62 protein-coding genes (2 of these 62 cut by a window edge) are annotated in these 57,333 nt (G+C 43.4%); 49 read left to right on the top strand and 13 right to left on the bottom strand.

All coding sequences use genetic code 11. The features are described from left to right. The 14 genes from ACFQ21_RS11535 to ACFQ21_RS11470 form a co-directional block, all read left to right on the top strand. Positions 1-1,545, top strand: partial view of an ABC transporter permease gene (locus tag ACFQ21_RS11535; protein WP_377579104.1) — the 3' portion only. Its footprint begins 954 nt before the window's first position; only the last 1,545 of its 2,499 coding nucleotides appear in the window; the start codon falls outside the window, past its left edge; it ends in the stop codon at positions 1,543-1,545. A 208-nt stretch (positions 1,546-1,753) separates the two neighbouring features. Then, complete coding sequence (locus tag ACFQ21_RS11530; protein ID WP_377579102.1) at positions 1,754-4,219, top strand: ABC transporter permease; 2,466 nt, start codon at positions 1,754-1,756, stop codon at positions 4,217-4,219. A 452-nt stretch (positions 4,220-4,671) separates the two neighbouring features. Next, entirely contained in the window at positions 4,672-5,559 is an 888-nt protein-coding gene (locus tag ACFQ21_RS11525; RefSeq protein ID WP_377579100.1) for a branched-chain amino acid transaminase, read from the top strand. 151 nt (positions 5,560-5,710) lie between these two features. After that, positions 5,711-7,396: a dihydroxy-acid dehydratase gene (ilvD, locus tag ACFQ21_RS11520; protein WP_377579098.1), complete on the top strand. Its 1,686-nt coding sequence runs from the start codon at positions 5,711-5,713 to the stop codon at positions 7,394-7,396. Then, a complete protein-coding gene (gene ilvB / locus ACFQ21_RS11515; protein ID WP_377579096.1) occupies positions 7,371-9,125 on the top strand; it encodes a biosynthetic-type acetolactate synthase large subunit in 1,755 nt (584 codons plus the stop codon). The genes ilvD and ilvB overlap by 26 nt, the downstream gene beginning before the upstream one ends. A gap of 72 nt (positions 9,126-9,197) precedes the next feature. After that, entirely contained in the window at positions 9,198-9,491 is a 294-nt protein-coding gene (locus tag ACFQ21_RS11510; RefSeq protein ID WP_377579094.1) for a hypothetical protein, read from the top strand. A 62-nt stretch (positions 9,492-9,553) separates the two neighbouring features. Continuing rightward, entirely contained in the window at positions 9,554-10,624 is a 1,071-nt protein-coding gene (gene ilvC, locus ACFQ21_RS11505; RefSeq protein ID WP_377579092.1) for a ketol-acid reductoisomerase, read from the top strand. 63 nt (positions 10,625-10,687) lie between these two features. After that, complete coding sequence (ilvA, locus tag ACFQ21_RS11500) at positions 10,688-11,941, top strand: threonine ammonia-lyase IlvA (protein WP_377579090.1); 1,254 nt, start codon at positions 10,688-10,690, stop codon at positions 11,939-11,941. A 147-nt stretch (positions 11,942-12,088) separates the two neighbouring features. Beyond that, a complete protein-coding gene (locus tag ACFQ21_RS11495; RefSeq protein ID WP_377579088.1) occupies positions 12,089-14,035 on the top strand; it encodes an ATP-dependent DNA helicase in 1,947 nt (648 codons plus the stop codon). A 267-nt stretch (positions 14,036-14,302) separates the two neighbouring features. Then, the gene (gene leuC / locus ACFQ21_RS11490) at positions 14,303-15,709 is read left to right on the top strand and encodes a 3-isopropylmalate dehydratase large subunit (protein WP_377579086.1); all 1,407 of its coding nucleotides are present in this window, start codon (positions 14,303-14,305) and stop codon (positions 15,707-15,709) included. Positions 15,710-15,748: 39 nt separating this feature from the next. After that, positions 15,749-16,336 (top strand): 3-isopropylmalate dehydratase small subunit, encoded by a 588-nt coding sequence (leuD, locus tag ACFQ21_RS11485; protein WP_377579084.1) that lies wholly within the window; start codon positions 15,749-15,751, stop codon positions 16,334-16,336. A gap of 76 nt (positions 16,337-16,412) precedes the next feature. Beyond that, positions 16,413-17,513, top strand: a complete 1,101-nt coding sequence (gene leuB, locus ACFQ21_RS11480; protein WP_377579082.1) for a 3-isopropylmalate dehydrogenase — start codon at positions 16,413-16,415, stop codon at positions 17,511-17,513. An 82-nt stretch (positions 17,514-17,595) separates the two neighbouring features. Next, positions 17,596-18,759: a 2-isopropylmalate synthase gene (locus ACFQ21_RS11475; protein ID WP_377579080.1), complete on the top strand. Its 1,164-nt coding sequence runs from the start codon at positions 17,596-17,598 to the stop codon at positions 18,757-18,759. Positions 18,760-19,011: 252 nt separating this feature from the next. Beyond that, complete coding sequence (locus tag ACFQ21_RS11470) at positions 19,012-19,845, top strand: sugar phosphate isomerase/epimerase family protein (RefSeq protein WP_377579078.1); 834 nt, start codon at positions 19,012-19,014, stop codon at positions 19,843-19,845. Positions 19,846-19,958: 113 nt separating this feature from the next. Here ACFQ21_RS11470 and ACFQ21_RS11465 read toward each other — a convergent pair whose 3' ends face one another. The 4 genes from ACFQ21_RS11465 to ACFQ21_RS11450 form a co-directional block, all read right to left on the bottom strand. Next, complete coding sequence (locus ACFQ21_RS11465) at positions 19,959-20,390, bottom strand: acyl-CoA thioesterase (RefSeq protein WP_377579076.1); 432 nt, start codon at positions 20,388-20,390, stop codon at positions 19,959-19,961. 56 nt (positions 20,391-20,446) lie between these two features. After that, on the bottom strand, positions 20,447-21,358 hold the full coding sequence (locus ACFQ21_RS11460) for an aspartyl protease family protein (protein WP_377579074.1): 912 nt from the start codon (positions 21,356-21,358) through the stop codon (positions 20,447-20,449). Positions 21,359-21,631: 273 nt separating this feature from the next. Then, positions 21,632-23,320 carry a S8 family peptidase gene (locus tag ACFQ21_RS11455; protein WP_377579072.1) on the bottom strand — a complete coding sequence of 563 codons (1,689 nt, stop codon included), beginning with the start codon at positions 23,318-23,320 and terminating at the stop codon, positions 21,632-21,634. A gap of 370 nt (positions 23,321-23,690) precedes the next feature. After that, positions 23,691-25,130: an aminotransferase-like domain-containing protein gene (locus tag ACFQ21_RS11450; RefSeq protein ID WP_377579070.1), complete on the bottom strand. Its 1,440-nt coding sequence runs from the start codon at positions 25,128-25,130 to the stop codon at positions 23,691-23,693. Positions 25,131-25,385: 255 nt separating this feature from the next. On the opposite strand from ACFQ21_RS11450, the gene ACFQ21_RS11445 reads away from it, so the two are divergent. From ACFQ21_RS11445 to ACFQ21_RS11335, 23 genes are all read left to right on the top strand, one after another. Further along, positions 25,386-26,237 carry a DUF817 domain-containing protein gene (locus tag ACFQ21_RS11445; RefSeq protein WP_377579068.1) on the top strand — a complete coding sequence of 284 codons (852 nt, stop codon included), beginning with the start codon at positions 25,386-25,388 and terminating at the stop codon, positions 26,235-26,237. A 156-nt stretch (positions 26,238-26,393) separates the two neighbouring features. Further along, positions 26,394-27,215 (top strand): glucosaminidase domain-containing protein, encoded by an 822-nt coding sequence (locus tag ACFQ21_RS11440; RefSeq protein ID WP_377579066.1) that lies wholly within the window; start codon positions 26,394-26,396, stop codon positions 27,213-27,215. Between the two features lie 43 nt (positions 27,216-27,258). Next, entirely contained in the window at positions 27,259-28,314 is a 1,056-nt protein-coding gene (locus ACFQ21_RS11435; protein WP_377579064.1) for a polysaccharide deacetylase family protein, read from the top strand. A gap of 499 nt (positions 28,315-28,813) precedes the next feature. Beyond that, on the top strand, positions 28,814-30,046 hold the full coding sequence (locus ACFQ21_RS11430) for an SPFH domain-containing protein (RefSeq protein WP_377579062.1): 1,233 nt from the start codon (positions 28,814-28,816) through the stop codon (positions 30,044-30,046). A 305-nt stretch (positions 30,047-30,351) separates the two neighbouring features. After that, complete coding sequence (locus ACFQ21_RS11425; RefSeq protein WP_377579060.1) at positions 30,352-31,275, top strand: DMT family transporter; 924 nt, start codon at positions 30,352-30,354, stop codon at positions 31,273-31,275. Positions 31,276-31,277: 2 nt separating this feature from the next. Next, positions 31,278-31,658, top strand: coding sequence for a DHCW motif cupin fold protein (locus ACFQ21_RS11420; RefSeq protein ID WP_377579058.1), 381 nt, complete (start codon positions 31,278-31,280; stop codon positions 31,656-31,658). Between the two features lie 7 nt (positions 31,659-31,665). Then, positions 31,666-32,085 (top strand): GNAT family N-acetyltransferase, encoded by a 420-nt coding sequence (locus tag ACFQ21_RS11415; RefSeq protein ID WP_377579056.1) that lies wholly within the window; start codon positions 31,666-31,668, stop codon positions 32,083-32,085. Positions 32,086-32,092: 7 nt separating this feature from the next. Then, positions 32,093-32,566 (top strand): GNAT family N-acetyltransferase, encoded by a 474-nt coding sequence (locus ACFQ21_RS11410; protein WP_377579054.1) that lies wholly within the window; start codon positions 32,093-32,095, stop codon positions 32,564-32,566. Further along, positions 32,563-33,081: a GNAT family N-acetyltransferase gene (locus tag ACFQ21_RS11405; protein WP_377579051.1), complete on the top strand. Its 519-nt coding sequence runs from the start codon at positions 32,563-32,565 to the stop codon at positions 33,079-33,081. Before ACFQ21_RS11410 ends, ACFQ21_RS11405 begins: the two co-directional genes overlap by 4 nt. A gap of 6 nt (positions 33,082-33,087) precedes the next feature. Then, positions 33,088-33,588 (top strand): GNAT family N-acetyltransferase, encoded by a 501-nt coding sequence (locus ACFQ21_RS11400; RefSeq protein WP_377579049.1) that lies wholly within the window; start codon positions 33,088-33,090, stop codon positions 33,586-33,588. A 2-nt stretch (positions 33,589-33,590) separates the two neighbouring features. After that, entirely contained in the window at positions 33,591-34,094 is a 504-nt protein-coding gene (locus tag ACFQ21_RS11395) for a DinB family protein (RefSeq protein ID WP_377579047.1), read from the top strand. Positions 34,095-34,144: 50 nt separating this feature from the next. Further along, positions 34,145-34,723, top strand: coding sequence for a DJ-1/PfpI family protein (locus ACFQ21_RS11390; RefSeq protein WP_377579045.1), 579 nt, complete (start codon positions 34,145-34,147; stop codon positions 34,721-34,723). Positions 34,724-34,745: 22 nt separating this feature from the next. Continuing rightward, positions 34,746-35,318 carry a cysteine hydrolase family protein gene (locus ACFQ21_RS11385; protein ID WP_377579043.1) on the top strand — a complete coding sequence of 191 codons (573 nt, stop codon included), beginning with the start codon at positions 34,746-34,748 and terminating at the stop codon, positions 35,316-35,318. After that, positions 35,311-35,766, top strand: a complete 456-nt coding sequence (locus tag ACFQ21_RS11380) for a DinB family protein (protein ID WP_377579041.1) — start codon at positions 35,311-35,313, stop codon at positions 35,764-35,766. The genes ACFQ21_RS11385 and ACFQ21_RS11380 overlap by 8 nt, the downstream gene beginning before the upstream one ends. Before the next feature lie 24 nt (positions 35,767-35,790). After that, positions 35,791-36,414, top strand: a complete 624-nt coding sequence (locus ACFQ21_RS11375; RefSeq protein ID WP_377579039.1) for an FMN-binding negative transcriptional regulator — start codon at positions 35,791-35,793, stop codon at positions 36,412-36,414. Positions 36,415-36,427: 13 nt separating this feature from the next. Beyond that, positions 36,428-37,837: a pyridoxal phosphate-dependent decarboxylase family protein gene (locus ACFQ21_RS11370; protein ID WP_377579037.1), complete on the top strand. Its 1,410-nt coding sequence runs from the start codon at positions 36,428-36,430 to the stop codon at positions 37,835-37,837. Positions 37,838-38,003: 166 nt separating this feature from the next. Next, the gene (locus tag ACFQ21_RS11365; protein WP_377579035.1) at positions 38,004-39,077 is read left to right on the top strand and encodes a branched-chain amino acid aminotransferase; all 1,074 of its coding nucleotides are present in this window, start codon (positions 38,004-38,006) and stop codon (positions 39,075-39,077) included. A 104-nt stretch (positions 39,078-39,181) separates the two neighbouring features. Beyond that, positions 39,182-40,201: a zinc-binding dehydrogenase gene (locus tag ACFQ21_RS11360; RefSeq protein WP_377579033.1), complete on the top strand. Its 1,020-nt coding sequence runs from the start codon at positions 39,182-39,184 to the stop codon at positions 40,199-40,201. Position 40,202: 1 nt separating this feature from the next. Then, positions 40,203-40,655: a GNAT family N-acetyltransferase gene (locus ACFQ21_RS11355; protein WP_377579031.1), complete on the top strand. Its 453-nt coding sequence runs from the start codon at positions 40,203-40,205 to the stop codon at positions 40,653-40,655. A 10-nt stretch (positions 40,656-40,665) separates the two neighbouring features. After that, complete coding sequence (locus ACFQ21_RS11350; protein WP_377579029.1) at positions 40,666-41,307, top strand: pyridoxamine 5'-phosphate oxidase family protein; 642 nt, start codon at positions 40,666-40,668, stop codon at positions 41,305-41,307. Continuing rightward, positions 41,304-41,747, top strand: coding sequence for a GNAT family N-acetyltransferase (locus ACFQ21_RS11345; protein WP_377579027.1), 444 nt, complete (start codon positions 41,304-41,306; stop codon positions 41,745-41,747). Before ACFQ21_RS11350 ends, ACFQ21_RS11345 begins: the two co-directional genes overlap by 4 nt. A gap of 171 nt (positions 41,748-41,918) precedes the next feature. Continuing rightward, positions 41,919-42,308 carry a VOC family protein gene (locus tag ACFQ21_RS11340; RefSeq protein ID WP_377579025.1) on the top strand — a complete coding sequence of 130 codons (390 nt, stop codon included), beginning with the start codon at positions 41,919-41,921 and terminating at the stop codon, positions 42,306-42,308. 107 nt (positions 42,309-42,415) lie between these two features. Continuing rightward, on the top strand, positions 42,416-42,823 hold the full coding sequence (locus ACFQ21_RS11335) for a Dabb family protein (RefSeq protein WP_377579023.1): 408 nt from the start codon (positions 42,416-42,418) through the stop codon (positions 42,821-42,823). Between the two features lie 91 nt (positions 42,824-42,914). On the opposite strand, the gene ACFQ21_RS11330 is transcribed toward ACFQ21_RS11335, so the two are convergent. Together ACFQ21_RS11330 and ACFQ21_RS11325 are read right to left on the bottom strand one after the other, a co-directional pair. Then, positions 42,915-43,481: a redoxin domain-containing protein gene (locus ACFQ21_RS11330; protein ID WP_377579021.1), complete on the bottom strand. Its 567-nt coding sequence runs from the start codon at positions 43,479-43,481 to the stop codon at positions 42,915-42,917. Next, positions 43,478-44,113, bottom strand: a complete 636-nt coding sequence (locus ACFQ21_RS11325; protein WP_377579019.1) for a 4'-phosphopantetheinyl transferase family protein — start codon at positions 44,111-44,113, stop codon at positions 43,478-43,480. The genes ACFQ21_RS11330 and ACFQ21_RS11325 overlap by 4 nt, the downstream gene beginning before the upstream one ends. A 132-nt stretch (positions 44,114-44,245) precedes the next feature. Between ACFQ21_RS11325 and ACFQ21_RS11320 the strand changes: the two genes are divergently transcribed. The 4 genes from ACFQ21_RS11320 to ACFQ21_RS11305 are packed head-to-tail and all read left to right on the top strand — an operon-like array spanning position 44,246 to position 47,225. After that, complete coding sequence (locus ACFQ21_RS11320; protein WP_377579017.1) at positions 44,246-45,154, top strand: WD40 repeat domain-containing protein; 909 nt, start codon at positions 44,246-44,248, stop codon at positions 45,152-45,154. Positions 45,155-45,165: 11 nt separating this feature from the next. After that, entirely contained in the window at positions 45,166-45,969 is an 804-nt protein-coding gene (locus ACFQ21_RS11315; RefSeq protein WP_377579015.1) for a DivIVA domain-containing protein, read from the top strand. Then, the gene (gene folB / locus ACFQ21_RS11310; protein WP_377579013.1) at positions 45,966-46,325 is read left to right on the top strand and encodes a dihydroneopterin aldolase; all 360 of its coding nucleotides are present in this window, start codon (positions 45,966-45,968) and stop codon (positions 46,323-46,325) included. Before ACFQ21_RS11315 ends, folB begins: the two co-directional genes overlap by 4 nt. 45 nt (positions 46,326-46,370) lie before the next feature. Next, positions 46,371-47,225, top strand: a complete 855-nt coding sequence (locus ACFQ21_RS11305) for a ChaN family lipoprotein (RefSeq protein WP_377579011.1) — start codon at positions 46,371-46,373, stop codon at positions 47,223-47,225. A gap of 120 nt (positions 47,226-47,345) precedes the next feature. Here the strand turns inward: ACFQ21_RS11305 and ACFQ21_RS11300 are convergent, their stop codons facing one another. The 4 genes from ACFQ21_RS11300 to ACFQ21_RS11285 form a co-directional block, all read right to left on the bottom strand. Next, the gene (locus ACFQ21_RS11300; RefSeq protein WP_377579009.1) at positions 47,346-47,969 is read right to left on the bottom strand and encodes a hypothetical protein; all 624 of its coding nucleotides are present in this window, start codon (positions 47,967-47,969) and stop codon (positions 47,346-47,348) included. Then, positions 47,966-48,520 carry an adenylate kinase gene (locus ACFQ21_RS11295; RefSeq protein WP_377579007.1) on the bottom strand — a complete coding sequence of 185 codons (555 nt, stop codon included), beginning with the start codon at positions 48,518-48,520 and terminating at the stop codon, positions 47,966-47,968. Before ACFQ21_RS11295 ends, ACFQ21_RS11300 begins: the two co-directional genes overlap by 4 nt. Before the next feature lie 100 nt (positions 48,521-48,620). Then, on the bottom strand, positions 48,621-49,151 hold the full coding sequence (locus tag ACFQ21_RS11290; RefSeq protein ID WP_377579005.1) for a DUF488 domain-containing protein: 531 nt from the start codon (positions 49,149-49,151) through the stop codon (positions 48,621-48,623). A 68-nt stretch (positions 49,152-49,219) separates the two neighbouring features. Beyond that, positions 49,220-49,537, bottom strand: a complete 318-nt coding sequence (locus tag ACFQ21_RS11285; protein WP_377579003.1) for a HesB/IscA family protein — start codon at positions 49,535-49,537, stop codon at positions 49,220-49,222. A gap of 285 nt (positions 49,538-49,822) precedes the next feature. Here ACFQ21_RS11285 and ACFQ21_RS11280 point away from each other — a divergent pair, with 285 nt between their 5' ends. From ACFQ21_RS11280 to ACFQ21_RS11245, 8 genes are all read left to right on the top strand, one after another. Continuing rightward, the gene (locus ACFQ21_RS11280) at positions 49,823-50,344 is read left to right on the top strand and encodes a DUF7935 family protein (protein WP_377579001.1); all 522 of its coding nucleotides are present in this window, start codon (positions 49,823-49,825) and stop codon (positions 50,342-50,344) included. 40 nt (positions 50,345-50,384) lie between these two features. Further along, positions 50,385-50,786, top strand: a complete 402-nt coding sequence (locus ACFQ21_RS11275; RefSeq protein ID WP_377578999.1) for a YkvA family protein — start codon at positions 50,385-50,387, stop codon at positions 50,784-50,786. Beyond that, the gene (locus ACFQ21_RS11270) at positions 50,783-51,427 is read left to right on the top strand and encodes an NAD-dependent epimerase/dehydratase family protein (RefSeq protein ID WP_377578997.1); all 645 of its coding nucleotides are present in this window, start codon (positions 50,783-50,785) and stop codon (positions 51,425-51,427) included. The genes ACFQ21_RS11275 and ACFQ21_RS11270 overlap by 4 nt, the downstream gene beginning before the upstream one ends. 99 nt (positions 51,428-51,526) lie before the next feature. Further along, on the top strand, positions 51,527-51,979 hold the full coding sequence (dtd, locus tag ACFQ21_RS11265) for a D-aminoacyl-tRNA deacylase (RefSeq protein WP_377578995.1): 453 nt from the start codon (positions 51,527-51,529) through the stop codon (positions 51,977-51,979). Next, positions 51,976-52,491, top strand: a complete 516-nt coding sequence (locus ACFQ21_RS11260; RefSeq protein WP_377578993.1) for an O-acetyl-ADP-ribose deacetylase — start codon at positions 51,976-51,978, stop codon at positions 52,489-52,491. Before dtd ends, ACFQ21_RS11260 begins: the two co-directional genes overlap by 4 nt. Further along, positions 52,488-53,165, top strand: coding sequence for a M15 family metallopeptidase (locus tag ACFQ21_RS11255; RefSeq protein WP_377578991.1), 678 nt, complete (start codon positions 52,488-52,490; stop codon positions 53,163-53,165). The genes ACFQ21_RS11260 and ACFQ21_RS11255 overlap by 4 nt, the downstream gene beginning before the upstream one ends. A gap of 58 nt (positions 53,166-53,223) precedes the next feature. Beyond that, positions 53,224-53,550, top strand: coding sequence for a nucleotide pyrophosphohydrolase (locus tag ACFQ21_RS11250; RefSeq protein WP_377578989.1), 327 nt, complete (start codon positions 53,224-53,226; stop codon positions 53,548-53,550). A gap of 141 nt (positions 53,551-53,691) precedes the next feature. Beyond that, positions 53,692-54,807, top strand: coding sequence for an acyltransferase family protein (locus ACFQ21_RS11245; RefSeq protein WP_377578987.1), 1,116 nt, complete (start codon positions 53,692-53,694; stop codon positions 54,805-54,807). A gap of 159 nt (positions 54,808-54,966) precedes the next feature. Here ACFQ21_RS11245 and ACFQ21_RS11240 read toward each other — a convergent pair whose 3' ends face one another. The 3 genes from ACFQ21_RS11240 to ACFQ21_RS11230 form a co-directional block, all read right to left on the bottom strand. Next, positions 54,967-55,677: a 2-phosphosulfolactate phosphatase gene (locus ACFQ21_RS11240; protein WP_377578985.1), complete on the bottom strand. Its 711-nt coding sequence runs from the start codon at positions 55,675-55,677 to the stop codon at positions 54,967-54,969. 94 nt (positions 55,678-55,771) lie between these two features. Further along, complete coding sequence (gene gcvT / locus ACFQ21_RS11235) at positions 55,772-56,854, bottom strand: glycine cleavage system aminomethyltransferase GcvT (protein ID WP_377578983.1); 1,083 nt, start codon at positions 56,852-56,854, stop codon at positions 55,772-55,774. A gap of 183 nt (positions 56,855-57,037) precedes the next feature. After that, positions 57,038-57,333, bottom strand: the 3' portion of a protein-coding gene (locus ACFQ21_RS11230) for a hypothetical protein (protein WP_377578981.1). It continues 154 nt past the right edge of the window; 296 of the gene's 450 nt are visible here — the last part of the coding sequence; its start codon lies beyond the right edge, outside the window; its stop codon occupies positions 57,038-57,040.

The raw sequence follows: 57,333 nt of genomic DNA, 5'->3' as shown, positions 1-57,333 counted from the left end.
ATAGGAGTTGAAGCATTTATCGTGCTGTTGTCGTGCATCAATTTTATGAATTTGTCAACGGCACAATATACTCGCAGGATAAGGGAATCCAGCCTTCGGAAAATATTGGGTTCTGCACGTTCTCAGCTGGCCTTTCATTTTTTCTCAGAAGCTTTTATGTTTTGTTTCATTGCTGCCACGATAGGTTTTGGTGTAACACAACTTGTGCTGCCTTACTTTAATGTGCTAACGAACAATGACCTCCATTTGAATATACTTCGCCAACCCGTTGTCCTGGTCGTGTTGGGAACCCTCATCGTAGCCATGAGTTTGCTCTCAGGAAGTTACCCGGCAATTTTCCTGAGCAAGTTTGCCCCGGTGGAAGCGATGAAAGGAAAACTGCGCACTGGTAAACAAGGAAAAGCGCTACGCAATACATTGGTAACGTTTCAGTTTGTTATATCCATGGTGTTGGTGGTTTGTACACTCGTTGTGTTTCAGCAGCTTCGTTACCTGTCGCAAAAAGATATAGGCTTTAATCGTGAAAATCTGGTAGTAATTGATCGGGCAGAGTGGATATCCGATAAGAAAACTTTTTTACACGAACTCGGCAATATACCAAATGTAGAGGCGGCATCATGGGCTACATCGGTTCCTCCGAGAATATACGATGCCGATCAGTTTAACAGCGAAGGTTCTGCTGATAAAAAGGTATCGCTGAATTATGTAAAAGCAGATCAGCATTACCTGCCAACCTTAAACCTGGAAATGAAAGTTGGTCGCAATTTTTCTGAAAATATACCGGCTGATAAAGAACGCGTTATTCTGAATGAGACAGCTGTAAAAGAATTCGGCTGGACTGTCGATGAAAGCGTGATCGGAAAGAAAGTGCAATATCCCGGACAGGAAAAGGAGTTTGAAGTAATTGGCGTGGTAAAAGATTTCAACTATTGGACTTTGCAGGCACCTATTGAAGCTCTGGGTATATTTCATGTGGAAGGTAGTATTGCAACCAATGGTCATCAGTCCATGACAGTTCGTATTATACCAGGCGATCTTGATGCATGGAATAAATGTATAGCATCCTTGCAAACCAGTTGGAAACATCATGCCGGTGATGCTCCTTTTCAGTATGAGTTTGTTGATCAGGCTTTCGCGGAAAGCTATAAAGCAGAAGAACAATTCGGGAAAGCGCTTATTGTATTTGCCGTACTCGCGATTATGATTGCATGCTTTGGATTGCTGGGGATGATCATCTATACATTGGAACAGCGTACCAAGGAGATTGGTATTCGTAAAGTTGTAGGTGCATCGGCATTCAGCATCTGGATAATGATCGTGAAAGACTATACCACGCTCATTATACTCGCGATAGTATTAAGCACTCCATTTTGTATATGGTTCCTCAACAACTGGCTCGAAGATTTCAATTACAGGATCAGTATATCTCCATGGGCGTTTGCTGTTGCTGGCGGCAGTATGTTGCTGGCTGCAATAACTATTACAGGCTATCATGTGATGAGAGCTGCTCGCATGAATCCGGTGACTGTCCTTAAAGACGAGTAATCTTTTGGCCCGTAGAAGGCGTTGACAATCGCAGATAAAATGCATTTTATTTTTCTGCACTGTCAGCGAATTCTACGGGCATGAAATTCCGGAATCGAACACCCTGCGCTATTACCGGACGTCAATTTCTTCAAAAAATGCCTTATTTTGATCATTTTAGCGATGGTATGACCTTTGTCTCAACTACAGTCAAATCCTAAACGCAGGTATGATCAAGTATTATCTTCTCCTTTTTGTCCGGAACATCAAACGTCAGAGATTATTTTCTGCCATTAACTTATTAGGTCTTACTGCCGGTATCGTTAGTACTCTGCTAATATACCTGTATGTAGATCGTGAATTCAGCTACGATCGCTTCCATGGAAACGCAGAGAATATATACCGCATCAACCAGACATTTATCTGGGGCGAGAATGATAACAACCAGTTTGCTTCCCTTGGCCCTGGTGTAGCCTATGCTATAAAAACAGATATACCCGAAGCAACGGAAGTGACGCGCGTACAACCTCCCGGAGATTTTCTGGTAACGAACGCTGAAGATAAAAACAACATACGTGCATTCGATGAATCCAATATACTTGCAGTTGATTCCAACTTCTTCGAGGTATTTACTTTCCCATTGGTAAAGGGTGATATAAAAACGGCTTTACAAAAACCACACTCCGCTATACTTACGGAGTCGACAGCAAAGAAATATTTCGGATCGAAAGAAGCTATAGGAAAGTTTCTGCAATTCGGTGAAGACAGTGTAACCGAAACATATGAAGTTACCGCGATCGTGAGAGATGTTCCCGATAACTCTTATATCGAATTTGATATACTGGTGTCGATGAGCAGCTTTCCCCGCATCATGCAATCCAACGATCTTTGGCTTTGGACAACTTTCGAAACGTTTGTCTTATTGGACAAGCAAGCTTCCGTACCGGCATTCGAAGCGAAATTGCAGACATTGCCACGCAAGTATGCGGAAGGAACGTTGCAGCGCATCATGAATCAGTCGTTTGATGACTATATCAAAAGCGGAAAAAAATGGGATCTTTTTGCTCAACCGCTTACTTCTATCCGCCTTCATTCAACCAATGTATATAACCGCCTGAACAATGTAGGCAATGCTAACACAGTATATATATTGATGGGCGTTGAGGTGCTTATCATCTTACTCTCGTGTATCAATTTCATGAATCTTTCTACAGCACAGTATACACGCAGAATAAAAGAATCCAGCCTGCGCAAGATCATGGGCTCTGATAAAATTCAACTAGCATTGCATTTCTTTTCGGAAGCCTTTATGTTTTGCTGTCTCGCAGCATTAATCGGATTAGGACTGGTGCAGTTACTGCTGCCGTTCTTCAACGTGCTTACCGAAAGTCAACTTTCATTGAACCTGTTGCAGCATCCGGATATACTATGGGTGTTGTTGGGATTGATTGTAGTGATGAGTTTACTATCCGGGAGTTACCCCGCTATATTTCTCAGCAAGTTCTCTCCGGTAGAAGCGATGAAAGGAAAATTGAGAACCGGTAAACAAGGCAAGACTTTGCGTAACGGTCTGGTAACTTTTCAATTTGTTATTTCGATGGTGTTGATTGTTTGTACCATCGTTGTGTTTCAGCAACTGCGATTTTTAGGACAAAAAGATATAGGCTTCGATCGCGAAAATCTGATGATAATAAACCGCGTGGAGTGGATTAATGATGCGGAGAACTTTGTTCATGCGCTTGAAAATATACCGGGTGTTGAAAAAGCATCGTGGTGCAGCGGGGTGCCACCGTATCTTGCCGATGGCGATCAGTTCAGCGGTGAAGACTCCGGTGGAAAAATCACACCGCTAAACTATATCAAAGCAGACGAGCACTACGCAGCCACCTTAAGTATCAATCTGAAGGTAGGACGTAACTTTTTCAAAGATATACCGGGTGACAAAGATCGAATCATTCTCAATGAAACAGCCGTAAATGCATTGGGCTGGAACGTAGATGAAAGCGTATTGGGTAAAAAGGTAGATTACCCGGGCCGCGGTCGCTATGAAGTAATTGGTGTTGTAAAAGATTTCCACTACTGGTCAATCAATCAACCTATACAGCCGATGGCAATCTTCCATATCAAGAACGATATATTTACCATTGGAAAGAAGTATGCTGTATTGCGTGTTACTCCGGGCAGTGAAGAGTCGTTGACAAAATTGATTGCTTCTGTACAAAAGAATTGGCAACTACATGCTGGCAATCACCCGTTTCAGTATGATTTTGTTGATGATTCTTTCGAGCGCAATTTCCGTTCACAGGAAAAATTCGGACAGGCGCTTACTGTCTTCTCAGCGCTTGCCATTATAATAGCTTGCTTCGGTTTACTCGGTATGATTATATATACTTTGGAACAACGCACGAAAGAGATCGGAATCCGTAAAGTAGTAGGCGCATCGGTATGGAATATATGGATGCTGGTAGTGAAAGATTATACATTACTGATAATGGCCGCTATTGCTCTGAGTACACCATTATGTATATGGGGACTCAACAGCTGGCTCGAAGCGTTTCAATATAGGGTACCGATTTCTCCATGGGCATTTATTATAGCCGGAGGAAGTATACTCGCCACAGCATGGACTATAACAAGTTATCACGTAATTAAAGCAGCACTAACGAATCCCGTAACAGTCTTAAAAGACGAATAACATATTTCGATATATAGGGAGGCCAGCACATAAAATGTGTTGGCCTTTTATTTGCGTCTATCTGTGAAATCTGCGGGCCAAAAAGACACAGAATCTACCGTCATCATCCCCCGAAATTCAAACTTTACGAACGCCTGTAAGTAGTAGCTAACATTCGTTTTTAGCGAAATTTTCAAATATTTTTCTCATTTCACTTGAATCGTAATTGATTATTTGTGACAATTGTACTCGCACAGAATTTTATGATGAACAATCACCAAATCACCGAACGCTTGTTAAACTCTACGGAGTTGAACAGACTTTCTGTGCTTGTAATTATTGTCAGCATTCTACTTGTCAAACCCGCGGGGGCGATAGTGGTATAATTTTTTAATAAAAAAATCACAAACCGCCCCGATAGCCTCGGGGCGGTTTTGTTTTATATAAAAAACTACAAACTAACAGTTGTAAATATGTACTACACGAAAGACACGATCTTATTCCTGAATGGCAAGTTCATAAAGGCTGTTGATGCGCATACGGATTTGTATAGTCAATCGCTTCACTATGGATTTGGTGCATTCGAAGGGATCCGTGCCTATCAAACCATGAATGGTGTAAAGATCTTCAAAGCGTATGAACACTTTGAACGTCTGAAGAAAAGTTGTGCGTTAGTTGGAATACCATTCCACTACGAAACCGAAGAACTCATCCAGATAGCATATCAGTTACTGGAGAAGAATGATATGAGTGATGCCTATATCAGACCGTTGGTATACTGCGGACCCAACATGCAGCTTACACATACCGATGAAGTTTACCTGATGATGTGTACCTGGGAGTGGGATAAATATCATGGTGAGAAACAACTGAAGATGTGTGTTTCATCCTACCAGCGCCCCAACCCGAACTCACTCAAGATGGAAGCAAAAGTTACCGGTCATTATGTAAACTCAATCCTGGCAACAAGCGAAGCAAAAGTTAGAGGCTATGATGAAGCACTGATGCTCGATATGAATGGCTTTGTTGCTGAAGCACCCGGAGCAAATTTTTTCATGGAGAAAGATGGAGTGTTATATACTCCTTCACTCGGACATATACTTCCGGGTATAACACGTCAAACAGTAATTAACATTTGCCGTGAGTTAGATATACCGGTGAAAGAAAAACAAATCAAAGTAGAAGAACTCGAAACTGCAGACAGCGCATTTTTGTGTGGCACCGCTGCTGAAATAGCAGGCATTGAATCGATCGATGCAAAGCCATTCAAAAAAGAATGGTTTGATAGTCTGGGTGCTACCGTGCAGGAAGCCTATAAATGTCAGGTACTCGAGAAATCATTTAGTTACGTTATCATCTAAACAACCAGATGTCCGTGGATGAGGAGTATCCTTCGGGATACTTCCATCATCTGCGAGATAATAGAACTTAACAATGCAGACATCCCGGTTTGTAGCGGGATACGACTCAGAAGGGAAGAAAATTTTTTTAACTAATCATTAACCAAAAAACGTGAGTAAAGAACTTAACAAGTACAGCAAGACCTTAACGCAAGATCCAACCTTGCCTGCTGCCCAAGCCATGTTATACGGAATCGGCCTTACCGATGAAGACATGCAAAAAGCACAGGTCGGTATAGTCAGTACAGGGTATGATGGCAACACCTGCAACATGCACCTGAACAAACTTGCACAGGATGTAAAAACGGCTGTATGGAATAACGAACTCGTTGGCTTGATCTTCAACACCATTGGTGTAAGCGATGGTATGAGTAATGGTACGGAAGGTATGCGTTACTCACTCGTGAGTCGCGAGATTATCGCTGACTCTATCGAAGCTGTATGTGGTGCTCAATACTACGATGGATTGATTGCTGTAGTAGGTTGCGATAAAAATATGCCCGGAGCGTTGATCGCCATGGGAAGATTGAATCGTCCTGCCATCATGGTATATGGTGGTACCATCGCTGGTGGAGACTGGAAAGGGCAAGAGCTCAACATCATCTCTGCGTTCGAAGCATTAGGACAGAAGATGGCCGGTAAACTTTCACCGGAAGATTTCAAAGGTATAGTTAAGAATTCATGTCCGGGTGCCGGTGCGTGTGGTGGTATGTATACTGCTAACACCATGGCTTCCGCTATAGAAGCACTCGGTATGTCATTGCCGTACTCATCATCAAACCCTGCTACCAGCAAGGACAAGATCGATGAATGTATAGCATCCGGTAAAGCTATACACAATCTGCTTGCACTGGATCTGAAGCCGCGCGACATCATGACGTTCAAAGCATTTGAAAATGCAATTACCGTAGTGATGGCGTTGGGTGGATCGACCAATGCAGTACTTCACCTCATCGCGATGGCGAAGTCTGTAGATGTAAAGATTACACAGGAAGATTTCCAGCGTATATCAGATAAAACTCCATTAATCGCTGACTTCAAACCAAGTGGTAAATATCTGATGGAAGCACTGCACAAGATTGGTGGTGTTCCTTCGGTGATGAAGTATTTATTGGAGAAAGGATTTTTACATGGCGACTGTATAACCGTAACAGGTAAAACACTTGCTGAAAATGTGAAAGATGCTCCGTCACTTGACTTCGCGAAGCAGGATGTTATACACCCGATCGAAACTCCGCTCAAGCCGACAGCACACTTGCAGATACTCTATGGTAATCTTGCCGAGAAAGGTTCTGTAGCAAAGATCACCGGTAAAGAAGGCGAACGATTCAAAGGACCAGCAAGAGTATTCAACGGCGAGTTCGAACTCGTGGCCGGCATACAAAGCGGTCGTGTGAAAGAAGGCGATGTAGTTGTGATACGCTATGTAGGACCGAAAGGTGCACCGGGTATGCCGGAGATGTTGAAGCCAACATCGGCTATCATGGGAGCAGGTCTCGGTAAATCTGTAGCCATGATTACAGACGGACGTTTCTCCGGAGGTTCACACGGATTTGTAATTGGCCACATTACACCCGAAGGATACGAGGGCGGATTGATCGCTCTTGTAGAAGAAAATGATCTCATCGAAATAGACATACAGAAACATACCATTAACCTGTTGGTGGATGAGAAGACGATAGCCCAGCGTAGAGCAGCCTGGAAAAAACCAGGACTGAATGCTAAGAACGGAATTTTATTGAAGTATGCTAAACAAGTAAAAACTGCTGCTGATGGATGCGTTACTGACGAAGACTAAACCTGCTGCCGAAAAAGGAATTCAGGAAAAGAAAAAGATTACTGGTTCAGAAGTCTTATTGAATTCTCTTGTCGCAGAAGGAGTCGATATAATTTTTGGATACCCGGGCGGAGCGATCATGCCGGTATACGATGCGTTGTACGGCTATGCCGACAAACTCAATCATATACTGGTTCGTCATGAGCAGGGCGCTATACATGCAGCACAAGGCTATGCCCGCGTATCGGGAAGAACAGGGGTTGTATTTGCAACGTCCGGGCCAGGCGCCACAAACCTGGTAACAGGTCTTGCAGACGCAGCGATCGATTCAACACCATTGGTATGTATCACCGGTCAGGTATTTGCACACCTGTTGGGAACAGATGCTTTCCAGGAAACCGATGTGATAAACACAACCCTGCCGGTAACAAAATGGAATGTACAGGTTGCTGAAGCTAAAGATATAGCACCTGCTGTTGCCAAAGCATTCTATATCGCAAAAACCGGTCGTCCGGGACCTGTGCTCATCGATATCACGAAGAATGCACAGAACGAATTGATCGAAGAAGTTGAGTATAAAAAATGCGATCACATCCGTACCTATAAACCGAAGCCGGTTCTTCAACCTTTACAAGTTGAAAAGGCTGCTGAGTTGATCAACGGAGCGAAACGTCCCTATATATTGGCCGGACAAGGTATATTGTTGTCAGGTGCTACGAAAGAGTTGATCGCATTTTCCGAGAAGACGGGTATACCAGTAGCCTGTACGTTGCTTGGTCTGGGAGCATTCCCGACTGACCATCCAAACTATGTAGGTTATCTCGGCATGCATGGTAATTATGGTCCGAATATCAATACCAATGAGTGCGATGTACTCATCGGCATCGGTATGCGTTTTGACGATCGTGTAACTGGCAACGTAAGTAAATATGCTACCCAAGCCAAAGTAGTACACATCGATATCGATAAAGCAGAGATCAACAAGATCATCAAGACAGAAGCCTTTATCCATGCCGATGCAAAAGAAGCATTGGAAGCACTCATACAGAAATGTAATGCAGGCAAACACACCGAGTGGGTTGACAGCTTCCACAAGCTTAACGACATCGAGTATAATAAAGTCATACACCGTGAATGTAATCCTACAGAGAAAATCACGATGGGTGAAGTGATCTATAATCTTTCGAACTTATCGAAAGGTGAAGCGATCGTTGTTACTGATGTAGGACAGCATCAAATGGTAACATCGCGTTACTATAAATATAAGAATCCTAGAACCAACGTAACATCAGGTGGCGCAGGTACCATGGGCTTTGCATTACCGGCAGCATTGGGCGCTAAACTTGCAAAACCTCAAAACCAGGTTATTGCAGTTATAGGTGATGGCGGATATCAGATGACGGTTCAGGAATTAGGAACGATCATGCAGTATGAAATACCGGTAAAGATAATGGTGTTGAATAACAGCTTTCTCGGCATGGTACGCCAGTGGCAGCAGCTGTTCCACGGCAAGCGTTACTCGTTTACCGAGATGACAAACCCTGACTTCATTAAACTGGCGGGTGCGTACAACATCAAGGCGCGTAAGGTTGAAGTTCGTGATGATCTGAATGAAGCACTGCAGGAAATGCTTGACTCGAAAACTTCATACTTCCTCGAAGTAGTAGTAGGTAAAGAAGACAACGTATTCCCGATGGTACCCGCAGGTGCAGGAGTATCGGATGTACTATTGGAAGCACCTCCTTGCTAAACCAGTAACTCACACACTATATCTCACACCTCACACTCCTAGTGGCTAGCAGCCAGTAACTAGAAACTAATTATGAAACAGGACTTCACATTAGAAATACATTCAGATAATAACTTTTCGGTTTTGAACCGGATCGTTAATATACTGAACCGGAGAAGAGTAAGGATAAAACGACTGATCGCGCACGAAGCAGAAGATGATTTCCGCAGAGGTGTTGCCGTATTGTTGCTTTTCACAACCGAAGACATGATGGAAAAAGTAAAACATCAGCTTGAAAAACTGATCGAAGTAGAGCATGCGCTATATTATTCTGGCAGCGATCTTTACTGCGAACTCAGCGCTAAACACAACGAACAGGCGGTATAGTATATATAACTGCACTAAAAAACTAAAACTCATAAACACGTAAAAACTTAAACACAATAAAAATGGCAAAGATTAATTTCGGCGGAACCATAGAAGAAGTAGTAACTCGCGAAGAGTTCCCAATGGAAAAAGCTCTGGACGTAATGAAGAATGAAACCATTGCAATCATTGGATACGGTGTACAAGGTCCTGCACAGGCTCTTAACCTTCGTGACAATGGTTTTAAAGTAATCATTGGTCAGCGTAAAGGATCAAAGACCTGGGATAAAGCAGTTGAACACGGATGGGTTCCTGGCGAAACATTGTTCGAGATTGAAGAAGCAGCAAAAAAAGGAACCGTTATTCAATTCCTTCTTTCAGATGCTGGTCAGATCGAACTGTGGCCTACTATTAAGCCCTATATCACAAAAGGAAAGACCCTATATTTCTCTCACGGCTTCGGTATAACTTTCAAAGATCAGACAAACATTATTCCTTCTGCTGATGTAGATGTAATTCTGGCTGCTCCAAAAGGATCCGGTACATCGGTACGCAGATTGTTCCTGCAAGGTAAAGGTATCAACGCCAGCTACGCTGTATTCCAGGATGCAACCGGCAATGCTAAAACAAAAGCTATAGCATTGGGTATCGGTGTAGGTGCAGGTTACTTGTTTGAGACAGACTTCAGAAAAGAAGTATACTCTGATCTTACCGGTGAGCGCGGAACATTGATGGGTGCTATCGCAGGTATATTCGAAGCTCAGTACGAAGTGCTGCGTTCAAAAGGTCACACACCTTCAGAAGCATTCAACGAAACCGTTGAAGAATTAACACAGTCGCTCATGCCACTGGTTGCTGAGAACGGTATGGACTGGATGTACGCTAACTGTTCTACAACAGCACAGCGTGGCGCGCTTGACTGGAAGAAGAAATTCAAGGCTGCTACACTTCCTGTGTTCAAAGAACTTTACGAAAGCGTAGAGTCAGGTGCTGAAGCAAAACGTACGATCGATACTTGTAGCAAGCCTGACTACCGCGAGAAACTCGCAGAAGAATTGAAAGAACTTCGCGAAAGCGAACTGTGGCAAGCCGGTGCTGCCGTACGCAAACTGCGTCCGGAGAAGCAGCAGGTTGAAGCCAGCATGATAAACTAATTTATATATAGCTATACCACTTGCTGCATGTAAAGCAGCAAGTGGTAAGCTTTGAAGATCACTATGTCAACAACAACACAAACATATACCCTGAATGTCAACGCAGCCGCGGAAGTATTAAAATCCGTAGTGCTGAAAACACCGTTGCAGTACCATCGCAAGCTTTCTGAAAAATTCAAGGCAGAGATTTACGTAAAACGTGAAGACCTGCAGGTAGTGCGCTCTTATAAATTGCGCGGTGCCTATAATTTGATTCAAAGCTTAACGGAAGAGCAACGTAAACGTGGGGTAGTTTGTGCCAGTGCCGGGAACCATGCGCAAGGTGTAGCGTTCTCGTGCAAACATCTGGATATAAAAGGTGTGATCTATATGCCGGCCATTACGCCCAAGCAGAAGATTAACCAGGTAAAAATGTTCGGTGGCGATAACATCGAGATTGTACTCACGGGTGATACATTTGACGAATGCCAGGCGCATGCGTTAGAGTTTACACAGAAGAACAACATGGTGTTCATTCCGCCATTCGATCATGTGAAAGTGATTGAAGGACAAGGAACCGTTGCCAAAGAAATACTCGATGAAGTATCCGGTATAGATTACGTCTTCGTACCTATCGGTGGAGGTGGATTGTGTGCCGGCCTGGGTGAATACTTCAGAACATATTCTCCTCAAACAAAAATTATAGGTGTAGAGCCAACCGGTGCGCCTTCTATGAAGGAAGCACTGAAAGAAGGTAAACCTGTAAAACTTGAAAAGATACAACGCTTTGTAGATGGAGCATCTGTACAACGTGTAGGTGACTTAACATTTTCATTCTGCAAAGAAATACTGGCCGACATGCTGCTGGTGCCGGAAGGAAAAGTGAGCTCTACTATACTTCAGCTCTATAACCAGGATGCCATTGTAGCAGAACCTGCGGGAGCGCTTTCAATTGCTGCACTGGATCAGTATGCAGAACAGATCAAAGGTAAAAAAGTTGTGTGTATACTCAGCGGTGGTAACAACGACATCGATCGCATGCAGGAGATCAAAGAACGATCACTGCTATACGAAGGACTAAAACATTATTTCATCGTGCGCTTTGCACAGCGCCCTGGTGCACTGAAAGAATTTGTGAACCAGATACTCGGTCCCACCGATGATATTGTTCGCTTCGAATTCATTCAAAAACATAACAAAGAAACAGGTCCGGCATTGATCGGTATTGAAGTGAAATCAACCGAAGACTTCAAATCATTGATCGAGCGCATGGATAGCCACAAGCTGAATTATACGCTTGTGAATCAGAACGAAAACCTGTTCGAATATTTAGTGTAGAATTTTTATGTCCCGCATATATACTTGAATGCCACTACCTCAGTGGCATTTTTGTTTAGATCGAGTCTGGTGTAGCAACGATTTTTGGTTTCCGCAACGGGCGCAGAGATACGCAGATTGAATGCATAGAAAATAATGCAGGCATGTATGCCTGCATTGTCTGTGAAAATCTGTCCCGATAACTATCGGGACGGACAACAAAATTTTAATTACCTTCACACGGTGATGCAGAATATAGCAGGCATGATAACCCCGTTAGACAGTAACCCGATTTTTGATTTAGCTGCAAACCTTGTCAACCAAACAAACCGGCATATTTTTCTTACCGGTAAAGCCGGTACCGGTAAAACAACTTTTCTGAAGTATATAAAAGAGCATTCTCCCAAGAAGAGCGTTATAGTAGCACCCACCGGTATAGCTGCGATCAATTGTGGAGGCGTAACGATTCACTCGTTTTTTCAATTGCCGTTTGGTCCATTTATACCCGTGCCACAGCGAGTGGATAATGATTCTGCTGAGTTATCGGATGCCTATACCTTGCTGCAAAATCTTCGTATTCACAATGAAAAGCGTGAACTGTTTGAAGAGATTGAGTTGCTGATCATTGATGAGATTTCCATGGTGCGATGTGATGTGCTTGATGCGATCGATGTTGTGCTTCGCCACGTTCGCAAGAAGCGGGGTATTCCGTTCGGTGGTGTACAAATGATTTATATAGGTGATCTCTTTCAATTGCCGCCTGTTGTGCAGGAACACGAGTGGAGTATACTTCGTAATTTCTATCGTACACCTTTTTTCTTTCATGCTAAAGTTATCGAGCAGATACCACCGCTCATTATTGAATTGCAAAAGATATATAGGCAGCAGGATCCGTTGTTTATCGATCTACTGAATCGTGTTCGAAATAATATAACTTCTCAGGAGGATTTGGAATTACTGAATAGCTGCCACAACAAATCACTTATTCCAAATGAAACCGAAGCTGTTATTACATTAACGTCACACAACTACCTCGCAGACCGCATCAATACCGAAGAACTTGCCAAGTTACCGGGAGAACCATCTTTGTTTGATGGAACCGTGGATGGTGATTTTCCTGCCAAATCTTATCCAACAGAAAAGCAGCTGGTTTTGAAGGAAGGCGTTCAGATCATGTTTATTAAAAATGACATGAAGCAGAAGGAGAGGAGGTATTACAATGGTAAACTCGGACGTATATCCTGTATTGATGGTGAAAAGGTATATGTAGAATTTCCGGGTGAATCGGAACATCTCGTGCTGGAGCGTGAAGTGTGGAGGAATATCCGATATGTATATAATCCGAAAGAGCAACTGGTGGAAGAGCAGGAATTAGGACAATTCAGCCAGTTCCCGATACGACTGGCCTGGGCGATTACGATTCATAAAAGTCAGGGACTTACGTTTCAGAAAATAATTATTGACGCTGCCAATTCATTCTCTGCCGGACAGGTATATGTAGCATTGAGCCGCTGTACTTCGCTGCAAGGTATAGCACTGAAATCATCTATAACGAACAAAAGCATTCAAACTGATGAACGTATTCTGAGCTTTATGCAGCAGAGTACATCCGTGCAGGAATTGCAACGTATATACCAAGACGAAAAGCATCAATACTTATATAGCATTCTGATAAAGGCTTTTGAATGGAATGCCGTTTCGAATCAGATCGATGCGATCATGCATGTATTCGATAAGCGAAACATCCCTCACAAAGAAGAGGCTGTAGCGCTGATGCAGACTATATATACCTGGATTGAAGAGAATAAAAAAGTAAGCCGGAGTTTTCAGCGGCATTTATATGCCTGGATGAAAGAAGCATCTGACCAGGAAGATTACACACATGTACACCAACGCGTAGACGATGCATCAAAATACTTTTCAACAAAAATGAATGAAGAAGTTATAGGGCCTTTGGAGCGACATATAGATGCAACACGCAAGATGAAGAAAGTACGCAAGTACCTGAAGGATGTTCAACTCCTGCTTCGTATACTTTTGTTACAGCAAAAATCGATGGTGCAATCCAAAGAATTACTCTTGGTTAGTAATCCTCAACAACCAATCAGTCGTTAGTTTTGTTAAATATTTTTTAACAATTCGTTGATGTACCCCTTAACTTTTTCCATCTTCGTGTTTCAGGAGCCCCTCTGTGTAGAAAAGATTTTTTAAATGATCAAATCATCTGAAAGTGATGTTTTGAAATAAAGTATAAAGCATTCGTATCGTCCCGTCTGAGCATTGCCCAGACGGGACGTTTCGTTTTTTAGGGATCAGGACAAACTAACACTTGTTCTATTCCGAGTTATAAACAGTAAAATAAATTAAGACTTAAACTGAGACATGAGTCAACCGAAAACACTGTTCGACAAAATCTGGGATGCACATGTGGTGAAGAAAAGTGAAGGGTACCCGGATGTAGTGTACATCGACCGTCACTTCATTCACGAAGTAACCAGCCCGCAAGCTTTTGATGGATTACGCAAACGTGGCATCAAAGTTTTTAATCCGGCCCGTACAACGGCTACACCGGATCACAACGTACCAACCAAAGATCAGCACCTTCCGATCAAGGAAGCACTCTCTCGCCACCAGGTAGAAACACTTCGAAAAAATACAGCCGAGTTTGGCGTAACACTTTACGATCTTGGACATCCATTCCAGGGAATCGTTCATATCATTGGTCCGGAGTTGGGATTAACCTTGCCGGGCATGACCATCGTATGTGGTGATAGTCATACATCTACACACGGTGCTTTTGGAAGTATAGCATTTGGTATAGGTACCAGCGAAGTAGAGCAGGTGCTGGCTACACAATGTATACTGCAGTATCGTCCGAAGACCATGCGTATCGAGATCAACGGTAAGCTTGGTAAAGGCGTAGTATCAAAAGATATTATCCTATATATCATTTCTAAAATTTCTGCGAGTGGTGCCACCGGATTCTTTGTTGAGTATGCCGGTGAAGCAATTCGTAATCTCTCCATGGAGGCGCGTATGACCATCTGTAACATGAGCATCGAAATGGGTGCACGTGGTGGTTTGATTGCTCCGGATGAGACAACGTTCAATTATATCAAAGGGAGAAAGTTTGCACCGCAGGGAGCAGAGTTTGATAAACTCGTTGAGAAGTGGAGTACATTGAAAACTGATGAAGGTGCTAAATACGATCAGGTATTAACCTATGATGCTGCAGATATAGCACCGATGATTACCTACGGAACCAATCCGGGTATGGGTATAAAGGTTACAGACCGTATCCCTACCGTTGCAGAACTCAGCGACATCAGCGAACAAAATTCATTTACAAAGTCATTGGAGTATATGGGCCTTGAACAAGGTTCACAACTTCTTGGTAAATCAGTTGACTATGTGTTCATCGGAAGCTGTACCAATGCGCGCATTGAAGACTTAAGACTTGTTGCTTCCATCGTGAAAGGCAAGAAGAAAGCAGAAGGCGTTGAAGTATGGGTAGTGCCTGGTTCAAAACAAGTAGAAGAGCAGGCGCGCAAAGAAGGTCTGCACAAAATATTTGAAGAAGCAGGTTTTGAATTACGCGAACCCGGATGTTCAGCTTGCCTTGGTATGAACGAAGATAAAATTCCTGCCGGCAAATATTGCATCAGTACATCGAACCGAAACTTCGAAGGGAGACAAGGACCGAAGTCCAGAACATTCCTGGCAAGTCCGCTAAGTGCAGCCGCTGCGGCTATAACAGGAAAAGTGACAGACGTACGCGAACTGGTATAATTACGATTAACGTTTAACGAATAACTGATAACGAACATCATGGCAAAAGAGAAATTCACAACGTTAAAAAGTCGCGCAGTACCACTGTCGATTGAAAATATAGATACTGACCAGATCATTCCTGCACGTTTCCTGAAAGCTACTACACGCGATGGCTTCGGAGAAAATTTATTCAGAGACTGGCGCTATAACAGCGACAATACTCCGAAAGCAGATTTTGTTCTGAACGATAATACATACTCCGGACAAATACTGGTAGCCGGCAAAAACTTCGGCTGTGGCAGTAGTCGTGAGCACGCAGCGTGGGCTATAGCTGACTATGGCTTTCGCGTAGTGATCTCCAGCTTCTTTGCAGACATATTCAAGAACAATGCATTGAACAACGCTACACTTCCGGTACAGGTAACAGATGCATTTCTGAAAAAAATATTTGCAGCGATCGAGAAAAATCCTGCCACTACCATCACTGTAGATCTCGAAAATCAGAAAGTAACACTTGAAGACGGCTCATCCGAATCATTTGATATCAATGCCTATAAAAAGATCTGTCTTGCAAATGGCTACGATGATATCGACTATCTGCTAAGCCTCCGCGAAGAAATAAAACAATTCGAAACCGCGCGCTAGGTATATACTGGCATCAACACACTCACATTACTCGAAGCTCGCAACTGGCAGCTCACAGCTTAAAAAGAATTTTGTAATGAAAAAGAAAATCGTAATACTCCCCGGAGACGGAATCGGAAAAGAAGTAACGGCTTGTGGCAAGAAAGTGCTCGAGCAGGTAGCCGAATGCTTTGGGCATCAATTTTCATTTGACTATGCTACCATCGGTCACGAAGCCATCGAAGCTACTGGCAATCCTCTGCCGGATGAATCGCTTGAGAAAATGAAGAACTCGGATGCTATACTCTTCGGAGCTGTAGGACATCCTAAATATGATAACGACCCTACTGCAAAGGTTCGTCCGGAGCAAGGTCTTTTGAAGATGCGTAAAGAATTGGGACTATATGCCAACCTTCGCCCGATAAAACTTTTTGATGAACTCCTTGCAGCTTCCAGCATCAAACCTGAGATTCTGAAAGGTGCCGATATACTCTTCTTCCGTGAACTTACCGGAGATGTATACTTTGGTGAGCGCGGACGCAAGGAGCAAGGTGCAACAGCGTACGATACAATGATATACTCTCGCTACGAAGTAGAGCGTATAGCTCACAAGGCTTTTAAAGCTGCGCTTACACGTGGAAAGAAAGTTACATCCGTTGATAAGGCTAACGTACTGGAAAGCTCACGACTGTGGAGAGAAGTAGTGCAGGAAGTTGCCAAGCAATATCCGGATGTAACGGTAGAGCACATGTTTGTAGATGCTGCTGCCATGAAGCTCATTCAGAACCCACGCAGCTTTGATGTAGTGGTAACCGGAAACCTCTTTGGAGATATACTTACTGATGAAGCATCGCAGATCGCGGGCTCTATGGGTATGCTTGCCTCCGCATCTGTAGGTGATACAGTAGGACTTTACGAACCCATTCACGGAAGTGCGCATGATATTACTGGTAAAGGTATAGCGAACCCGCTGGCATCTATACTTTCCGCTGCATTGTTGCTTGATATATCATTCGGATTAAAAGAAGAATCTGAAACAGTTATCAAAGCAGTAGAACAAACACTGCGCGATGGATACAGAACACGCGACATCGCAGATGCTTCTACAGCCCATGAGAAAATACTGGGTACAGAAGTAATGGGTAATGTAGTATGTAACAACGCTCGTATGCTGGTAAACTGCCAGGTAGCAGTATAAAATAAAGAGATATATAGTATAGGCACTTGATTAAGTGTCGTATCCCAATCCCAATAAAAAACAATAAACGGATAACGAAACCATGAGCAGAAAAATTGAAATCTTCGACACTACGCTTCGCGATGGCGAGCAAGTGCCCGGCTGTCAGTTATCAACCGATGAAAAGGTCGTGATTGCACGGGAGCTTGAGCTACTCGGAGTAGATGTTATTGAAGCGGGTTTCCCGATATCCAGTCCCGGTGATTTTCTTTCCGTAGTAGAGCTGTCCAAGGCAGTAAATGTAGGCGTATGTGCGCTGACACGCTCGAAGAAGGAAGATATAGATGTAGCAGGAGAAGCGCTGCATCATGCCAAACGCGGACGCATCCATACCGGTATTGGTTCTTCAGACATTCACATCAAGCATAAATTCAACACCACACGCGAGAAAGTTCTCGAACAAGCCGTGTGGGCTGTAGGCTATGCCAAATCAAAAGGTGTTGAAGTAGAATTCTTTGCCGAAGATGCGGGACGCGCTGACCTCGCGTTTTTAGCACAGATGGTGGAAGCTGTGATTGCTGCCGGTGCAGATGTAGTAAATATACCTGACACTACCGGCTATTGCTTACCACATTTATATGGCAAGCGTATTCAATACTTGTTCGATCATGTAAAGAATATACATAAGGCGACTATATCCGTACACTGTCATAACGATCTTGGTCTTGCTACCGCGAATACGATAGCAGGTTTGATGGCGGGCGCAGGACAAGCCGAAGTAACGATCAACGGTATTGGCGAACGTGCCGGTAATACTTCGCTGGAAGAAGTTGCCATGATCATCAAGACACACAAAGATCTTGGTTTACACACCAACCTGAAATCAGAAAAACTATATGCAATCAGCACACTGGTTTCGGATATGATGCGCATGCCGGTGCAACCGAACAAAGCTATTGTAGGTGCCAACGCATTTGCTCACTCATCCGGAATTCACCAGGATGGCTTTCTGAAGAACTCAGAGAACTATGAGATCATTAACCCGGCAGACGTAGGTGTACCAACATCATCTATATTATTAACGGCACGTAGCGGCCGTGCTGCGCTGAAGCACAGACTTGAATTGCTCGGCTACCAGCCAAACAAAACAGAGCTCGATCAATTGTATGAGAATTTCCTGATCGTGGCTGACGAGAAGAAAAGCGTTAACGATGAAGACCTGGTTGCCATCGTAGCCAACACACCGCTGCTCGTTCAAAGCAAATAGAAACCAAACCAAATCGTTTATACCTCGGAGAGCGTCATCGTATGGTGACGCTTTCTTTTTTTGGAGCCGTTATCCGTGAATCGTTATCCGTTATTCGTAACCTGGACGGAAAGTTTGATCTGTTGTTTAAACCTCTTGAAAATTAACTCCTGATAACGAATAACGGTTAATAGATAACGGTTAACGTCCGTAACTCCCACTTATCGATTGTTTCTTCAGAGAGTTTATTTATCTTGAAGAAGATTTTTCTCTATGCAATCCTCTCTAAAAAAAATCCTGGTATCACTCTTGGTGTTGGCCAGCCTTTCGTCTTTTGCGCAGGAAATAGGACTTCAGCTTTATAGCCTGCGAAACCAGTTTGCCAAAGATGTACCCGGTACAATGGCCAAAATCAGATCCTTCGGAATAAAAGAAATCGAAATAGGAGATACCTACGGATTGTCCTTTCCCGAATTCATCAAGCTCATCGCACAAAATCAGTTGCAGGTTGTAAGCTATGGAACCGACTTTGAAAGACTCATGAATTTTCCGCAGTCTGTAGCGGACGATGCGCGCGCGTACGGAGCCAAGTTTGTTGTTTGCTACTGGATTCCACACAAAGGCGATACATTAACCCTGGAAGATATAAACAAAGCAGCAGCGGTCTTTAACAAGGCCGGAAAAGTGCTTGCTCAAAACGGATTGCTGCTATGCTATCACCCGCACGGCTATGAATTTCAGCCGCACGAAAAGGGAACGTTGTTCGACTATATGGTAGATACTTTTGATGCCCGCTATGTATACCTGCAAATGGATGTATTCTGGATCAAGCAGGCCGGGCAAGATCCTGTTGCATTGCTAAAACGATATGCTAACCGTTGGATCATGCTTCATTTAAAAGATCGTAAACCCGGCACCCCCGGTAGTAAAAACGGACGGGTAGATGTAGAGACTAATGTGATCTTAGGACAAGGCGATGTAGGGATTGATGCCATCATGCGAACAGCCAAGTCTATCGGTATAAAACATTACTTTATCGAAGATGAATCTTCGCGCTCGGAAGAACAAATCCCGGCAAGTCTTCGCTATTTGAAGTCGTTGAAGTAATAGAAAGTTGGGAGACGGAAAGTCCGAAGGTCGGGAAGCCTGAAAGTTTCGGGGTAAACATACTATATCTATACCTGTCACATTAAGAATATAAGGAATTATAATCTTCAGAATTACTGTTTTAGTTTTTGTAATAAAATCTCCGGTATAGCTGCTATTTTTCTTTTCTCATAGTCAAAACATACTATACCTGTTTTGCCGCGGGCTACTTCTTTGCCGGTTTCTGTGTTTTCCAGCAAGTAATACATATCAAATCCGAAACGGGTAAACTCATCAATAGCAATTTTGACGGTAAGGCGATCGCCTAAAAATGCCTCCGACTTATATTGAATAGCGGCATCGGCTATAATTTGTCCGGTACTTCCTTCAAAGCTGATCTCATCTTTGAATCCGAGTGTGCGATATAAGACAATGCGTGCTTCCTGCATAATGGTGAGAACAGAGTCATTGCCCACATGCGCACCATAGTTGAGATCGGAAGCACGAACGGTAAGTTCGGTCGTGAAGATAAATGCATCCGGTAGGGTAATTTGTATACGAGCCATGGCGTGAAGTTATAAATTTCACGCCATGTGTATAGGGATTAAATCAGATAGACAGGTTAGGCTTTCTTAAAGCCTGCGTATCCTTTACAGTAATTCAATACGAAGGTATATTCCTTTAATATACTCATGCCGATGGATGCATGGTTATGCCACGGAGAATGAATGATACCCGTTTGAAGATTCGTCATTTCAAGCGAGGCGAGTTCAAGTCGGTCGGTTACAGTCTCAAACCCTTCAATCTCACCATTCAACCCGCGTCCCAGAATTTTTGTCGTTGCTCTGATGGAATAATTCTCCAGGTCGGTTGTTTTTAACAAGAGAGCAAGTGTAGAGCCGGTATCAATCATAAGGTCGCACACATGAGTTTTGTTTTTGTCTAGTACCACGCGGCAATCAATAATCGGCCTTGCATCGCTAATGCGTATCGGTACATGTATATATTCTGAACTCAGTGTAGCTGTTGATGCAGGCCGAAATGTAATCAATTGCTGGCGCGGGTTAAGCTCAACCTCAAATTTGGTAAAGATGTCGTACCCGATAACGCCATGCACATTATTATATACTCTGAAAAGATTCTGGTTGGGAATAATGATTACCGGAATTTTTTCGCCCAGCACTTTATCAATAGAAACCTTATTGTTTAAAGAGAGCGCACCATTAACAGGTCGGCCAGAACCGAGCCCTGAAAATTGTATCTTCTTGTCAGGTTCAAGGCTGAATAATTTCTGAAAGCGCTTTCCGAACAGCACCAGATTTCTGCATCCTGTATCCAGTATAAGGTTTACATGAATGGAGTCATTAATAATGACGGGCAGTAAAATGAGCTCATCTATATTCTTGTATCGGAATGATACTTCGTCTATATGATCAGGTATATAAAACCCTGCCCGGTTAGGAGCAGAGAACGATGGGAGGAACGAAACCAACAGCACATATGCTGCAACGAAATTTGTAAAGAACGCCTTCATACCAGGTAGCTTTTAGTATAGGAAAGCTACCCGTAAGTATAGTGCGGGGGCACACGCGTAAAGGCGGATTTTGAAATATAGGATAAGAATCGATTGCTGTTGAATTAATCAGGGTTACACTATAAGTCGGTATGCACATCGGTAATTATATAGTAACTCTATACCACCAGGCGTGTGATTTTTTGAGTACAGGCAATAAAAAAATGCTGAAGATTTTTTTCTTCAGCATTTTTTACAGCCTAAACGTCCCGTTATCGGACGATTTATGTACGCTTATTTCTCTACAGGTTTACCTTTTAAGGTTTGTGCGAGCTTTACAGCTTCATATACATTTACCAAACCTCCGGTACTGCTCAATTCACTGAACGAAACCTGATCCTGCGAACCTGGCTTTGTTACTTTCAGGCCATCAAACTTCCGTGTTGACTTACGGATAATGTCTTTGACTTCAGAAGCATTCAGATCCGGGAAGTAGGAAAACAGAACAGCCGCTACACCCGCTGTTGCCGGGCTTGCCATACTGGTACCTTGCAGATCTTCGTACGTGTTATCAGGTGTTGTAGAGTATATCTGTACACCCGGAGAGAAAAGGTCAACTGATTTTTTTCCGTAGTTGGAGAATGAACCCACAAAGTTTTGATCAGCTCCCCATGATGATGCCCCGATCTCTAACCATGTTTTGGCTTCACCACCTTTTAAGAATTTACGGTTTGGATAGTTTGACTCAACATCTGTGTTGTCGCCATCATTACCAGCAGCATGCACCAGCAATACACCTTTTGACTCAGCGTATTTTACAGCCTTGTCAACAAGCTCTTTATTAGGAGAGAACGCTTTACCAAAACTCATATTGATCACTTTCGCACCGTTATCTACTGCATAAATAATAGCGTTGGCTATATCTTTATCGCGTTCGTCACCATTCGGTACAGCGCGCACAGACATGATGCGTACGTTATCAGCAATACCTTTTATACCTATATCATTTTTACGGTTGGCACCAATGATACCCGCTACGTGCGTACCGTGGCGCGCATCAGGACCTTTTACATCGTTGTTACCATAATTTTTCTCCGTAAGATTTTTAGGATCATCGCCCACCACTGTTCTTGAGTTGAACGTAAGGTTATAGCCAAACTCTACAGCCACGCGGTAGTGGTCAACGCCTTCTCCCAACTGACCGATATAGCCATTGAGCTCTTCAATGAATTCACTTACCATGATATCGCCATCCACATTCTCCAATACTTTAGAAAGCGTTTCTTTCGCAAAGCGAAGTGTATCATCCGTAGCATTGATTGTAGCTAAAGAAGATTTACTTACAGGCTTACCGGTTTTTGCTTCCAGTAAGCTATCGCAGAAAGCGATGGTAGCGGCAGCATTTTTATAGAGTTCGAATTGCTGATTGTATTGATCGTATTGAGTTTTGTTGAATTCGAAATCGCGATCATATTTCGTTTTTACTTTCTTCCAGTAATCATACTCAGCCTTATTTTTTTTGCCGACACTCTTCTCATCAACATTCTCGTACTTCGGTTTCAGGCGTGCGTATTCACGTGTTACCTCGTACGTATCTTCATTTACGTTTCCGTTTTTCCCACCGATGAAATTCCATCCGTGTATATCATCTATATACCCGTTCTTGTCATCATCAATACCATTGCCCGGAATTTCATCTTCGTTTACCCACATAATGTCTTTCAGATCTTCGTGGTCTGCATCAATTCCAGAATCAATTACTGCTACCAATACCGTTTTGGAAGGCTTGTCTTTTAGTAATGTACTATATGTTTTTTCAACACTTAGCCCTTGTACATGGTCCGTTGCGGGATCGCGTAAGAACCAATCCTGCGGAGCAGTAATTGTGTCTGCCTGTGAAGTTTCTGTCTGAAAAGCATAGCTGGTGGTGCCTAACAGGCCCGCTGCCGCAAAGAGCATGAGCCGCAAAGTTTGATTTATCATAATACGTTGGTTTTCAAGTAAACAAGGGTGCAATTTAAACAGTTGAGGTTTAAATAGAATTCGATTTACACAGGTGGTTTTAAGTTTCCAAAAAATGCAAAAGCCTTGCCGAACTTACTTCAGTGAGAGATGAAAGAAGAGGCATAGGTGCGACAAAAATAGTAAGACCATCTTTGATATTGAATTCTAACCGCTACAGCTTATGGTATATGTCTTTATCTCAGTGATATGCTTTTTCGGGCTGTTTTTCTGGCAAGTAGGTAAACTTGCAAGTAAAAATATCGAGTAGATTCTGTTGAGGAAAATTTTCTTCAACTCGCAGCTCTAAGGTATAAGAATATATTTTCAGGGAGGAAACGTGCAAGGTTGATTATTTCCACTCTCTTACAAGCCTGCCCAGCGTTTTAATTCCTTCTTCGATGGTGTCGTCCCATGGAGCACCATAGCTTAATCTAAAGCAGTTCTCAAATCGCCCTTGTGTTGAAAAAATTTGCCCGGGCGCAATACCAATGTTATGTTTCAATGCGCGCTTGTGTAATTTAAACGCATTGACCTTTTTATTCATTTCGATCCATAGCGTAAATCCTCCCTGCGGACGTGTTACCCGCGTATCATCCGGAAAATATTCTGATACCGCCTGCAGGTAACGAAGCGATTGTGTATGCAAAGCCTTTCGTAGATGCCGGAGATGTAATTCATACCGACCGTTGCTTAGAAAATTAGCAATGGCTGCCTGCGTAAGTGTATTGGTAGAAACAGAGTGCATGCGCTTAAGCCGCATAACACGTTCTTTAAATTTACCCGGTATAGTCCAGCCGATACGATAACCCGGAGCCAGTGATTTTGAGAATGATGCACAGTGAAGTACAAGTCCTTTCTTATCAAACGTCTTGCACGTCTTCGGGCGAGTCTTGCCGAAATATAGCTCGCCATATATATCGTCCTCAATGAGAGGTATATCTTTCTTGGCCAGCATATCCACCAGTTTCTTCTTGCGATCATCCGGCATACAACTGCCGAGTGGATTATTAAAGTTATTCACGAACAGGCAAGCCTTGATGTCAAAGCGTGGTATAGCTTGTTCAAGATAATCTATATCAATGCCCAGCAGCGGGTCTGTTGGTATTTCTACTACCTTTAGTCCATGACTTTCCATCACCTGGAAAATGGCATAGTAGGTTGGTGTTTCGATAGCAACTGTATCACCTGGTTTGGTAACAGCTTTAATACAGAGTGACATGGCTTCAACAGCACCAGCCGTAACCACTATATCATCTTCACTCGGTGCACCGCCCCAGTTAAAAGCTTGCCGCGCAATCTGCTTGCGCAATGCAGCATTACCTTGCACATTTTCATAGTTGAGACAACAGGTTGGTGACTCGCGTATAGCCTGCAGCGCAGCTTTATTCAATTTGGCAGTCGGGAGTAATTTGATGGAAGGCGTAGCCAATGAAAAGTTAGTAACACCCTTTGCATTCAGGTCGCGGTATACACTGTTGATCATGTCATCAACACTTACCGGCACAGCATCATCCGAAGGCTCGCATACCTGTGGTATATCTAATGTATGTTCGCGTGAATATTTAACATAGTACCCTGACTGCGGACGTGCTTCGATCAATCCTTTACTCTCTAAAAGATAATATGCCTGAAAGGCCGTACTTAGACTTATACCCTGCTCTTTGCTAAGCGCACGTACCGATAGAAGTTTATCGCCAACCTTCAGCACTTTCTTCTCAATGAGCGATTCTATCCGTTCTGCCACCTCGGTATATTTGTGATCGGTTTTTACTTCGAGTACGTCTTTCATAAAATAGTTTTAAGCTGCGAGCGTTTTAAAGGCAACTGGCTGCAAGCTACTGGCTACAGGAAATAGCCGTGAGTTTTTAGTTTCGAGCCTTTTGGCGACTCCACAAAAATACGCAGCTAAGAGCCGTAAAGTTTCTTTAACAGAAAAACTTCTTGCAACGGGCAGCTAGTAACCAGTAGCTAATTTACGCTGTTTTGTTTCATGCAACAACGGGTAAATGTTTTACGTTTGGCTTCGTTAATTAATCTTTTCTTTTTGAAACAGCTTCATCAGGCAATCGAGAATCAATTTGCGTTGCACGGTTCGGAAACGAAGTTTGTGTCGTTTGTAAAACAGTTCGTATGGTTTGGATATTTGCAGGCTGTGTCGTGCATCTTTCCGGTGTTGATTTTTATTTCGCTTGCGCTGTCATCGGCTTTGCACCTGGGTATACCGCGTTACGATCTTTTGCTGATCGTCTGTATCATCGCGCAGGTAATCATGTACAAGACTGGTCTCGAAACACGAGACGAAGTTCTGGTGATTACACTTTTTCATTTGTTGGGACTGGTGATGGAGCTGCACAAAGTACACCGCGGCTCATGGTCATACCCGGAACATGCGTACACCAAAGTTATAGGCGTGCCGCTATATGCCGGCTTTATGTATGCCAGTGTGGGAAGCTATATCTGCCAGGCAGGGCGCAACCTCAAACTTGACACTGTATATTGGCCCAATAGTATATATACAATCGGGGTGGGGGCAGCTATATATCTTAATTTTTTTACCAATGCCTTTATTGCCGATCTGCGACTTTACATTGCGCTTGTGCTGATCGCGGTTTTCTGGAGGACTAGATTCTCTTTTAGACTCCATCAGAAAATATACTATATATCAGCACTGCTTTCGTTCACTATTATTGGCTTCTTTATATGGCTTGCAGAAAACATTGCGACCTTCTTTGGTGCATGGAAATATGCCTACCAGCACAAAGGCTGGCAGATAGTAACGTGGCACAAAATTACTTCGTGGAGTTTGATGGTAATTGTAAGTATAATTATCGTGGGCGAATTGAAGCGGCTAAAGGAGAAACGATCTGATCAAAGCACGTCAAAACTCCAGGAATAGGACGAATCGAAGCTGATGTTAAGCTGGGTAAGCTCCGACCAATCAACGTTTTTCAACGATAAGCCGTCAAAAGCATAAACGATGGACTCCTGGTAAAGTCGTAAATTGCATATCCCGGAATGTTTATACATAGGCATTTCGACTTATTCTACAGCTATGAGACAGGCTCTTACCTCCCGGACCCTTATCCGCACCACGGTGTTGCTGTTGCTCTCAACAGTATCAGGCTGTGATAAAAGCAGAACCTTTACCGTTCGTACCGAGACTATAAAAGTAGAATCGCTTGACCAGATTGTGCTGGTAGCTGATGCTGTGGTAAAACCTCTTTTATATACCCATGTTTCAGGCCTTGAAAAACTTCCGGTGCGAAAAGCGAAAGCGAAATTTATATCGGCTGTATTACCTTCTATACTGGTTGCCAAGCATGAAATCGAGCAGCGTAGAATTAGAATTGAGACACTGCGCGCAAAGAAATCCTGGAACGAAACTGACAGCGCGCTCTACATTGATTTAAAGAATCGGTATCGCGCCAAAGATATTGATGATTTGTTGGTACGAACACATACACTACCCACAAGCATTGTTTTGGCGCAAGCTGCCGTGGAAAGCGGCTGGGGTAAATCCCGCTTTTTTTTGCAGGCAAACAATTTGTTTGGTGTGTGGTCTTTCAACACAAATGAATCGCGCATCGTAGCAAGACGTACACGCGAGAATAAACGTATATACCTGCGCGCATATCCGGATATGTCCAAATCAATTATCGATTACTTCGAGATACTCGCACGATCACGTTCCTATAAAAGTCTGCGCGAAGCACGCAAACAAACGGAAGACCCACTGGAGCTACTTCCGCATTTGAAAAATTACTCCGAACGGAGATCAGCCTATACCAATCAATTGAAGAAGATAATTCTGCGCAATAACCTCAAGCAATTTGATAGTTATGTGATCGACCCGCAGTACCTGGTTGAAGATTGATCTGGTTTATACGTTCATTCTTTTCAAATATACCCCTCTCGCTATGCCGCGTTTTCATATTTCTCTTTTATTCATTCTTATTCTTTCCTGCTCTGGTAAACCTGTATCGAATAGCACAGAGGAAATTGTAAGCAGCGACAAGGAGGTTGTCTGCTTTATATACCATCGGTTTGGCGATTCACGTTACCCATCTACCAACACACCGGTAAAAGATTTTGAAGCCCATCTCGCATACCTGAAGAAGAATAATTTTCAGTTGCTTACTTTCTCGGAAGCAATTGAATATTTGCAATCAGATAAGCCCGCACGTAAAACAGCTGTGATCACTATCGATGATGCCTATAAGACTTTCTACGAACGTGGGCTACCGCTACTGAAAAAATATAGTATACCGGCTACACTTTTTATCAATACGAAAACCGTTGGCGGAGGTGACTATATGAACTGGGCGCAACTGGAAGATGCAATCAAACATAAAGTTGAAATCGGCAACCATACCCACTCGCATGATTTCTTCCTGAATCAGTCAGCAGCAACACGCTATAAAACTTTTAAGGATGAGATTGAATTAAGTCAAACGATCATCAGCGAAAAACTCAACACGAAGCCCATAGTATTTTCATATCCTTACGGTGAGTTCGATACAAAGATGAAAGACATTGTGAAAGAGGTCGGATTTATAGCAGCAGCAGCACAGAATTCAGGTGTAATGTATAGTGGCGATGATCTTTTTGAATGTCCGCGTTTTCCGATGTCCGAGTCGTATTCTGCGAAAGATAAATTTATAGAGAAAGCCTCCATGAAAGCATTGCGTGTAAAGAAGCGTTCGCCCAATGACTATATAATGCCGAAAGGTAATCAGCCACTGTTAACCTTAACGTTTGATGGTGAAGGATTGCGCCTGAACCAACTACAGTGTTTTGTGCAGGGAGGTGAGTGCGCACTCGATGTTGTCGACAAGCAAAAAGTAGTGGTAACCCTCCAGGCTGCTAAACCCATGACGAAGAAAAGAAGAACCCTCTACACTATAACAGTTCCTGATAAGCAGGGTATATGGCATTGGTATAGTCACTTGTGGATAAATACTGCGGTAGACTAAATTGTATTGATGAAAGGCGTTGGAAGGATATAAAATTTTGTTGCAGGATCGCTAAGCAAATTGCAGTCTACATCGCAATGCGTTGCGATGTAAGTAAATTTCGCTGTCAAAATATATTTTAATTTTTGTCATCCTATAGGAACCAATCTGCGTTTAACTAAGTGAAATTCGAAAATGAAACTCACCGGTAAAAAAAGTATAGAACCCGGTTTCCTTCTGAGCATATTTCGAATAGAGTAAAGATTATGAACACGTCCATGTAAAGAGTACACCAGTTGTAAAAACAAGTAAGCCGATTAAAGGCGAACCTTATTTCTCTCTCTCTCTCTCTTTTTCAAATATACATTTTAAAATAAAATATGATTAGACTGACAATTGCGGTCGGGTTTCTGACCGTGTTCGGTATAGTAGGCTATGCTTTGGTACTACTGCTGACAAATTATTTCGAACAGAAAAATAAACCTAGTAATAACAAATCTAACCAAACAACTATCTAAACATGAATCCATCACTTAAACCCAAGATTGTACTGGCTGTAGTGCTTATTTTCAGTATGGTGTTATTCTTCATCGTCAATCCATTTTCATGGAATGATGCGGGTAACCGTACCGTTGTAGAACGTACTACCGGTGAACAGATCGTACAGTTTGCTCCCGGTATATTTTATGCCGGCTTCTTTGCCAAAGAGAAGGAGTGGCCGAACCAGATCTCCGTTACATACCAGGAAGAAAATCCTAAACTTGACCTGGAAGACAACGGTATAGAGGTAGGCAAGATCATGATCCGTTTCAGCGATGCCACTACAGCTGATGTAAAGGGTATCACGCAGTTTATTCTGCCATCGGATGAAAAAGAAATGATCCTGATTCACAACACACACCGTACACCGCAGTCGCTGGTGGTAAAGCGACTTGCTCCTTATACCAAAGAGTGTTTGCAATCATCGGCTCAGTTGATGAGCAGTGAGAAACACTACGGAGGTGGTCGTGCGCAGATGGCGCAGGATTTTATGGATCAGCTTAAAGAAGGCGTATACCTGTTGAAAACTGAAGAGAATGTAGTATTCGATTCGTTGGAACAGGAGAAGAAAAGAATATATCAGACCGAAATCCAATTCGACAAAAAAGATGGTGCTCCGAAACGTAAGCTATCTTCTATAAAAGAATATGGTATTACGGTAGCCGATGCAGCGATCACCGATGTTGACTACGAAGATAAAGTTGACCAGAAGCTTACCAAGATCATCGATGCCGTTACAAAGTCCTCAATCTCTAAACAAGAGTTGATGACGGCCCAACAGCAAACCTTGACAGCGAAAGCGAAAGGTGAACAAGCGCTCGTTGAAATTGAGTATCAACAGAAACAGGATCAGATCAAGCAGGTTGTAGAAGCTGAAACAAAAGTAAAAGTTGCTGAACAGGATAAGCAACAGCAGAAGATCGCCTACGAAGGTGCTATACTGGAGTCTAAGAAAATAAAGGAGCTCGCAGATGCCCAGGCATATGCACGCGCCAAGATCATGCAGGCTGACGGTGCATTGGAAATGAAACTGAAAGCACAGGTAGAAGTACAAAAAGTCTGGGCCGATGCCTTTAGTAAATATACCGGTGCAATTGTACCCCAGATACAAACAGGCGGTACCGGCACAACCAACGGTGCACTTAACTTCATGGACCTGATGACAGCCAAAACAGCCAAAGACTTCGCACTAGATCTGAAGAACAAAAATTAATAATAGTATCTATACTATATATCCTCAAAAGAGCGGAAGCAATTCCGCTCTTTTTTGTTTTTATAATATATACCCTTTTTCAATCACTCACACTCACCTCTGCATTTTACTTCTTACTCCTTGCTCCTTACTTCCAACTCCTCACTCCTTCCAACTTTTGACTTCCGGACTTCCCGACTTCTTTAACTTCCCGACTTTCGGACCTCCGAAACTGATCTGGTCAAAATAAACAAAACTGAAACTGTTTTTTTTACGTAATAACTTCAAGATTTGAGTCACAGTTCACACACTTTAACCCTACGTACTTGAAAAAAGAACTACTATTTGCGTACATCGCCTTGGCTGCAATCTGCATCATCTGGGGAACCACCTATTTGGTGATGCGAATGGCTGTTGTTGAATTTCCTCCGTTCCTGTTTGTTTCGGTTCGTCAAATCATTGCCGGATTGATCCTCGCAGGTTTCATGCTTACTATTGGTAAGGTAAAATTGCCGGCCGGCAGTGCATATCTTATACGTCAGGCTATTGCAGGGTTCTTCATGATTACACTCGGCAATGGTTTGGTAGCGTGGGCTGAAGTACATATACCCAGCGGTGTGGCAGCAGTAATCTGTTCGCTGATGCCCGTCACAGTAATTCTTATTAATCTCTCTATAAATAAAGACGAACGTCCTACGGTACCCATTATGCTCGGGGTCGCCATTGGTATGGTCGGAATAGTTCTAATCTTCAGTGAACACATCGGTGAGTTTACACGCATTGAATATATACTCGGTATCATCGTGACATTTGTAGCCGTATTGAGCTGGGCCAGTGCCAGTATATGGATGAAGAAGCAGAACACTGAAAATTCGAATCCATTTTTAAACGCAGGTCTTCAAATGTTTTTCGGAGGTATATGGATGATTCCGCTGTCGCTGATCTTTGATGATCTGAGTGATGTGCAGTGGACAGCATCGGTTGTATATCCGCTTATATATCTGATCGCGCTAGGATCGATTGTAGCGTATGCGTGTTACTCGTACGCCCTTCGAAAATTACCCATGACCATCGTATCGCTCTACGCATACGTGAATCCGCTGGTAGCCGTAGTGTTGGGCTGGGTAGTACTTGATGAGAAACTCAACATGAAGATCTGGGTAGCCATTCTGCTAACCGTAGCCGGTATATATATCGTTAACCGGGGCTATCAGTTACGCGATGCCTGGAAAGCACAATTCAGTCGATAGCCATGGAATCCATATTGTTTCAAACTACTGACTGGACAACCGTACCAGTCACGGAGCACCGTGGCGAACAAGGTATAGCGCTGTGGCAAACAAAACAGTATAATGGCTTGCGCATACGACTTGTGGAGTATTCCGTGGGGTACAGAGCTGATCATTGGTGCAAGGCCGGCCATATTGTATATTGTATAGAAGGTGAAATGATTTCGGAGCTTGCGGATGGAAGAATATTTATACTGTCTAAAGGAATGACGTATCAGGTTTCTGATAACGTCAGCATGCATCGCTCGTATTCCGAGAACGGAGTGAAGCTGCTGATTATCGATGGCGACTTTCTGAAAGCAAAGAATAACGCAAACCTGGCCTCTAATCCCTGGAAAATATAGTCTGACGATGAATATAAAACTGGCAACAACAAAAGAAGATATACTGAAATGCTGGGATGTGATAAACGTACTGCGACCACATCTGCAACCGGAAGCATTTGCTGATACCGTACTGGAGATGTTGCAGGAAGGTTACAAACTTGCGTTTATCGAGAAAGATGGAAAGGGCGCTGCTGCGATTGGCTATCGCTATCAGAACTTTCTGTATAATGGCAAACATATATACATCGATGATCTGGTAACACTTCCGGCTTATCGTAAACAGGGACTTGCCGCAGCATTGCTTGACTTTGTGGATGCCGAAGCGCGTGCGAACGGATATAAATGTGTAACGCTTGATTCCGGGCATCACCGAAATGATGCGCACAGACTATATCTGAACAAAGGATTTATAATAAGCAGTCATCATTTTTTAAAGAATTTATAGTGAGTGTATGATACAGGTGAGTACGACCATATCCGTTCGTGAATACGAACCCCAACATCAACCGTGGTTTGAGAAATTCAACCGCGCATGGATCGAACGCTATTTCTGGATGGAGCCTATTGATTTTGAAGTGTTGCAGCATCCCGACAAACACATCCTCGCCCACGGTGGCGCTATACTCATGGCCTATGCCGGTGAAGATGTAGCCGGTACTGTTGCGTTAAAATATGTGTCACCCGGTATATATGAATTTACCAAGATGGCCGTGGACGAAAAATTTCAGGGACTGAAGATCGGACGACTGCTCGCGGAGACTGCCATTGTAAAAGCAAAGTCGATGGGAGCACACAAGATCATTCTCTATTCGCATACAAGCCTCGCGACTGCTATCGGGTTGTATAGAAAGTTAGGTTTTATAGAAGTACCCGTGGATGGTCCCTATAAACGGAGTGATATCAAAATGGAGTTAACGGCATTATGAGTATAGAAACAAGAAGAGCAACTCTGAATGATAAAAGTGCCCTCTGTGTACTGGGTATAAAAACGTTTAAAGACACGTTTGAGGAGCACAATACTGCTGAAGATATGGAGCGGTATATAGCCGAGGCTTTTTCGGATGAGCAGATTGAGAAAGAACTACAGGAAGAAAAAACAGTTTTCTTTCTGGCAGAAGATGGCGACCGTGTTGCCGGCTATGCCAAAGTACGCGAAGGCGAGAAACAGGATGCGCTTGGCAATAGGCGGGCGCTGGAGCTCCATCGCATTTATGTAGATAAAGATTACCTGGGCAAACGAATCGGAAATATACTGCTCGAGGCGTGTCTTGACTATGCAAAAAAGACAGGGTATGAAACGGTATGGCTTGGCGTATGGGAGCACAACCCCCGGGCTATTGCTTTTTATACTAAACATGGTTTTAAAAAATTCGGCGAGCACGTGTTTGTATTGGGTGCCGATGAGCAAACGGACTGGTTATTAAGGAAAGATATAGTATAGAATTAGATGATTCGATTTCGAGAGGCAACGCTGCACGATCTGCCGGTGATTGTTGCTATCTACAACACAACCATTGCAGGCAGAATGGTAACGGCCGATACAGAGCCGATAACAGTAGAGAGCAGAATAAAATGGTTTGAAGACCATTCACCGGCAGCACGGCCGTTGTGGATGGTGGAAGATGAAAGTGGTGAAGCGGTAGGGTGGGTAAGTATACGCTCGTTTTATGGACGCCCCGCCTATAAGGCAACAACGGAGATCGCCATATACCTGAAACCGGAATGCCGGGGAAGGGGAGTGGGTAAAATAGTTTTGCAGGAAGCTATAGAGCGGTGTCGCACGTTGGGAATTAAGACATTGCTCGGTTTCATATTTGCGCACAATGAGCCAAGTCTGAAACTGTTTAAGCAATACGGTTTTGAACAATGGGCCTTGCTGCCAGATGTAGCCGAACTGGATGGTATACAACGAAGTTTAGTGATACTAGGAAAACGAATAGCAGATTAAACATGAAGAAACTTGCCTGGTTCGAAAGACAATTTACCTTCGGTTTACCGCCGGGCATGCTTCCGTTTTACCTGGAGCGACTCAGTGGTACAGCAGTTCGCATAGCCGGAAAGGTAAAAGATATTTCAGAAGATATACTTTCTGAAAAGCTGAATGACAAGTGGAGTATAAAGCAAAATATAGGACACCTGGCGGAGGTAGATGAGATTGCCTTGCAACGGATAGACCAGATGTTGCAAGGAGTGCCGGTAATGTTGCCTGCTGTGTTTGAACCGAAAGATTATAACCCGTTGCCAGTACGTGAAGTGTTGCAATACTTTGAAGAAAACAGGAAGAAGAATCTTGCAAAGTATGAAAGTCTGCAGGATGAAGACTTGATAAAGTCATCGCTTCACCCGCGACTGCAGGTACAAATGACTCCGGTAGATCTCGCGTTCTTTGATGCCGAACATGACGACCACCACCTCGTGATGATCCATGAAATTCTCGAGGCGAAGAAGCGCTAAAGGAACAGGAGTATATATAGTCTGAATTTCCATTACTCAACCATACACCGATGTCCAGAAAAATTACAATTGTTGCGTTCGACAAATTTACAGATGTAGATGTATACCTCGCCTGGGACCTGTTCAATCGGGTCAAACTGGTCGATGATTCGTGGCTTGTCAAGATTGTCGGTACAGAAAAGGTTCATACTTCTGTAACAGGACTTCCCTTGCACATTCACGGTATGATTGAAGAATGCGCAACGGCCGATATAGTATTCTTCGCCAGCGGACCAGGCACACGAAAGTTAATGCGCGACAAGGAGTATTTGAGTCGCTTTACCCTCGACCCGAAGAAGCAATTGATCTGCTCCATGTGTTCAGGTTCGTTAATACTCGCGGGTTTGGGTTTACTCAATGATATTACTGCTACCACCTATCCAACGGCTATTGAAGAATTGAAATCATTTGGCGTAACGATAGAAGAGAAACCACTGGTAGTGCATGGAAATATAGCAACGGCAGCAGGATGTCTTGCCGCGATTGACCTGGTGGGTTGGGCCATCGAGCGGACGCTTAACACACTGGCAAAAGATGAAGTGATAGCATCGGTTCAGCCGGTAGGTAAAGGATTGGAGTGTATATATTAATGAATCTGAAATATAGTCTCGCATGAACAACGTAGCACTGATCATAGTCGATTTTCAAAATGGCTTTGACGAGGTAGACTATTGGGGAGGTAATCGAAACAATCCGAAAGCCGAAGAGAACGCAAGAAGACTGCTGGATGTGTGGCGCGAACGAAAGTTACCACTGTTCCATATCAAGCACGATTCGATCAATATTAAATCCAAACTGGCGCCCGGTCAATGGGGAAACGAGATCAAGGAGATTGTCAAGCCGTTACCCGGAGAATTAGTTATCTCCAAAAGTGTGAATAGCGCTTTTATAGGTACTGACCTGAAGCTGCGACTGGATGCACAAAAAATAAAATCGGTGGTGATCGTGGGATTACAAACGGATCACTGCGTATCAACGACTGCGCGTATGGCTGGTAATTTTGGTTATGATACCATTGTGATTTCTGATGCAACAGCAACTTTTGACCGCGTTGGAATTGACGGTGTAAAAATTCCTTCATCTGTAATTCACACTGTCCATCTTTCAAGTTTAAACGTTGAGTTCGCTACCGTACTCACCACCGGAGAATTACTTCAGAAAATTCAAATAGAAACGTATGCTTAACCAGGTTCTCAAAACTATATTCAACCGCGATATCACCAAACTCCGAACAGAGATTGCATCCTATAAACAGGAGGCTAACCTGTGGAAAATTGAGAAAGATATCGCAAATCCTGCCGGTAATCTTTGTCTTCACCTGGTTGGCAATCTCAATACGTATATAGGTGCTATACTGGGCAACTCGGGCTATATACGAAACCGTGACCTGGAGTTCTCAGCCAGAGATATACCCAAAGAAGAGTTGCTTCGTAAAATAGACGAAACAATAAAAGTAGTAGAACGCGTACTTGATACGTTAACACCGGATCAATTGAAGGAAGAATATCCGCAGTTGGTTCTGGCTGAAAAGACTACAACGGAATTTTTCCTTGTTCATTTGGCAACGCACCTCACGTATCATCTCGGACAGGTTAATTACCACCGCAGATTGATTGATAGTGATAAGAAGTAAGTATATAAATTAATTGGTACCAGCATGTACACGCCAAAATATTTCAGGAACGAAGACGAACACGCTGTAAAGGAATTTATCCGGCAGAATGGCTTTGGCATTTTGATAAGCGCAGCAAATGGGAATCTTTTGGCAACACATATACCATTGGAGTTATCGGCAGATGGTACAAAACTCTCGGGCCATATCTCGAAGGGTAATGCACAGGGGAAAGATTTGTTAAAAGCAATGGAAGTGCTGGTGATCTTTAGTGGTCCGCATACCTATATATCTTCTTCGTGGTACGATCATGCCAACGTGCCAACCTGGAATTATATAGCGGTACATGTGTATGGAACTATTCGCCTGATAGAAGGGGAAGAACTGTTTCATTCGCTGGAGCAATTGATGAATAACTATGAAAGACATTCTGCTGATCCGGTTACGGTAGAAAAACTTACACCTGCCTATATGCAACAGGCTATGAAGGGTGTAACGGGATTTGAGATCAACATCACGAAGATTGAAGCAACTCACAAACTTTCGCAGAATCGTGATCGTAAAAACTATGCAAACATTATTCATGAATTGGACCAGCGTGGCGATCATGATTCCGCAGCGATAGCAGATGCTATGCGCGCTAATCAATCATCCTTGTTCAAAGACTAAATTAAATTCAGCGATGCATCAACTTTTAGAGAACGATAAAAAACAATTCAAAGCTATACTGCACGATGCGGTGAAGGTGGCGGAAGAATATCTGGAACGGCAAAATTCGCTGCCACCCGGCCGATTTGTTAAAGATATAGTGCTGGAAGATTTACCCTTGAAGGGTGAAAATGCTTTGAAGACTATACAATACTTCAAACAGCACTACGCTCCGTATATAACAAATAGTGCAGGGCCGCGATACTTTGGTTTTGTAACCGGAGGTTCTACACCAGCAGCCGTTGCCGGTGATTGGCTGGTAAGTGCTTTCGATCAAAATGCTTGTGGCAGCAACGATACGATAGCACCGCAGGTAGAGCGCCAGACTATACATTACTTTAAACAACTCTTTGGTCTTGACGATGCTTACTTCGGCAGCTTTGTTACAGGAGCAACCGTGTCTAATCAGGTAGGCCTCACGTTGGGGCGTCAGTGGGTAGGCGAGCAGTTGGGTATAGATTTTAGTCTCGAAGGTGTATACGGTGTTGTACCGGTAAAGGTCGTGAGCGCTACGCCACATTCCAGTGTGCTCAAGTCAATGGCCGTGCTGGGTATGGGGAAGAATACACTTGTTAAAATTGATACACTTCCCGATCGCGAGGCAATAGATATACTGGCGCTTGAAAAATATCTGCAGTCAGTGAATTCCCCGGTTATAGTGGTTGCCAATGCAGGTACGGTGAATACAGTTGACTTCGATGACCTGGAGGCGATCGGTAAATTGAAAGCAAAGTATAATTTCTGGTTGCATGTAGATGCTGCTTTCGGTGGCTTTGCTGCGCTCTCTGAAAAGTATGCGCACCTCATGCAAGGTATAAATCATGCTGATAGTATAACGATCGATGCACACAAATGGCTAAATGTACCATACGATGCCGCGATGCAGTTTACACGCCACAAAAAACTACAACTGAAAGTATTTCAGAACAGCGCGGCATACCTTGGTGATCCTGAGCAAAGTCCGGATTACTTTCACTATACTCCCGAGAACTCACGCAGGTGGCGCGCGCTGCCCTCATGGTTTACAATCAAGGCCTATGGTAAGGAAGGGCATCGTGAAATTGTAGAACGAAATTCTGCATCAGCATATAGCCTTGGAGAAAAGATAAAGCACTCGGAAGATTTTAAACTGCTGGCACCCGTGCGCATGAATGTAGTTTGCTTTACGCTGAAGAAAACAACGAGCTTCGATGAAGTGCGTGCATTCCTCAACGCAGTTCGCGATGATGGTCGCGTATTCTTTACACCAACGCTATATAAAGGTACGCCCGCGATCCGTGCAGCGATATCGAACTGGCAAACAACGGAGGCCGATATACAACTTGCTTTTGATGTGCTGAAAGAAGTGCTGCACGCAAAAAAGAAGATAACAGTAAGCACGTAAACACGTATAAACGTAAAAACATAAACACGAAAAAAGCTACTTTGCGAAATTAAGTTTGCTCTTTTGGCGGAATACAAAAGATTTATGGTCTGCAGCATAAAATATAGCTTCAGGCAGGGATATGTCGCCAATAATTGTGAAATTTCACCCAGTAACTCTTTAAATCATGACAACATTAACAACTTCAATCCCAGTGCAGCGTGTTGCAAAATCAAGAATCAAAGAAGTTGATTTTAACAACCTGGAATTTGGTAAATACATTGCCGATCACATGGTGATGGCCGATTTTAAAGATGGTAAATGGCATGAACCCGCAATTGTGCCGTTCGGTGATATACTCATGAGTCCGGCCATGTTATCACTACACTATGGTCAGGCAGTGTTCGAAGGCATGAAGGCTTTCTATATGAATGATGGTAACATCAATATATTCCGTCCGCAAAGACACCATCAGCGTTTAAACAGATCTCTTGATCGCATGTGCATGCCACAGGTCAGCGAGGAAATGTTTTTACAATCGCTGCGCGCGTTGATTGAATTGGACAGAGAATGGATACCGAAAGCTGAAGGTTCATCATTCTATATCCGTCCGTTCATGTTCGCGTATGAGGCACGCCTCGGTGTTAAAGTAGCCGATCATTTTAAATTCTTTATCATCAACAGTCCGGTAGCAGCATACCAGGCTAAACCATATCGCCTGAAAGTAGAGGATACGTATGTACGTACAGCGGAAGGCGGAACCGGTTTTGCTAAATGTGCCGGTAACTATGGCGGAGCTTTCTACCCGACCCAGATCGCGCGTGAAGAAGGCTTTGATCAGATCCTGTGGACCGATCACAAAGAACATAAGTATATAGATGAAGTAGGCATGATGAACGTGATGTTCGTGATCAACGGAAAACTCGTTACACCCAAACTTACTACTGCTATATTAGATGGTGTGACCCGCGATACAATCCTTACGCTTGCCAAAGATATGGGGGTAACGGTAGAGGAACGCAGAGTAAGCATCGATGAAATTGAAGCAGGCTTGAAAGATGGTTCGGTAACCGAAGCCTTCGGAACAGGTACCGCAGCCGTTGTGGCTCCGATTGCCGTGATCAAGATCAAAGGAAATGATCTTACTGTACCGGTGGCTGGTCCTGACAGCTTCCAGCTTCGCGCCAAGAAAAAACTGAATGATATTCGCATGGGTGCTGAACCTGATAAGCACGGTTGGAACTATATCATCCATGTATAACAGATAGAAGAGAAATTTTTGTGTGGACCTCATCCTAACATGTTCTCTTTTCGCGGGAGAATATGACTCAGGGGTGAGGTCTTCTTTTTGACTATAAAGTATATATGTTCGGATCGAAGAAAAGAGCTGTCCTTTTTAAAGGCAAAGATTATCCCCTCGAAATTCAGGAAATAAAAAAGCCCAGACTGGTAAAAGACCAGGTACTGGTGCGTATACATCACGCGGCATTGAATCACCGTGATATATGGATCACGAAAGAACAGGCGCAGCATTTTCCGGATGGAATTGTTTTGGGTTCTGATGGCTGTGGTGTTATTGAAGATGTAGGGGAGGATGCTGATCCGATGCTGGTGGGACTTGAGGTGGTAATCAACCCGAGTCTCGAGTGGGGCGATAACCCGATGGTGCAAGGCGATAAATTCAAAATACTCGGCTTCCCGGATAACGGAACCTTCGGTGAATACCTCGCCATCTCCAAGAAGTATATATTTGAAAAACCGGAGCATTTGTCATCCGAGCAATCGGCAGCTGTACCGTTGTCGGGATTGACTGCGTATCGTGCGTTGTTCTCCAAAGCCCGCATGCGATCAAAAGAGAAAGTATTGATCACCGGTATAGGGGGTGGTGCAGCGTTGTGGGCCTTGCAATTTGCCACAGCTTACCACGGAAGAGTATATGTAACATCAGGCTCCGATGAAAAGATTGAAAAAGCAAAAGCACTAGGAGCGATTGGTGGATTTAATTATAAAGATCCCGAGTGGGCTATAAAGGCTCAGAAAGAAACCGGTGGCGGATTTGATATCATTATCGACAGCGCGGGTGGTGATCAATTCAATAAACTTATCGAACTCGCTTTGCCAGGCGGACGCATTGTAAACTTTGGCCGCACGGCTGGTAACATCACAGAAGTTGCTACACGTCTGCTATACTGGAAACAACTCTCTATTCATGGTACTACGATGGGTACACGCGATGAATTTTTATCGATGCTTGACTTTGTAGAAGGCCGCAAGATTATACCGGTAATAGATAAGGTATATCCAATGGACCAGGTACACGAAGCTTTTGCGCGCATGGAGAATGGCGATCAGTTTGGAAAGATTGTATTGAAGATTGGTAAATAAGATGAATATACTGAAAGAATATATCGCTGATGGTTTTACGTACAGCTCCGATCGTACAAAGATTGATATAGCGTATGTGCATCGCATAGTATCAACACAATTATACTGGGCTAAAGGTATACCGTTTGATACGGTGAAACGCTCCGTTGAGAATTCGCTCAGCTTTGGTATATATACTAATGGACAACAGGTTGGTTTCGCCAGACTGGTAACAGATTACGCCACCTTTGGATACCTGGCCGATGTATTTGTGGATGAGCAATACCGCGGCCGCGGCCTGTCGAAGACGTTGATGGAATTTATTTTCGGTATAGACGAGCTGAAAGTCTTCAGACGAATGGTGCTCGTAACGCGCGATGCACACACACTATACGAACGCTATGGTTTTACATCGCTGAAGACTCCGGACACCTATATGGAGTTACACAGACCTGAAGTATATAGTCAAACATAAAATATCCGCCATGGAAAAATTCCCGATTACCGATAGAACAGAGATCACGCGTCTTGCGAAAAGAGGTGTATATGATAAGGACACCGTTTACGCTATACTGGATGAGGCTATGTTTTGCACGATCGCGTATGTGCGCGATGGAATGCCTTTTCAAATTCCAACAGGCTTTTGCAGGATTGGTGACAAGCTATATGTACACGGCTCGGTGGGGAGTTTTTACATGCGCGAACTGGCCGAGAAAAAATTGCCGGTGTGTATCACCGTTACGTTTATGGATGGCTTGGTGTTAGCGCGGTCGGCTTTTCATCATTCGGTAAATTACCGTTCGGTGGTAGTTTTCAGTGAAGCTAAAAAAGTTGAAGACCAGGATGAATTATACATGGCGCTGGAAGTGTTTACCAATAAGCTACAGCCCGGCCGTTGGGACGACATACGCAAGCCCAATGCTGGCGAATGGAAGGCAACGATGGTGTTGTCGTTTGATATACAGGAAGCTTCTGCTAAAGTAAGAACCGGAGGCCCGAAAGATGATGAGGAAGATTATAGCCTGGATATATGGGCAGGTGTTGTGCCGTTAACAACAACGCGCCTGCAACCTGTGCCGGATGATTTGTTGAAAGCAGGTATAGCTATACCAGGATACCTGAAATGAAAGAGGATGAAGCATTGATTCGCGAAGCACAATCACAGGATTTCCCTGCGGTCTATGATTTTATCAATGCATTGGAAAATATAGTCTTTGATAAAGACAAACAACGTTTGCTTTTTGAAAGCAATATTCAGGACAAAGACTATTGTTATCGGGTAGCATTACTTAACGACAAAGTTGCGGGGTATATCAGTTGTCATACACAAATGTTACTTCATCACGGTGGGCGTATCGGGGAGATTCAGGAACTGTTTGTGGCTGCCGATAAACGAAACTATGGTATCGGTAAATTGTTAGTAAATGCGGTGAAGCTGTGGGCACAACAAAATGAAGTGCTTCAGTTGGAAGTGGCTGCTAACAATGATCGTCTCCAAACGCATCAATTCTATACCCGCGAAGGGTTTGTGCATACGCATAAAAAATTTGTTTACGGAATTTTTTAGCCCGTTCCGGTAACTATCGAGACAGATCTTTTTGCAGAGAAAATACAAAGGGGGTTTATGTAATTTAGACAGCAGGCTATAGCTTTTTATTTAAAGTAAAACGAAGAAAGGCAGACAAAATTCATCTGCGTATATCCGTCCCAATAGTTACCTGGACGGGCAAAAAAAAATATGAAAATAGAACACATCGCCATTTGGGTAAACGACCTGGAGAACATGAAATCCTTCTATGAAAAGTATTTCCATGTTACGGCAGGAGACAAGTATATCAATACCAAAAAGAATTTCGAATCGTACTTTTTAAGTTTTGAAAGTGGTTGTCGGCTGGAGATTATGAAGATGCCCGGTATACCTGCAAGTACCAATGATATTTACAAACAATTCACCGGACTCATTCACGTTGCCATTACCACGGGCAGTAAACAACACGTAGATGCACTCACCGAACAACTGCGGGCCGATGGCTATGAAGTAGTAGGAGAACCGCGCACCACCGGAGACGGTTATTACGAAAGCGTAGTGCTCGACCCCGAAGGCAATCGAATTGAAATAACAGCGTAATTCAAACACCAGCGTCTTTTCAAAGAGTATAGCATCCGGTCATACTTTTATTCATTCTCCTGTTTGGGTAAATTTTGTATTTTCACCGGCTAATAATTGTCCAGCGTATGACCCAAACTCGCAGAACATTCATCGCCAGCGCAGCTGTATTAACAGCCGGAGTGGCTTCAGGTATGTCATTAACAACTATGGAAACAAAAACAAAAAAACAACTTGCTCACCATGTGTTCTTCTGGTTGAAGAACCCGGACTCAAAAGAAGATCTCAACAAACTTTTGGAAGGACTCAATACACTTCGTAAAATTGAATCAGTGCGCAGCATACACATCGGTGTACCGGCCAGCACGGAGAAACGCGATGTGGTAGATGCAAGCTACGCAGCTTCTGAATTGATTTTCTTCGATGATGTTGCCGGGCAAGATGCTTACCAGGTACATCCTATACATAAGAAATTCGTAGAAAATTACTCACACCTCTGGTCGAAGGTAATTGTTTACGATTCAATTGACTTATAGTATACTTATAGAAGTAAGAAGCCAGGAGTAAGAAGAGATTATCTTAACTCTGCTCGTTACTCCTGGCTTTTATTCTTACTTCTGAAAAAGATTACTTCTTCCGAATCGTACATCCCACCGGTCTCACCTCCGAAGTTTGTACCGCCTGATTGGCCAGCATAATATCAATAGCATCTTTCAGGTGATGATGACGTACATCGGCTTCTACCTGGGCATTGTCATCAATCGCACCTTTATATACAATGGTAAATTTACCGCCATTGTTTTTCAGTAAATATACCGCAGGGCTTTTAGTCGCCCCCAACGCATTCATCAATGTCTGATCTTTATCAGCAAGGTATGGCAATGATATACCAGCCTGCTGTGCTTTCTTTACCATGGCATCGGTTGATTCGTTGGTATCAACGTGCGAGTTCACCAGCAGCACAGGTACTTTGTCCTGGTAATCACGCGAAAGTTTGTTAATACGTGCACGGTAGTATTCGTCATAAGGACACGCGTTGCTGGTAAAGATTATAACCAGTCCTTCGCACGAAGGATATGTCTCCAGCGATACCGTATTACCGTTCACTACATTTACCAGTTTAAAGTCTTGCACAGTTTGCGCGTTAGCAGCGAAACATACAACCAGTGCCAACAGGGCGATGAGCTTTCTCATGATGCGTTACGTTTGTTCAATACTACTACAAAGTTCGGGTAAACGATGTAGTATAAAGGTATTATCGTTTCTATATCCTTGACAATAATTTTGCCAAGAATATGTCCTTCGTTTTGCCGCGTAAACGGACTTATAATCAGGTTTTCAGCGAGCGTCAGGTCTTTCTTTCCATATATTTTTATCAGTGCTTCCTTGGCGCACCAGTAAATGCAGCACTTCACAATATCATGGCCGGCATCGGTTAGTTCGTCTTTATGAAATACCCGGGGGGCTACACGCAGAAGTTTTTCCTGTGGCTGCTCCAGGTCAATGCCCACCGAAATTTCACGATCGATCAATGCACCAACGTATGGATACGAGTGACTGAGAGAAAGCTGAAAGTCATGTGCTTTTGGAAAGGGCTTTCCGAATTCATCCTTCACAATTCCTTTAAACGACAGGCCAAGTCTTTCCATAATTGTTTTCACAACTACGCGACCGCCAAACCACTCCATGCGTTTTTTCGGATTATGTATGGAAGGAGGGAGTTCATCTACCGTTCCAACCATGCGCTGCAACGTTTCTTCGTCTTCTTCAATCTTCCACAGCGCCCAGCCTCCGGTATCAGTAATAACTATTTTCTCTAATGCCATTCGGTTAAGGTAAAGATCTGAGCTTGCCTTTGTCTGTATGCGTTGACAAAAACACGGATCATGTGGATTTAATCAAATTTTATTTTCATAAAACATTCCGAAAGTTAGAACTTTGGCCGTTTAATTCAGGGAATGTCGAAGATAGAAGTAGTAAAACGCCATACACTTACGGGGCACAACGATTGTGTTTATACCCTGGAGCGATCTGATGTTGATTCTATCTTCTTCTCTGCCGCAGGTGACGGTATGGTTGTGGCATGGAATTTAAGCGATCCGGAGAACGGAGCACTGATTGCCAAACTTCCCAACTCGATATATGCTTTACATCATCACTCGTTGAGTGGATTGTTATTGGCAGGCCACAACTACGAGGGCATTCATGTATTGGACTGGAAGAATAAAACGGAAGTAGGATCGTTACAAATAACAAAGGCGTCAATCTTTGATATACAGTCTGTTAATGATGACGTATTCATTGCCACCGGAGAGGGCGCTGTAATAAAAATCGCGTTGTCTACCTTGAGTGTCCTGGCAAAGAATCAGTCTTCCGAAAAGAGCGCCCGTACTATTGCTATACATCCGCGAAGCGGAGATATAGTGGTGGGCTATAGCGATAACTATATTCGAGTATTCGATACCGACCTGAATCTGAAGCATGCCTGGCAGGCGCACGCTAACTCGGTTTTTACCATTCGCTTTACTCCGGATGGAAATTTTTTAATGAGTGGCTCGCGCGATGCACGGTTGAAAGCCTGGGATGTAAACAGCAACTATACCCAGGTAGCCGAAGTGGTGGCGCACATGTATGCGATAAATCACCTCGATTTTAGTCCGGATAACAAACATTTCGTAACTTGTAGCATGGATAAGTCCTTAAAAGTGTGGAAGTTGGATGAGCTGAGGCTGCTCAAGGTGATAGACCGCGCGCGGCACGCAGGGCATGGAACTTCTGTGAACAAGGTTTTATGGACCAGCCATGAAGATCAACTGGTGAGTGCCAGCGATGATCGAACCATTTCCATCTGGAATATCATTTTTTAAACTTTAGTATTATGAGAGTAACACCACTAGACATCCGGCAGAAGACGTTCGAGAAGAACTTTCGCGGATACCAGACAGATGAAGTTAATGCTTTTTTGCTCACGCTGTCGCAGGAATGGGAGCGCGTTATGGACGAGAACAAAGAGCTTCGTATAAAACTCGAAGCCACAGAACGCGAAGTGACCAAGCTTCGTGAAGTTGAAAGTTCGCTCTACAAAACTTTAAAGACGGCAGAAGATACCGGTGCCAATGTTATTGAACAGGCGCGCTATGCTGCTGATCTGCATCTGAAAGAAACACAGATGAAAGCTGATGCTTTACTGCATGAGGCGAAAACAAAAGCCCGTGATACGATTGAAGAATCAGACGTGCGCGCAAAAGAAATTGTAGCCGAGATGGAAGACCGCCTCAAGATGATGGTGGAAAACTATAAGAAGCTCGAGTCGCATCGCGAAGATTTACTCGCAGATTTGAAACGTCTTTCCAATGATACCATCGATCGTGTAGAGCGTGCCCGCGCGCATACAAAAGACTTCGATCCGGATCAGCACTTAGCCATGGCGAAACGTGAAGCGAAAAAGATAGCCTTCCCGAACCAGCATTACTTCGAAGAAAAACTCCCCACTCCTGTACAGGAAGAAATTCAACTTCTTCCAAAAGAACCTATAGCCGTAAAAGAGCCCGTTGTTATACAGCGCGAAATTGCCAAGGAACCTCCGTATACACCTCCCCCTGTATTGGAAGAGGTAAGTATAACGCCACCTCCGGCACCGGTTAAAAAAGTAATGAAATCTTTCTTTGACGAGATTGCATGAGCGGACGCGTAGCGCTCGAAGGTCTTGAGTTTCATGCCTACCACGGTTTATATCCCCATGAACGCGAATCCGGAAACTGGTTCGAAGTAGATATAGCAGTGGATACTGATTTTACGGAAGCAGCCGAGCATGACGACCTGATGGGCACCATCAATTATGAAACACTCTTCCGTATTGTAAAAGAAGAGATGGCCAAGCCTTCCAAACTGCTGGAAACTGTAGCCGGAAAAATTGCTGATGATGTATTGAAAGCTTTACCCGCTGCCAAAGTTGTAGAGTTGAAAATATCCAAGCTGAATCCGCCTATAGGAGGAAAGTGCAGAAGGGCAACAGTAAGTCTCATTCGGAAGCGCTGATCTATATTCTTTCACTAAAAAACATAACCTATTTCTCCCTTCTCTATGCGTTTTGTAGCCGTTGTATTTTTGCTGTTAGCCTCACCGGTCATTGCTCAGGATAAACCAGCCTACAAGGTCTTTACCCAAGAAGGTAAAGCTATTGCTTACGATAAGATGATAAAGGACGTAAGTAAAAACGACATCGTGTTGTTTGGTGAGCTGCACGATAATGCAATAGACCATTGGCTGGAGTTACAGGTAACAAAAGATATATATACTATACAACCTGATCTTGTATTAGGTTTTGAAATGTTTGAAGCCGATGATCAGATTGTATTGAATGAATATCTGAATGGCACCATCGAAGAAAGACACCTGCTGAACGAAGCTAAAGTTTGGGATAACTATAAGAACGACTATAAACCATTGGTTGAATTTGCAAAGGAAAAGAAATTGCCTGCTATAGCCAGCAACATTCCGAGGCGCTATGCAAACCTGGTATATCGAAAAGGTATAGAGTCGTTGCAGACTTTACCAGACGAAGCGAAACAATGGATAGCTCCATTACCGATGGATATAGATCTGAACCTGCCGGGTTATAAAGGAATGATGTCAATGGGAGGACACCAACCCAGCGGTAGTGGCGAGAACATGGCCAAGTCTCAAGCCACGAAAGATGCTACCATGGCGCACTTCATTCTCAAAAACAAAAAGACGATTACACTGCACTTCAACGGTGCATATCACTCTCAAAACTTCGAGGGTATAAACTGGTATTTAAAGAAAGCCGATCCGAAGCTAAAGATCGTCACCATTCACTCTGTTGAACAAGACTCACTCGATAAGCTCGATGATGCCAATAAAAATACGGCAGACTATATCATCTGTATTCCCAAAGATATGACGAAGACATATTGAGAGTTTTTGGCCCGCAGAAGACGCAGATTTGCGCGGAAAAAGACAGAACCCTGAGATGTCAGATAAAATATATCTGCGGTAATCTGCAAAATCAACGGGAAAACAAAAAGTGCTATGGTCTTAATCGTTTTTAGAAGCAGCCATCATGTTGGAAGTTCTCTTTTCTGTTACTATAGTCTTAATTAAGCTATATAAAATCTCGGTGTGCCATTCGTTGTAGTCAATCCATATATGGAATTCAGGTTTGTCGCGTTTTGATAAAACAAAGAACCGCGTATAAGCTTTGAATTCAAGTTCCTCCCAGGTAAAGTTCAAGCCTGTTCCGGCAACATCAATACCCTGCTGATGTATGTTTAGTTTACCAATGTGTACCGTTTCCTGATGCTCATAGAAACGGATCAGATATTGATCAACAACGTCTTTAAAGTAATGCTCCCAGAGTAGCGTTATCACCTCTGTAAAGATTTTGTCGTAATGATTTTTCTGCCAGAAGAAATTCTTGAATCGAATTGTCATCAGCTTGCCTTCTCTGTCTTTTATAGTGATTGTATACTTTCTTCCAACGGTTATGAGATCCCATCGAATAGGTTCTGCTATATATTTAAAATCGGCTACTTCGGATTTTAATATTTCATTGTAGCCGCGACTTTTCAGATCGAACTCATCATACCGGATTTTATCGGGGGCTATGGTGAGAGTCCTTGCCCTGTCAAACGGACCTGCTTTTAACGTATACTGTTTCATTGCAAAAATCTAAAATGAGAATGTATAGCCTGCATCACAATTTTTACCCTGCTTTCAACAGATTTATTTCCACGAATTTCAACAACCGGGCAGTTTAATTTCTTCAACCACTCTTCATGAGCCTGCAGTGTTCTGCCACGTGCTATACCAGAGTCATAGCCGGAAGCCCAATCGATAAACTCGTTGAATAATCGATTTCGTTCTTCATTGGTATAGATTATTTCACCGTAGCGTTCTAACTCCCGCTGTTTCAACCGCTCTATTCGTATAGTAGACGGTATCCATAGAAAGACTACGAGGTCAAACGTTGTTAACCATTCATCGCCCCAACTTATAAATGAACCACCAAGCAATGCGTCTTTATACGGCACTATATCCTGTTGAAGCATCGCGTTACGCTTTGCCGGATCTCTGCGAATAGTGAAGGGAGGATTGGAGGGTTCCCAGTAATAATAATCGCTATCAAAATAAGGTATATTCAGCTCCCGCGACAGTTGTTCGCCCAGCGTTGTTACGCCACTTCCGGATGCTCCTACAATGTTGATTTTCATGAAGCTATCTTATAAACGATGATCTAGCCGAGCTCACCGGGAGCATAAGCAATATCTTTGTTCTGCAGTCTGTAAGCAACCTTTAATTGTTCCTGTTTACTTATCTGGTCGTAAATATATCCGGCCGGGGTAATCTCTTCTCGTACTTTTTGATGAGCTCCTTCTCCAACTCCTGATGCGTTTTCAGCGAGCCATCTTTCATGATGTGAAGAACGTCAATACCATTCTGCACCAGCGCGGTCGACACCATTCCAAAACGATGACAATCTAACGGTTCTCCTTCAGCACACATCAACGCTATAGTATATCCTTTGGCAATACCTTGTTTCAGACGTTCGATGCCTTGTCTGAAGTGAGGTGCATGATGTACCTTTTCGAAATCAAGCTGTCCTGAATTGTCCAGTAATTCTTTGTCTGTCTGTCGCGCACCAAATTCCTTTGAAAAATGCAGGTATTTAATGTCATTGTTTTTGAGAAAGACAGACAGCATATCTTTATTATACTGTGGATTATAATTACTGGCAGCTACACTTCGCACATCTACCAGACAATTTATATGATGCATCTGCAGTAGTTTCAGAAAATATACCAGTTCGTGTGTGGAATGCCCAACCGTATATATACTACTCATCTGCATTTTAACCTTTGTGACGCTTTGTGTCTCTTTCGTTCTCTGTGCAACTGGATTTTTCGATGAGCCTAGCCTTTCTTCACGGCTTCTTTCGGATCAACAAACATAAACCCGCGCGCATCTTCACCCTCAAAGAAATCAACTTCCTTTCCGATAATATACATCGTGTGGCGCTTGTCAATATATACAGGTATCCCTGATATCGTATAGACTATATCTGTCTCCTTCTGTTTATCAAACCCGATGAGTAACGATACCCCACAGCCACCACCTTTAACACCCACCCGCAGACCATATCCATCCGGAATATTTTTAGTCTGCATAATCTTCAGGATCTCCTCCGCAGCACGGGGTGAAATAGTAACAGGTTGAATGTTGTCGAACATAAATTTACACCAAGGGTTCTGGCAGCTTAAACACCTCTTAACCTGTCCGGGTTCATAGAAGTGTGGAACAATCGCGAAATAACGACTTTGGCTGCAGGAGACAAAAAGTGGAGGTTGGAAAATCGGGAGTCGGGAAGTCAAGTAGTCCGAAAGGCTGGAAAGACGGAGTGTCTTAACAGCTTCCCGTCTTTCGGACTTCCGGACTTTCGATCTTCCCCCACGCAGACTTCCGCCATTTTTTAAGATATTTGATTTTTAAACTAAACATTTGGCATAACATACGATATGAACGCCCTTATTGAATTTGGTAAAATCTTAATTCCCGCCTCCGTTGTTTTATATGCAGCGTACCTGCTGGTGCGTACGTTTATTCAGAAGGAGATTGAAATGAAAAAACTGGAAGTGCGCGGACGTAGCATTGAAACAGTACTGCCAAGCCGCCTGCAGGCATACGAACGGATGACGCTTTTCCTCGAGCGCATCTCGCCTCAAAACCTGCTTATAAGACTCAACACCTCCGGAATGCCTGCCCGTGACTTCCACCAGTTGCTGTTATCGGAGATCAGGAACGAGTACAACCACAACGCATCGCAGCAGGTATATATGAGTGAGGAAGTATGGAGCCTGATAAAAAGCGCAAAGGAAGATTTGATCGTTACGATAAACGATTCCTCCAGTGAAATGAACGTGGAGGCTACTAGTATAGAACTTTCCAAGAAGATTTTCGAGAAATCGATCAACAAAGCTGTTGATCCTATAGCACACGCACTCACAGAGCTCAAAAAAGAAATTCAACGAACTTTCTAGGCATACTTTTTTGTTTGTCTGGGAACTAAACAGCACGGCTATGGCTAAAAATGTTTTCTTCGACATGGCAGTAAAAAAAGCTTCTGGTATCCTCGGAAAAAAGGGACGCCTGGTGCTGCTCGTATCTAAACTGGCACTGAAACTTCGCTCCGTAAATTGGAAGGACGTGAAAGCCGGTGATGTAAAAGAAAAATTTTTTACGCTGGGCAGATTACTGAAAGCTTATGCTTTAGGACACTACCGTGAGATACCGTGGAAACCACTGCTGTTGCTCACTGCTGCTGTTATATACTTTGTAAACCCTATCGATTTTCTTCCGGATTTATTGCCGGTTGTAGGTCTCACCGATGATATAGGTATATTAATGTCTGTCTTTACATCGTTTAGCGGTGAGATCGAAAAATTTATAGCCTGGGAGAAATCCCGTGTGATTTCGGTATGAACAAGACAGCACTCATTGCCGGAAGCACCGGTTTAATTGGCGGCCAGTTGCTGCAATTGTTATTGGACAGTGATCGCTATAGTCGCGTGATTGCACTTACACGTCAGGACTTACCAGTTCAGCATCCCAAGCTTACACAACTCAAAATAGATTTCTCAAAACTTGGCGAAAGCCTCGATGATTTCAAGGCCGATGATATTTACTGTTGCCTTGGTACAACCATGGCCAAGGCCGGTACAAAAGAGAATTTTTACCAGGTAGATTTTTACTACCCGTTGTTGTTGGCGAAGTCGGGCAAACAACGCGGAGCTAAACAGTATATGCTGGTATCGGCATTGGGTGCTGATAAAAATTCTTCGATATATTATAACCAGGTGAAAGGTGAAATAGAAGAAGCGATTACGAAGGAACACTTCGATGCAACACACATCTTCAGACCTTCGCTATTGTTAGGCGCGCGTTCTGAACAACGCACGGGTGAAGATGCCGCCAAGATCTTCTACAGGATTTTCGGATTTCTCATTCCGAAGAAATACAAGGCTATAGATTCAGCCAACGTTGCCCGCGCCATGCTACACTTTGCATCACAAGAGCAAAAAGGTACTCACATCCACGAATCCAAAGACCTCCAGCAATTCTGATTGCCCTAATTTTTTCTATTTTTAAAAGGTGAATGAGGTGAGTATCGCTGCATTTACAATTTTTTCAATCTTAGAATATTTTAATTTTTCAATCCAGGTATGCTTGCAGTCGTTCAGCGTGTCACATCATCATCCGTAACCATCGGGGGCCAGGTAAAAGCATCGATTGGTAAAGGACTACTGATATTAGTTGGTATAGAAGATGCCGATACCCAGGAAGATATAGATTGGCTTTCGGCAAAGATTGTAAACCTGCGAATCTTTAACGATGCGGAAGGCGTGATGAACGTAAGTGTAAAAGAAGACGGTGGTGATATTATAGTTGTGAGCCAGTTCACTCTTCACGCCAGCACCAAGAAGGGTAACAGACCATCATACCTGAAGGCTTCCAGGCCCGACATTGCCATACCTTTATATACTAATTTTGTAACAGCCGTTGAAGCTGCTTTAGGAAAGTCCGTACAAACCGGAGAGTTTGGTGCCGACATGAAAGTAAGTTTATTGAACGATGGACCTGTAACCATCATCATCGATACCAAGAACAAAGTATGAGTCGCTTAAAACTGATACAAGGCGATATAACAAAACTGCAAGTCGATGCCATTGTAAATGCAGCCAACAGCAGTCTGTTAGGAGGAGGAGGTGTGGATGGTGCTATACATCGCGCGGGCGGACCTCAGATACTGGAAGAGTGTAGGCAGATACGCAATAAACAAGGTGGTTGTAAAGCCGGTGAAGCTGTAATTACCAGTGGTGGTAATTTAAAAGCGAAACATGTTATCCACACCGTTGGCCCAGTGTGGAATGGAGGTTCAAAAAACGAAGAGCAACTGCTGGCGAATGCCTATCGTAATTCCCTTCGGGTAGCCATTGAAAATAGCGTCAGCACAATAGCCTTTCCGAATATCAGCACCGGTATATATGGATTTCCGAAAAGGCGAGCCGCAGAGATAGCAATTGAAACCGTTCAACAGTTTTTGCAGGTGAATGAATCGATTCGTGAAGTTATCTTTTGTTGTTTTGATGAAGAGAATACCAATCTATACCAACAACTTTTAAAATGATGAAGACAATATATATCGTACTAGGCATGCTGCTTGCCATAACAACACAAGCGCAGTATAAATACGGATTGAAGGTAACAAACCTGAAAGAATACCAGGCGAGTATAAAACAGAATCCGAAGAAAGAACTGATCGATCTGGAACAATATATACCGGGCATTGTACTCGACATACGTTATGCCACTACGAATAACTTTACGGGCGAGAAGATATATAACCTGGCCAAAGCATATGCACGCAAACCAGTAGCGGATGCTGTAAAACGTGCACAGGCAGAGTTGCAGAAGCAAGGTTTGGGTATTAAGATATTCGATGCTTACCGGCCCTACAAAGCTACTGTGAAGTTTTACGAAGTATATAAAGACACAACGTATGTAGCTTCACCGTATAGAGGCTCTCGCCATAATCGAGGCTGCGCTATTGATATGACCATTATCAATCTGAAAACAGGCGAAGAGCTGAAGATGCCTACCGGATATGATTCGTTTCAAAAGGAAGCATGGCCTAAAACTCCCATCAAAGATCCGGAAGCAAGGAAGAACCGCGCGCTCATTATACAGGTAATGGAGAAGCAAGGCTTTAAGGTAAACAGCTCCGAGTGGTGGCACTTCGATTTTATAGGATGGCGAAACTACGAAGTGCTAGATATAGACTTTGAGGAACTTGCGAAATGACAGCGATATGGCAGATTGATCATTTCATACTATAATTTTGTAAACTATACTTTAACACATGACGATACAGGAAGCCCAGCAAAAGGTAGATGAGTGGATCAATACCACCGGTGTGCGATACTTTAATGAACTTACCAACATGGCCATACTTACGGAAGAAGTTGGGGAGGTAGCGCGCATCATGGCCAGGCGTTATGGTGAACAATCGGAGAAAGAATCTGATAAGAATAAAGATCTGGGTGACGAACTTGCTGATGTTCTATGGGTAGTTATCTGCCTGGCTAACCAGACCGGTATAAATCTCACCGAAGCTTTTCACAAGAACCTGGAGAAGAAAACGCAACGCGATAAAGACCGGCACCAGCAAAACGATAAGTTGAAGTAAGGGTATAGCGGGCACTTAACTGTATATACTCTGGTATATCGGTTCTCCAGCGCTTATGTTTTTGCAAAATGTGTACGTGTGTGCTTGGAGCTCTCATAAATTTAAAGGAGTTTAGCATAGACCTAAATCTTTTTACTCGCTATGGCAGAAAATCAACGTTTCCTGGCGCTCGATGTGTTTCGGGGCATGACGGTATGTTTCATGATCATCGTAAACTCCCCGGGCGACTGGAGTATAGCATACGCTCCACTCATGCATGCGCGGTGGCATGGATTTACACCCACTGATTTAGTATTTCCGTCTTTTCTGTTTGCTGTTGGCAATGCCATGGCATTTGTGATGTATAAATATGAAGCATTGGGGGACACTGTATTCTGGCAGAAAACACTCAAGCGATTCCTCATTATTTTCCTGTTGGGATATTTACTATACTGGTTCCCGTTCTACGATTTTGAAGCAGGGGCATTTAAGCCGATCAGCACAACGCGTATTCTCGGAGTATTGCAGCGTATAGCATTATGTTATCTCATAGCTTCCGTGGTGTTGCACTATAGCTCGAAAAAGGTTGCGGTAGCATTCAGTGTCATTATATTGTTAGGATACTGGTTGTTGCTATATGTCAATGGCGATCCAAACGATCCTTATAGTCTCGCAGGGTATTGGGGTAATGCTCTTGATTTCTATGTGCTGGGTGAAAAACATTTATACCACGGAGAAGGCGTACCGTTTGACCCGGAAGGTATACTAAGCACGTTGCCTTCGGTAGTAAACGTGATCTTCGGCTATATAGCTGGTGACTATATCCGCAAGAAAGGCAACTCATACGAAACGATTGCCAAGTTACTCATGACGGGTGCTGTATTGATTTTGCTGGCACTTACATGGAACATGGTGTTCCCCATCAACAAGAAAATCTGGACCAGTTCCTTTGTACTGCTAACCGTTGGACTTGATCTGCTGATATTACCAACCCTGATGTTCATCATCGAAATAGAGAAGCGCCAAAAGTGGACTTACTTCTTCGTTGTCTTCGGAAGAAACCCTTTGTTTATATACCTGCTATCTGAATTGTTGTTGATAACGCTATACCTGATTCCCGTAGGCGATGCAAGTCTGCAACGCTGGTTTTACAGAGATATATTCTCAAGCATAGCTAGTCCGAATCACGCATCGTTCCTCTTCGCCCTATTCTTCATGCTAACGTGCTGGGCAGTAGGGTATATATTGGATAGAAAGAAGATCTACATTCGAGTTTAGCGATAGCAGCGAGGAAAGGCGTAGCTAGCTGCAAGTTGCTGGCCTCTGGCTTCCGGATGATTTTCTGTAGGTATAGATGCTGCTCATAGCCCCTGAGTAGGCTTTCGGCTGTATTTTCCTGTAGCCAGTAGCCTGAAGCCAGCAGCCGTTTCTCGCAGCTCACGGCTGGTAACTCACCAGTTTCCCTTCCTTCAGTACAGGCACCACACCATACTGATCCAGCGTCAGGCAGTATTGGATGTCTTTGAAGATGTTTAGTTTGGCGAGGCGTCTTACGTGGCTCGAGTCTTTCAGATAATCTACGAGGTCGTGTTTGGCTTGATTATATAATTGTCGTGCAGCTACAGGAGCATCGCATTCGGGTTGAACTTGATCTTTTAGTAACTCTACTACTGCACCGGCGAACAATGTGTCTTCCAGATTTACTTTTCCTTTCCACCCGGCACAAACTACCAGGATGTTGTCGGTTCCGTTGGCCAGGTAATTTGTTACAGCAGTCAGGTTGAGAAATGAACCGATGATGATTTCACGTGCACCTGCAGATTTCGCTATAGCCTGCGTGCCATTCGTAGTTGTAAAAGCAATCTTCTGTCCTTTCAGTTTTTCGTCCATATACTCAAACGGAGAATTACCGAAATCAAAACCATCTACTTTTTTGCCATCACGTTCGCCCGCAGTGAAGTAGCCTTTGTCTTTCATCGCGAGGCAGTCTTCCATTTTGGCAAACGGAGTAATGCTGGCAATGCCATGGGCAAAAGCGGTTGTCATGCAGGAAGTAGCGCGCAGTATATCTACTACTACTACAGTGCGGTCGCTTACGGTATATAAATGCATCAGTTCGGGACTAACGCATACGTCAATGGTTCTCATAGAAAGAATTATAAAAATCCATTGCACAAAGGGACACGGAGGTTTACACAGAGTTACTCAAAGTATATATCTGTGCCCCTTGTGCAGGAGTAGATTATATCAATGGTAATTTGCTTACCTGGGCTTTCAGCGCGCGGCCGCGCACGTCAATATATATATCAGAGCCGACTGCTGTGTTGGCAGTTGTAACGTAACCAAGTCCTATACCGATACCCAATACTGGCGACATGGTGCCTGAAGTAACTTTACCGATAATATTTCCGGTCGCATCTTTAATACTATAGTCGTGGCGTGGTATACCTTTATCAACCATTTTAAAACCAACCAGTTTTTTCGTTACACCTTCTTCTTTCTGCTTCTTGATAGTAGCAGAGTTGGTGAAGTCTTTTGTGAATTTGGTGATCCATCCAAGTCCGGCTTCCAATGGAGAAGTAGTATCATCAATGTCATTGCCGTATAAACAGAATCCCATCTCGAGGCGAAGTGTATCGCGTGCGCCTAAGCCGATCGGTTTGATGTTTTCATCTTTACCAGCCTCGAAGATATCGTTCCATACTTTTTCAGCGTATTGCTTGTTTACGTATATCTCAAATCCGCCAGCACCGGTATAGCCCGTGTTTGATATCACCACATCTTTCACTCCGGCAAATTCGCCAATAGCAAAGTGATAATATTTTATAGCGCTGAGATCAGTCTTCGTTAACTTCTGAAGAACACCTGCAGCCTTCGGACCCTGCACAGCAAAGAGACAAATATCATCCGAGATATTTGTCATCTCAGCACCTTTCGTATTGAACTTGCTGATCCAATTCCAGTCCTTTTCAATGTTGCTGGCATTAACAACAATCAGGTAGTCGTTGTCTTTTATTTTATATACAATGAGGTCGTCAACAATACCGCCTGTTTCGTTTGGCAAGCATGAATATTGCGCCTGGCCGTCTACCAACTTAGATGCATCGTTGCTGGTTACACGTTGAATAAGATCAAGTGCCTGCGGACCTTTCACCGTAAACTCGCCCATGTGCGATACATCGAACACACCTACACCGTTGCGCACAGCCATGTGTTCTTCAATGTCTGACGAATAACGAACCGGCATGTTATAACCGGCAAAAGGAACCATCTTGCCTCCCAACTTTGCGTGGAGGTCATTCAGGGGAATGTATTTTAAATCCATAATGCTCGTTTAGGTGCGCGAATGTACTGTTATCCTTTTAGGGTTCCAAAGCCGGTAGTCGTTATCCGTTAATTGTACCGGGATCAAAACTCTTTGTGTTCCTTGGAGTCTTCTCTGTGATTTCTTTGTGCAATTGTTTTTTTTTGCATTCAACGATTAACTCTTAACGGATAACGGACAGACTCAAAGTGCCTTCGCCTGTTCAATAGCCGCCAGCATATCTTCACGCACCTTCTTCACCTTCTCCATTTCATTATCCAGGTACTCGCGTTTTTTTGCTTCATCGGTAATGCCTTCCGGTTTGAACTCACGCATCCATACACGCATAGCTTTGTCAGCTTCATCCAATTTGGTAATGGCGCTTTCAATTTCATTTTTCTTATCACCGGCAGTGTTATCCTCAAGTTTCTTTTTAAGACCTTCTTTCAAAGTATAGATATCACCCATCTTCGGCATGACTTCATCGTGTATAGCCATCA

Origin of the sequence: Ohtaekwangia kribbensis (assembly GCF_042676245.1) — a bacterium.
GTDB lineage: Bacteria > Bacteroidota > Bacteroidia > Cytophagales > Cyclobacteriaceae > Ohtaekwangia > Ohtaekwangia kribbensis.
The sequence above is the reverse complement of the archived record's forward strand: the minus strand, read 5'-3'. Positions and strand labels throughout refer to the sequence as shown.

What these genes read in the sequence shown, in the direction of transcription:
- ACFQ21_RS11530 (WP_377579102.1), top strand. Translation starts at nt 1,754, where the DNA reads ATGATCAAGTATTATCTTCTCCTTTTTGTCCGGAACATCAAACGTCAG.
- ACFQ21_RS11525 (WP_377579100.1), top strand. Translation starts at nt 4,672, where the DNA reads ATGTACTACACGAAAGACACGATCTTATTCCTGAATGGCAAGTTCATA.
- ilvB (WP_377579096.1), top strand. Translation starts at nt 7,371, where the DNA reads ATGGATGCGTTACTGACGAAGACTAAACCTGCTGCCGAAAAAGGAATT.
- ACFQ21_RS11510 (WP_377579094.1), top strand. Translation starts at nt 9,198, where the DNA reads ATGAAACAGGACTTCACATTAGAAATACATTCAGATAATAACTTTTCG.
- ilvC (WP_377579092.1), top strand. Translation starts at nt 9,554, where the DNA reads ATGGCAAAGATTAATTTCGGCGGAACCATAGAAGAAGTAGTAACTCGC.
- ilvA (WP_377579090.1), top strand. Translation starts at nt 10,688, where the DNA reads ATGTCAACAACAACACAAACATATACCCTGAATGTCAACGCAGCCGCG.
- ACFQ21_RS11495 (WP_377579088.1), top strand. Translation starts at nt 12,089, where the DNA reads ATGCCTGCATTGTCTGTGAAAATCTGTCCCGATAACTATCGGGACGGA.
- leuC (WP_377579086.1), top strand. Translation starts at nt 14,303, where the DNA reads ATGAGTCAACCGAAAACACTGTTCGACAAAATCTGGGATGCACATGTG.
- leuD (WP_377579084.1), top strand. Translation starts at nt 15,749, where the DNA reads ATGGCAAAAGAGAAATTCACAACGTTAAAAAGTCGCGCAGTACCACTG.
- leuB (WP_377579082.1), top strand. Translation starts at nt 16,413, where the DNA reads ATGAAAAAGAAAATCGTAATACTCCCCGGAGACGGAATCGGAAAAGAA.
- ACFQ21_RS11475 (WP_377579080.1), top strand. Translation starts at nt 17,596, where the DNA reads ATGAGCAGAAAAATTGAAATCTTCGACACTACGCTTCGCGATGGCGAG.
- ACFQ21_RS11470 (WP_377579078.1), top strand. Translation starts at nt 19,012, where the DNA reads ATGCAATCCTCTCTAAAAAAAATCCTGGTATCACTCTTGGTGTTGGCC.
- ACFQ21_RS11465 (WP_377579076.1), bottom strand. Translation starts at nt 20,390, where the DNA reads ATGGCTCGTATACAAATTACCCTACCGGATGCATTTATCTTCACGACC.
- ACFQ21_RS11460 (WP_377579074.1), bottom strand. Translation starts at nt 21,358, where the DNA reads ATGAAGGCGTTCTTTACAAATTTCGTTGCAGCATATGTGCTGTTGGTT.
- ACFQ21_RS11455 (WP_377579072.1), bottom strand. Translation starts at nt 23,320, where the DNA reads ATGATAAATCAAACTTTGCGGCTCATGCTCTTTGCGGCAGCGGGCCTG.
- ACFQ21_RS11450 (WP_377579070.1), bottom strand. Translation starts at nt 25,130, where the DNA reads ATGAAAGACGTACTCGAAGTAAAAACCGATCACAAATATACCGAGGTG.
- ACFQ21_RS11440 (WP_377579066.1), top strand. Translation starts at nt 26,394, where the DNA reads ATGAGACAGGCTCTTACCTCCCGGACCCTTATCCGCACCACGGTGTTG.
- ACFQ21_RS11435 (WP_377579064.1), top strand. Translation starts at nt 27,259, where the DNA reads ATGCCGCGTTTTCATATTTCTCTTTTATTCATTCTTATTCTTTCCTGC.
- ACFQ21_RS11430 (WP_377579062.1), top strand. Translation starts at nt 28,814, where the DNA reads ATGAATCCATCACTTAAACCCAAGATTGTACTGGCTGTAGTGCTTATT.
- ACFQ21_RS11420 (WP_377579058.1), top strand. Translation starts at nt 31,278, where the DNA reads ATGGAATCCATATTGTTTCAAACTACTGACTGGACAACCGTACCAGTC.
- ACFQ21_RS11415 (WP_377579056.1), top strand. Translation starts at nt 31,666, where the DNA reads ATGAATATAAAACTGGCAACAACAAAAGAAGATATACTGAAATGCTGG.
- ACFQ21_RS11410 (WP_377579054.1), top strand. Translation starts at nt 32,093, where the DNA reads ATGATACAGGTGAGTACGACCATATCCGTTCGTGAATACGAACCCCAA.
- ACFQ21_RS11405 (WP_377579051.1), top strand. Translation starts at nt 32,563, where the DNA reads ATGAGTATAGAAACAAGAAGAGCAACTCTGAATGATAAAAGTGCCCTC.
- ACFQ21_RS11400 (WP_377579049.1), top strand. Translation starts at nt 33,088, where the DNA reads ATGATTCGATTTCGAGAGGCAACGCTGCACGATCTGCCGGTGATTGTT.
- ACFQ21_RS11395 (WP_377579047.1), top strand. Translation starts at nt 33,591, where the DNA reads ATGAAGAAACTTGCCTGGTTCGAAAGACAATTTACCTTCGGTTTACCG.
- ACFQ21_RS11390 (WP_377579045.1), top strand. Translation starts at nt 34,145, where the DNA reads ATGTCCAGAAAAATTACAATTGTTGCGTTCGACAAATTTACAGATGTA.
- ACFQ21_RS11385 (WP_377579043.1), top strand. Translation starts at nt 34,746, where the DNA reads ATGAACAACGTAGCACTGATCATAGTCGATTTTCAAAATGGCTTTGAC.
- ACFQ21_RS11380 (WP_377579041.1), top strand. Translation starts at nt 35,311, where the DNA reads ATGCTTAACCAGGTTCTCAAAACTATATTCAACCGCGATATCACCAAA.
- ACFQ21_RS11375 (WP_377579039.1), top strand. Translation starts at nt 35,791, where the DNA reads ATGTACACGCCAAAATATTTCAGGAACGAAGACGAACACGCTGTAAAG.
- ACFQ21_RS11370 (WP_377579037.1), top strand. Translation starts at nt 36,428, where the DNA reads ATGCATCAACTTTTAGAGAACGATAAAAAACAATTCAAAGCTATACTG.
- ACFQ21_RS11365 (WP_377579035.1), top strand. Translation starts at nt 38,004, where the DNA reads ATGACAACATTAACAACTTCAATCCCAGTGCAGCGTGTTGCAAAATCA.
- ACFQ21_RS11360 (WP_377579033.1), top strand. Translation starts at nt 39,182, where the DNA reads ATGTTCGGATCGAAGAAAAGAGCTGTCCTTTTTAAAGGCAAAGATTAT.
- ACFQ21_RS11355 (WP_377579031.1), top strand. Translation starts at nt 40,203, where the DNA reads ATGAATATACTGAAAGAATATATCGCTGATGGTTTTACGTACAGCTCC.
- ACFQ21_RS11350 (WP_377579029.1), top strand. Translation starts at nt 40,666, where the DNA reads ATGGAAAAATTCCCGATTACCGATAGAACAGAGATCACGCGTCTTGCG.
- ACFQ21_RS11345 (WP_377579027.1), top strand. Translation starts at nt 41,304, where the DNA reads ATGAAAGAGGATGAAGCATTGATTCGCGAAGCACAATCACAGGATTTC.
- ACFQ21_RS11340 (WP_377579025.1), top strand. Translation starts at nt 41,919, where the DNA reads ATGAAAATAGAACACATCGCCATTTGGGTAAACGACCTGGAGAACATG.
- ACFQ21_RS11335 (WP_377579023.1), top strand. Translation starts at nt 42,416, where the DNA reads ATGACCCAAACTCGCAGAACATTCATCGCCAGCGCAGCTGTATTAACA.
- ACFQ21_RS11330 (WP_377579021.1), bottom strand. Translation starts at nt 43,481, where the DNA reads ATGAGAAAGCTCATCGCCCTGTTGGCACTGGTTGTATGTTTCGCTGCT.
- ACFQ21_RS11325 (WP_377579019.1), bottom strand. Translation starts at nt 44,113, where the DNA reads ATGGCATTAGAGAAAATAGTTATTACTGATACCGGAGGCTGGGCGCTG.
- ACFQ21_RS11320 (WP_377579017.1), top strand. Translation starts at nt 44,246, where the DNA reads ATGTCGAAGATAGAAGTAGTAAAACGCCATACACTTACGGGGCACAAC.
- ACFQ21_RS11315 (WP_377579015.1), top strand. Translation starts at nt 45,166, where the DNA reads ATGAGAGTAACACCACTAGACATCCGGCAGAAGACGTTCGAGAAGAAC.
- folB (WP_377579013.1), top strand. Translation starts at nt 45,966, where the DNA reads ATGAGCGGACGCGTAGCGCTCGAAGGTCTTGAGTTTCATGCCTACCAC.
- ACFQ21_RS11305 (WP_377579011.1), top strand. Translation starts at nt 46,371, where the DNA reads ATGCGTTTTGTAGCCGTTGTATTTTTGCTGTTAGCCTCACCGGTCATT.
- ACFQ21_RS11300 (WP_377579009.1), bottom strand. Translation starts at nt 47,969, where the DNA reads ATGAAACAGTATACGTTAAAAGCAGGTCCGTTTGACAGGGCAAGGACT.
- ACFQ21_RS11295 (WP_377579007.1), bottom strand. Translation starts at nt 48,520, where the DNA reads ATGAAAATCAACATTGTAGGAGCATCCGGAAGTGGCGTAACAACGCTG.
- ACFQ21_RS11290 (WP_377579005.1), bottom strand. Translation starts at nt 49,151, where the DNA reads ATGAGTAGTATATATACGGTTGGGCATTCCACACACGAACTGGTATAT.
- ACFQ21_RS11285 (WP_377579003.1), bottom strand. Translation starts at nt 49,537, where the DNA reads ATGTTCGACAACATTCAACCTGTTACTATTTCACCCCGTGCTGCGGAG.
- ACFQ21_RS11280 (WP_377579001.1), top strand. Translation starts at nt 49,823, where the DNA reads ATGAACGCCCTTATTGAATTTGGTAAAATCTTAATTCCCGCCTCCGTT.
- ACFQ21_RS11275 (WP_377578999.1), top strand. Translation starts at nt 50,385, where the DNA reads ATGGCTAAAAATGTTTTCTTCGACATGGCAGTAAAAAAAGCTTCTGGT.
- ACFQ21_RS11270 (WP_377578997.1), top strand. Translation starts at nt 50,783, where the DNA reads ATGAACAAGACAGCACTCATTGCCGGAAGCACCGGTTTAATTGGCGGC.
- dtd (WP_377578995.1), top strand. Translation starts at nt 51,527, where the DNA reads ATGCTTGCAGTCGTTCAGCGTGTCACATCATCATCCGTAACCATCGGG.
- ACFQ21_RS11260 (WP_377578993.1), top strand. Translation starts at nt 51,976, where the DNA reads ATGAGTCGCTTAAAACTGATACAAGGCGATATAACAAAACTGCAAGTC.
- ACFQ21_RS11255 (WP_377578991.1), top strand. Translation starts at nt 52,488, where the DNA reads ATGATGAAGACAATATATATCGTACTAGGCATGCTGCTTGCCATAACA.
- ACFQ21_RS11250 (WP_377578989.1), top strand. Translation starts at nt 53,224, where the DNA reads ATGACGATACAGGAAGCCCAGCAAAAGGTAGATGAGTGGATCAATACC.
- ACFQ21_RS11245 (WP_377578987.1), top strand. Translation starts at nt 53,692, where the DNA reads ATGGCAGAAAATCAACGTTTCCTGGCGCTCGATGTGTTTCGGGGCATG.
- ACFQ21_RS11240 (WP_377578985.1), bottom strand. Translation starts at nt 55,677, where the DNA reads ATGAGAACCATTGACGTATGCGTTAGTCCCGAACTGATGCATTTATAT.
- gcvT (WP_377578983.1), bottom strand. Translation starts at nt 56,854, where the DNA reads ATGGATTTAAAATACATTCCCCTGAATGACCTCCACGCAAAGTTGGGA.